At 60.6% G+C, this 56961-nt stretch carries 47 protein-coding genes, 2 pseudogenes and 1 riboswitch; of the genes and pseudogenes, 28 read left to right on the top strand and 21 right to left on the bottom strand.

What is annotated here, in order from left to right; genetic code table 11:
- The first annotated feature begins 505 nt into the window (after positions 1 to 505).
- Together opgC and BSK43_RS03070 are read left to right on the top strand one after the other, a co-directional pair.
- Positions 506 to 1720 (top strand): OpgC domain-containing protein, encoded by a 1215-nt coding sequence (gene opgC, locus BSK43_RS03075; RefSeq protein WP_077470486.1) that lies wholly within the window; start codon positions 506 to 508, stop codon positions 1718 to 1720.
- Positions 1721 to 2065: 345 nt separating this feature from the next.
- On the top strand, positions 2066 to 3157 hold the full coding sequence (locus BSK43_RS03070) for a porin (protein ID WP_077470487.1): 1092 nt from the start codon (positions 2066 to 2068) through the stop codon (positions 3155 to 3157).
- A gap of 413 nt (positions 3158 to 3570) precedes the next feature.
- Here BSK43_RS03070 and BSK43_RS03065 read toward each other — a convergent pair.
- A pseudogene (locus BSK43_RS03065) lies at positions 3571 to 5339 on the bottom strand (glucan ABC transporter ATP-binding protein/ permease).
- Between the two features lie 367 nt (positions 5340 to 5706).
- Between BSK43_RS03065 and BSK43_RS03060 the strand changes: the two are divergent.
- From BSK43_RS03060 to BSK43_RS03045, 4 genes and pseudogenes are all read left to right on the top strand, one after another.
- Positions 5707 to 6447, top strand: a complete 741-nt coding sequence (locus BSK43_RS03060; RefSeq protein ID WP_077470526.1) for a LuxR family transcriptional regulator — start codon at positions 5707 to 5709, stop codon at positions 6445 to 6447.
- 115 nt (positions 6448 to 6562) lie between these two features.
- A pseudogene (pyc, locus tag BSK43_RS03055) lies at positions 6563 to 10024 on the top strand (pyruvate carboxylase).
- A 75-nt stretch (positions 10025 to 10099) separates the two neighbouring features.
- Positions 10100 to 10921: an MBL fold metallo-hydrolase gene (locus tag BSK43_RS03050; protein ID WP_077470488.1), complete on the top strand. Its 822-nt coding sequence runs from the start codon at positions 10100 to 10102 to the stop codon at positions 10919 to 10921.
- A gap of 81 nt (positions 10922 to 11002) precedes the next feature.
- Complete coding sequence (locus BSK43_RS03045; protein WP_077470489.1) at positions 11003 to 11461, top strand: GNAT family N-acetyltransferase; 459 nt, start codon at positions 11003 to 11005, stop codon at positions 11459 to 11461.
- A gap of 7 nt (positions 11462 to 11468) precedes the next feature.
- Here the strand turns inward: BSK43_RS03045 and BSK43_RS03040 are convergent, their stop codons facing one another.
- The 5 genes from BSK43_RS03040 to BSK43_RS03015 form a co-directional block, all read right to left on the bottom strand.
- Positions 11469 to 12710: a multidrug effflux MFS transporter gene (locus BSK43_RS03040; protein ID WP_077470490.1), complete on the bottom strand. Its 1242-nt coding sequence runs from the start codon at positions 12708 to 12710 to the stop codon at positions 11469 to 11471.
- Between the two features lie 263 nt (positions 12711 to 12973).
- Positions 12974 to 13735, bottom strand: coding sequence for an amino acid ABC transporter ATP-binding protein (locus tag BSK43_RS03030; RefSeq protein WP_077470492.1), 762 nt, complete (start codon positions 13733 to 13735; stop codon positions 12974 to 12976).
- Positions 13732 to 14412: an amino acid ABC transporter permease gene (locus BSK43_RS03025; protein WP_077470493.1), complete on the bottom strand. Its 681-nt coding sequence runs from the start codon at positions 14410 to 14412 to the stop codon at positions 13732 to 13734. Before BSK43_RS03025 ends, BSK43_RS03030 begins: the two co-directional genes overlap by 4 nt.
- A gap of 86 nt (positions 14413 to 14498) precedes the next feature.
- On the bottom strand, positions 14499 to 15272 hold the full coding sequence (locus BSK43_RS03020) for an amino acid ABC transporter substrate-binding protein (RefSeq protein ID WP_077470527.1): 774 nt from the start codon (positions 15270 to 15272) through the stop codon (positions 14499 to 14501).
- A gap of 238 nt (positions 15273 to 15510) precedes the next feature.
- Positions 15511 to 16404 carry a LysR family transcriptional regulator gene (locus BSK43_RS03015; protein ID WP_077470494.1) on the bottom strand — a complete coding sequence of 298 codons (894 nt, stop codon included), beginning with the start codon at positions 16402 to 16404 and terminating at the stop codon, positions 15511 to 15513.
- Between the two features lie 109 nt (positions 16405 to 16513).
- Here BSK43_RS03015 and BSK43_RS03010 point away from each other — a divergent pair, with 109 nt between their 5' ends.
- The 4 genes from BSK43_RS03010 to BSK43_RS02995 are packed head-to-tail and all read left to right on the top strand — an operon-like array spanning position 16514 to position 18540.
- Positions 16514 to 16912, top strand: coding sequence for a cupin domain-containing protein (locus BSK43_RS03010; protein WP_077470495.1), 399 nt, complete (start codon positions 16514 to 16516; stop codon positions 16910 to 16912).
- Between the two features lie 2 nt (positions 16913 to 16914).
- Positions 16915 to 17331, top strand: coding sequence for a DUF2255 family protein (locus tag BSK43_RS03005; RefSeq protein WP_077470496.1), 417 nt, complete (start codon positions 16915 to 16917; stop codon positions 17329 to 17331).
- Complete coding sequence (locus tag BSK43_RS03000) at positions 17288 to 17521, top strand: tautomerase family protein (RefSeq protein ID WP_077470497.1); 234 nt, start codon at positions 17288 to 17290, stop codon at positions 17519 to 17521. Before BSK43_RS03005 ends, BSK43_RS03000 begins: the two co-directional genes overlap by 44 nt.
- Before the next feature lie 35 nt (positions 17522 to 17556).
- Positions 17557 to 18540: an aldo/keto reductase gene (locus BSK43_RS02995; RefSeq protein ID WP_077470498.1), complete on the top strand. Its 984-nt coding sequence runs from the start codon at positions 17557 to 17559 to the stop codon at positions 18538 to 18540.
- A gap of 119 nt (positions 18541 to 18659) precedes the next feature.
- Here the strand turns inward: BSK43_RS02995 and BSK43_RS02990 are convergent, their stop codons facing one another.
- A complete protein-coding gene (locus BSK43_RS02990) occupies positions 18660 to 19532 on the bottom strand; it encodes a DMT family transporter (protein WP_077470499.1) in 873 nt (290 codons plus the stop codon).
- A 268-nt stretch (positions 19533 to 19800) separates the two neighbouring features.
- Between BSK43_RS02990 and BSK43_RS02985 the strand changes: the two genes are divergently transcribed.
- Both BSK43_RS02985 and ispG read left to right on the top strand, forming a co-directional pair.
- Positions 19801 to 21000, top strand: a complete 1200-nt coding sequence (locus tag BSK43_RS02985; RefSeq protein WP_077470500.1) for an MFS transporter — start codon at positions 19801 to 19803, stop codon at positions 20998 to 21000.
- A 126-nt stretch (positions 21001 to 21126) separates the two neighbouring features.
- The gene (ispG, locus tag BSK43_RS02980) at positions 21127 to 22380 is read left to right on the top strand and encodes a flavodoxin-dependent (E)-4-hydroxy-3-methylbut-2-enyl-diphosphate synthase (RefSeq protein ID WP_068389845.1); all 1254 of its coding nucleotides are present in this window, start codon (positions 21127 to 21129) and stop codon (positions 22378 to 22380) included.
- 81 nt (positions 22381 to 22461) lie between these two features.
- On the opposite strand, the gene BSK43_RS02975 is transcribed toward ispG, so the two are convergent.
- The gene (locus BSK43_RS02975; protein ID WP_068389848.1) at positions 22462 to 23103 is read right to left on the bottom strand and encodes a LysE family translocator; all 642 of its coding nucleotides are present in this window, start codon (positions 23101 to 23103) and stop codon (positions 22462 to 22464) included.
- Between the two features lie 239 nt (positions 23104 to 23342).
- Entirely contained in the window at positions 23343 to 24257 is a 915-nt protein-coding gene (locus BSK43_RS02970; protein ID WP_077470501.1) for a polyprenyl synthetase family protein, read from the bottom strand.
- A 142-nt stretch (positions 24258 to 24399) separates the two neighbouring features.
- Between BSK43_RS02970 and mtgA the strand changes: the two genes are divergently transcribed.
- The 4 genes from mtgA (at position 24400) to rpmF (ending at position 27032) form a co-directional block, all read left to right on the top strand.
- Positions 24400 to 25185 (top strand): monofunctional biosynthetic peptidoglycan transglycosylase, encoded by a 786-nt coding sequence (gene mtgA, locus BSK43_RS02965; protein WP_246662483.1) that lies wholly within the window; start codon positions 24400 to 24402, stop codon positions 25183 to 25185.
- A 94-nt stretch (positions 25186 to 25279) separates the two neighbouring features.
- Entirely contained in the window at positions 25280 to 26002 is a 723-nt protein-coding gene (locus tag BSK43_RS02960; RefSeq protein ID WP_077470529.1) for a DUF1868 domain-containing protein, read from the top strand.
- Positions 26003 to 26018: 16 nt separating this feature from the next.
- Complete coding sequence (locus BSK43_RS02955) at positions 26019 to 26666, top strand: glutathione S-transferase family protein (RefSeq protein ID WP_077470502.1); 648 nt, start codon at positions 26019 to 26021, stop codon at positions 26664 to 26666.
- 180 nt (positions 26667 to 26846) lie between these two features.
- On the top strand, positions 26847 to 27032 hold the full coding sequence (rpmF, locus tag BSK43_RS02950; RefSeq protein WP_006724402.1) for a 50S ribosomal protein L32: 186 nt from the start codon (positions 26847 to 26849) through the stop codon (positions 27030 to 27032).
- A gap of 338 nt (positions 27033 to 27370) precedes the next feature.
- Here rpmF and phaR read toward each other — a convergent pair whose 3' ends face one another.
- Positions 27371 to 27943: a polyhydroxyalkanoate synthesis repressor PhaR gene (phaR, locus tag BSK43_RS02945; protein WP_068389863.1), complete on the bottom strand. Its 573-nt coding sequence runs from the start codon at positions 27941 to 27943 to the stop codon at positions 27371 to 27373.
- Between the two features lie 241 nt (positions 27944 to 28184).
- Here phaR and BSK43_RS02940 point away from each other — a divergent pair, with 241 nt between their 5' ends.
- Together BSK43_RS02940 and phbB are read left to right on the top strand one after the other, a co-directional pair.
- Positions 28185 to 29366 carry an acetyl-CoA C-acetyltransferase gene (locus tag BSK43_RS02940; RefSeq protein ID WP_077470503.1) on the top strand — a complete coding sequence of 394 codons (1182 nt, stop codon included), beginning with the start codon at positions 28185 to 28187 and terminating at the stop codon, positions 29364 to 29366.
- A gap of 99 nt (positions 29367 to 29465) precedes the next feature.
- Positions 29466 to 30191 carry an acetoacetyl-CoA reductase gene (gene phbB / locus BSK43_RS02935; RefSeq protein WP_077470504.1) on the top strand — a complete coding sequence of 242 codons (726 nt, stop codon included), beginning with the start codon at positions 29466 to 29468 and terminating at the stop codon, positions 30189 to 30191.
- Between the two features lie 365 nt (positions 30192 to 30556).
- Here phbB and BSK43_RS02930 read toward each other — a convergent pair whose 3' ends face one another.
- Positions 30557 to 30811, bottom strand: coding sequence for a YMGG-like glycine zipper-containing protein (locus tag BSK43_RS02930; RefSeq protein WP_068389871.1), 255 nt, complete (start codon positions 30809 to 30811; stop codon positions 30557 to 30559).
- Positions 30812 to 30858: 47 nt separating this feature from the next.
- Positions 30859 to 31014 (bottom strand): DUF3309 family protein, encoded by a 156-nt coding sequence (locus BSK43_RS02925; protein WP_068389874.1) that lies wholly within the window; start codon positions 31012 to 31014, stop codon positions 30859 to 30861.
- A 1268-nt stretch (positions 31015 to 32282) separates the two neighbouring features.
- Between BSK43_RS02925 and BSK43_RS02920 the strand changes: the two genes are divergently transcribed.
- The 5 genes from BSK43_RS02920 to BSK43_RS02900 all read left to right on the top strand — a co-directional run bounded on the left by BSK43_RS02920 (position 32283) and on the right by BSK43_RS02900 (position 38635).
- The gene (locus BSK43_RS02920; protein ID WP_136686694.1) at positions 32283 to 35438 is read left to right on the top strand and encodes a helicase-related protein; all 3156 of its coding nucleotides are present in this window, start codon (positions 32283 to 32285) and stop codon (positions 35436 to 35438) included.
- A gap of 3 nt (positions 35439 to 35441) precedes the next feature.
- Positions 35442 to 35846 (top strand): RNA-binding S4 domain-containing protein, encoded by a 405-nt coding sequence (locus BSK43_RS02915; RefSeq protein ID WP_077470506.1) that lies wholly within the window; start codon positions 35442 to 35444, stop codon positions 35844 to 35846.
- Positions 35847 to 36053: 207 nt separating this feature from the next.
- Positions 36054 to 36392, top strand: a complete 339-nt coding sequence (fdxA, locus tag BSK43_RS02910) for a ferredoxin FdxA (RefSeq protein WP_068389883.1) — start codon at positions 36054 to 36056, stop codon at positions 36390 to 36392.
- Between the two features lie 398 nt (positions 36393 to 36790).
- Entirely contained in the window at positions 36791 to 37363 is a 573-nt protein-coding gene (locus BSK43_RS02905; protein ID WP_068389886.1) for a CarD family transcriptional regulator, read from the top strand.
- Positions 37364 to 37771: 408 nt separating this feature from the next.
- Entirely contained in the window at positions 37772 to 38635 is an 864-nt protein-coding gene (locus BSK43_RS02900; RefSeq protein ID WP_068389889.1) for an RNA polymerase factor sigma-32, read from the top strand.
- A 43-nt stretch (positions 38636 to 38678) separates the two neighbouring features.
- On the opposite strand, the gene BSK43_RS02895 is transcribed toward BSK43_RS02900, so the two are convergent.
- The 5 genes from BSK43_RS02895 to BSK43_RS02875 form a co-directional block, all read right to left on the bottom strand.
- Positions 38679 to 40079, bottom strand: coding sequence for a M48 family metalloprotease (locus tag BSK43_RS02895; RefSeq protein ID WP_077470530.1), 1401 nt, complete (start codon positions 40077 to 40079; stop codon positions 38679 to 38681).
- 401 nt (positions 40080 to 40480) lie between these two features.
- The gene (locus tag BSK43_RS02890) at positions 40481 to 41209 is read right to left on the bottom strand and encodes an ATP-binding cassette domain-containing protein (protein ID WP_077470507.1); all 729 of its coding nucleotides are present in this window, start codon (positions 41207 to 41209) and stop codon (positions 40481 to 40483) included.
- Positions 41202 to 42839 (bottom strand): thiamine/thiamine pyrophosphate ABC transporter permease ThiP, encoded by a 1638-nt coding sequence (gene thiP / locus BSK43_RS02885; RefSeq protein WP_077470508.1) that lies wholly within the window; start codon positions 42837 to 42839, stop codon positions 41202 to 41204. Before thiP ends, BSK43_RS02890 begins: the two co-directional genes overlap by 8 nt.
- A gap of 10 nt (positions 42840 to 42849) precedes the next feature.
- Entirely contained in the window at positions 42850 to 43878 is a 1029-nt protein-coding gene (gene thiB, locus BSK43_RS02880; RefSeq protein ID WP_077470509.1) for a thiamine ABC transporter substrate binding subunit, read from the bottom strand.
- Between the two features lie 49 nt (positions 43879 to 43927).
- A riboswitch (TPP riboswitch) is annotated at positions 43928 to 44044 on the bottom strand.
- 70 nt (positions 44045 to 44114) lie between these two features.
- A complete protein-coding gene (locus BSK43_RS02875; protein WP_077470510.1) occupies positions 44115 to 45650 on the bottom strand; it encodes an MDR family MFS transporter in 1536 nt (511 codons plus the stop codon).
- Positions 45651 to 45816: 166 nt separating this feature from the next.
- Here BSK43_RS02875 and BSK43_RS02870 point away from each other — a divergent pair, with 166 nt between their 5' ends.
- From BSK43_RS02870 to BSK43_RS02850, 5 genes are all read left to right on the top strand, one after another.
- On the top strand, positions 45817 to 46344 hold the full coding sequence (locus BSK43_RS02870) for a MarR family winged helix-turn-helix transcriptional regulator (RefSeq protein ID WP_077470511.1): 528 nt from the start codon (positions 45817 to 45819) through the stop codon (positions 46342 to 46344).
- 73 nt (positions 46345 to 46417) lie between these two features.
- The gene (locus BSK43_RS02865; RefSeq protein ID WP_068389905.1) at positions 46418 to 47071 is read left to right on the top strand and encodes a thiamine diphosphokinase; all 654 of its coding nucleotides are present in this window, start codon (positions 46418 to 46420) and stop codon (positions 47069 to 47071) included.
- 2 nt (positions 47072 to 47073) lie between these two features.
- A complete protein-coding gene (locus BSK43_RS02860) occupies positions 47074 to 48903 on the top strand; it encodes an ABC-F family ATP-binding cassette domain-containing protein (RefSeq protein WP_077470512.1) in 1830 nt (609 codons plus the stop codon).
- 313 nt (positions 48904 to 49216) lie between these two features.
- Positions 49217 to 50398 carry an efflux RND transporter periplasmic adaptor subunit gene (locus tag BSK43_RS02855; protein WP_077470513.1) on the top strand — a complete coding sequence of 394 codons (1182 nt, stop codon included), beginning with the start codon at positions 49217 to 49219 and terminating at the stop codon, positions 50396 to 50398.
- Entirely contained in the window at positions 50395 to 53574 is a 3180-nt protein-coding gene (locus tag BSK43_RS02850) for a multidrug efflux RND transporter permease subunit (RefSeq protein WP_077470514.1), read from the top strand. Before BSK43_RS02855 ends, BSK43_RS02850 begins: the two co-directional genes overlap by 4 nt.
- Before the next feature lie 95 nt (positions 53575 to 53669).
- On the opposite strand, the gene BSK43_RS02845 is transcribed toward BSK43_RS02850, so the two are convergent.
- The 4 genes from BSK43_RS02845 to BSK43_RS02830 form a co-directional block, all read right to left on the bottom strand.
- A complete protein-coding gene (locus BSK43_RS02845; RefSeq protein WP_077470515.1) occupies positions 53670 to 54398 on the bottom strand; it encodes an SIS domain-containing protein in 729 nt (242 codons plus the stop codon).
- 23 nt (positions 54399 to 54421) lie between these two features.
- Positions 54422 to 55579: an N-acetylglucosamine-6-phosphate deacetylase gene (gene nagA / locus BSK43_RS02840; protein WP_077470516.1), complete on the bottom strand. Its 1158-nt coding sequence runs from the start codon at positions 55577 to 55579 to the stop codon at positions 54422 to 54424.
- Entirely contained in the window at positions 55579 to 56610 is a 1032-nt protein-coding gene (locus tag BSK43_RS02835) for an SIS domain-containing protein (protein ID WP_077470517.1), read from the bottom strand. The genes nagA and BSK43_RS02835 overlap by 1 nt, the downstream gene beginning before the upstream one ends.
- Positions 56607 to 56961: GntR family transcriptional regulator (locus BSK43_RS02830; protein ID WP_136686692.1), on the bottom strand; the 355-nt coding region annotated here is incomplete at its 5' end. The genes BSK43_RS02830 and BSK43_RS02835, both read right to left, overlap by 4 nt.

Below are 56961 nucleotides of genomic sequence, written 5' to 3'. Positions count from 1 at the left end.
TCAGGCGATAAACTCCGCCGGGCGAAGTCGATTCGCCCTAAATGAAAGTACGCACGCGATCGTGATCGGGCCGATATCTATCGTGTAAAGCCCTGTATCGCTGCCGCTGATATTTACAGCGAAGGGAAATTGACCGGTTTGGCCGGTTGGACCTAGCGCTCAGGATCTCGGCCGGCTGGCTGTATCGCGTAGCAATCGGAGGCGTTTTCGGCTTCCGCTTCAAACACAGGTTAGCTTGCGTCAAGCCGGCGCTGCTTTCGAACTGGGATGACTTTACGGCAGACATCAATCTGCAATCTATCGAGCGGAAATCGCCGTATTTCTGTCTCAAAAGCGCCTGATGCGATGGGATACTCGGTCAACGTAATGACAGGGCGGTCGCCCATCCCGAAGAGGGCTATCCGATCGAACAGTAGCGTTTTGCACTGTTTCACTTCGAAGATCGGGGCCAAAGGGGGAACTCTTTGGCCTTGATTGCATTTGATTGTTGGAACAGGAGAGTTTCATGAACTCAAGGGCGGATATCGGCCTGACACCGGCACAACAAATCAATGTGCCGAAGCCAGTGGCGACGCGGGACACACGACTGGATGTCCTGAGAGCCTTGGCTTTGATCATGATCTTCATCAATCACGTTCCTGGGCAGATCTTCGAGTCGATAACCTCGAAGAATTTCGGATTTTCCGATGGAGCCGAAGCCTTCGTGCTGATCTCCGGCATTTCCGTGGGTCTCGCCTATGGAACGAGGTTTTCTCCCGGCAACCGGCTGGCGATGATGTGGAAGGCGGTGAAGCGCGCCTTCACGCTTTACACCGCGCATATGATCACAACCTTCGTGACGCTGATCCTGTTCATTTCCGGCGCCTGGATATTCCACCAGAAGGGCCTCCTGACGGAAGTGAATATCCTCGCACTGCTGATGGATCCGGCGCGCGGCATTCCGGCCCTGCTGACGCTTGGTCACCAGATCGGCTACAACAACATCCTGCCGATGTATGCCGCCCTGTTTCTGATGCTGCCGCTGATCATGCTGCTGGAAGCGAAAAGCCGCCTGCTCCTGCTTGCCGTCTCTGCCGCCGTCTGGCTTGTGGCGGGTATCTATTACATCGCACCGCATACGACGCTGCTCGACGGTTTCTGGTTCCTCAATCCGCTATCCTGGCAATTCCTGTTCGTCATCGGCTTTACCGCTACGATGCATGTGAAGCGCGGCGGGCGGATGCCTGTTCATCCGCTGCTGATCGCGCTCGCCTCCGCCTATGTGCTCCTGTCGTTCATCTGGGTGACCGACAAGCTCTGGGTGCTCGGCGACTATCTGGCGACGCTTGGCCTGCCGAACGTGGTCACCGGCTTCGACAAGACTTTCCTGTCGCTGCCGCGATTGCTGCATGTGCTGGCGCTCGCCTATCTGATTGTCAGCGTTCCCTCGATTTCGCGGTTCCTGCGCCGTTCCGCCAATCATCCGCTGACGATCCTCGGGCGGCATTCGCTGAGCATCTTCGTTGCTGGTACGATCCTCGCCATGGCGGGCCAGGTCCTCCTCTACGTGACCCATTCGAACCCGGTCGTCGGCGCTATCTATGTCGTCATTGGTATCGCCGCGCAGTTCCTCTACGCCTATCATCTCGAGCACAAGCGGCTCCAGGCTGGCGCTCAAAGGGCTGAGAAGGCACCGGCGAGGGCGATCGCCATGCCGGTTCATATCGGGAAGCGTCACTGAGCGCTTCCCGGAGCTGGACTTGGCGTTCGGCTCAATCATCTGATTTCCCTTTGTAATTCCATTGTGACACTTTCGCGAAGGAAGTGTGACGTGATTTTTCTGCAACGCGAAATGAATTGGGTGCGTCGCAGCAGAAATTAGGGTGCCCAAAATCTTGTTGTGCAAAATTTAATTGTTATATCGACGACGTGACGGCGCTCGGGGAGCGCCGCCATCGCGTCGCCGGCGTTTCCGAAAGGAAGCGCCGTGCAATCGTGGGGATTATCAAAATCGGGAATGGGGTAGGGATCGTCGAATTTTCGGCGCGATAACTCATGCCCAATCTATTTTGGATTGGAGTAATCTATGAATATCAGAAGTCTTCTTCTCGGTTCGGCCGCCGCTCTGGCAGCTGCATCGGGGGCACAGGCGGCTGACGCCATTGTGGCTGCCGAGCCGGAACCGCTTCAGTATGTTCGCATTTGCGATGCCTATGGCGCTGGCTACTTCTTTATTCCTGGCACTGAAACCTGCCTGAAAGTCGGCGGTCGCGTCCGCACCGAAGGCGAATGGCACGATGCCTATAATGCCCGCAGCAAGGTCGGCACGCTGTGGCACACGCGCGCGGAGCTGGCCGTCGATACCGCGACGGACACCGAATATGGTCCGCTCAAGACCAATACGGTCATCCGCTGGGATTGGAACGACGGCAACACCACGAGCACCAAGCTGCTCTGGGCCAATATCAGCCTCGGCGGCTTCCTCGTCGGCAAGGCGGACTCGCAGTACAACTACTACATGGGCTATGCCGGCAACGTCATCAACGACGACGTCATCTATGACGGCCCGAAGGAACTCAACCAGCTCACCTACAAATATGATGCCGGCAACGGCTTCACGGCTGTGATCTCGCTGGAAGATTCCAACTCGGCGAGCGACACCTCGTCCTATGGCGGCGCATGGCAGACCGGCAAGGGCAACCATTATGCTCCCGACGTCGTTCTCGGCGCCGGCTACAAGACGGGTGCATGGACCCTTCGCGTCATCGGCGGCTATGACAGCGTCGTCGAAGAAGGTGCGATAAAGGCCCGTGTCGATGCCGACTTCGGTGCCTTCAAGGCCTTCCTCATGGGTGGCTGGAATACCAACGGCGACAAGCTGAACAAGTATGCCGGCTCCTATCTCAACAGCAACCGTTCCGCCTGCCCGACCAATGGCGCGGATTGCGGCTGGGGTGATTGGGCGTTCTGGACGGGTGCCAGCTATCAGTTGAACCCGAAACTGCAGGCCAATGCTCAGGTGGCCTACACCGACTCGAAGATCTTCGCCGCCACGGCCAACGTTGCCTGGCGTCCGGTCAAGGATCTGCTGATCGAGCCGGAAGTCTCCTACACCAATTGGGATGCCGCCGACCGCGACCAGTGGGCCGGCGTACTCCGCTTCGAGCGCAAGTTCTGATCCGATCTCAGTTGGGTGCCGATGTTAACTCCTGGTAGCGCCCAGCCGAATTGACCTCCGATCAGAAAAGCGGAAAGGCCCGGTTTTCCCGCCGGGCCTTTCTTTGTTTTGGGGCCGGCTGCGTTTTCTGGACGCAAGTTTTGGCAGGCAAAGCCCCTCACCCTAACCCTCTCCCCGCAGGCGGGGAGAGGGGACTCGTCCTGTGTTTGCGGTACTCGTGGTGGGAAAGAGCTGACTTTGTGCGATAAGCTCCCTCTCCCGTTTAACGGGGAGAGGGCTGGGGTGAGGGGCAAGGCACAGGTTCTAGTGAGATCACGCTGGCCCGACAAACGTTATCCGACCAGACGGTTCGGCAACGAAAAAGCCGGGAGAGTGGTGCTCTCCCGGCTTCGATCTTGGGCCCCTTGCGAAGATCAGGCGGCTTCGTGTTCCGTCGTATGTGCCTTGCGGACTTCTTCGTCCGTCAAGATACCACTGGCGCGCAGCAGGGCGGCGAAGCGGCCGTTGCTCTGGCTGAGCGCGCTGAAGCTGCCGTTCTCGATGACGCGACCGTTCTCGAGGAAGAGGACGATATCAGCCTCGCGTACCGTCGACAGGCGGTGGGCGATGATGAAGGTCGTGCGGTTCTGGCGAAGATTGTCGATCGCCGCCTTGACCCTGTTCTCCGTTTCAACGTCGAGCGCGCTTGTGGCTTCGTCAAGCACGAGGATCGGCGCATCCTTCAGAATGGCGCGGGCAATCGCGATACGCTGGCGTTCACCACCGGACAGCTTGTTGCCACGCTCGCCGACACGGGTCTCGTAGCCGCTTTCGCGGGTTTCGATGAAGTCGTTGGCGGCGGCCGCCTGAGCGGCGCGGATCATCTCTTCCTGGGTCGCGCCTTCACGGCCGAGGCGGATGTTGTCGCTGATCGAGCGGTTCAGCAGGCCAGCATCCTGAAAGACGGTGGCGATGTAGCGGCGCAGCGAGCGGCGCGTCACCTTGGTAATATCGTTGCCGTCGACGAGGATCTGGCCGGACTGCGGATCGAAGACACGCTGCAGCAGGTTGACCAGCGTCGTCTTGCCGGCGCCGGTCGGGCCGACGATGGCAACGGTCTGGCCAGCCTTCACCTTGAAGGAGATGTCGTGCAGGCCCTGCGAGGTGCTGGCAAAGCCGAAGGAAACGTTGCGGAATTCCACTTCGCCCTTGACGTCCCTGATTTCGGCCAGGCCAGCCGGCTCTTCGCGTTCGCGGACCGAATCTTCCAGCGTGTAGAAGTCCACCAGCTTGGCGCGGGCTTCGAAAATCTGGTTGGCGAAGTTACGCAGCTGTTCCAGACGGCCGATCAGCACGTTGGCGAAGGCGATGAAGGTGATCAGCGCGCCGAGGCTGAGGCTGCGTCCTGGACGAGCACGGTGCCGATCATCAGGATCGCCATCATGGCAACAGTCGAGGCGGTGCGGTTCAGCGCGCCGGCAAGTGCCCACCAGTCGAGGACCGGATACTGGGCGGCAAGCAGCCGCTCGGTGAAGGACTTCAGCGCCTTGGTTTCGGCTTCGATGCGGTTGTAGCTATGCAGCACCGACACGTTGCTGATCGAGTCGCTGACATGCGAGAAGACCGTATTGTAGTGGCCTTCGACCGAAGTCTGGCCGTCCTTCGTCCGGCTCATGACGAGCTGGCCGATGGTCCAGTAGAAAATGCCGAGCAGGATGAGCACGGCCGAGAGACGCAGGTCCATGGCCATGGCGGTCGGGATCATCACGACCAGCGCAACGGCGGTCGTCAGGTGATTGCGCATGAATTCGAGCCACAGGCCGAACAGTGCTTCGCAGGCACGCAGCAGCGTGTTCAGCGCACTCGCCGTGCCGCGCTGGCTATGCCAGGACAGGGGCATGGAAATGATGCGGCCGAATGCTTCGGTCAGCAAGGATGCGCGGCGACCATGTGCGAGACGATCCGCCTCGCGGGATACCACGATGAAGGCCACGGCACTGAACACGGCAAAACCGGCCCAGAGCATCATGGTCGGCGTCACTGCCTCTTTCTTGGCAATGGCGTCGAAGATGCGGCCGAATAGAACCGGTTCGTAGATCGTCGTCATCGCCAATGCGATGTTTGCGATCACGACCATCCAGACGCGATATCGATACGCGCCAAGATACTTCAGGGCTCTTGCATAGACTTTGAACAGCGACACGTCTGGCACCCTCTTGCACAAGCAAAACTAGGAATGCTGCGACACTACAGATCGCTACCTGAACCGGCGATTAACGGAATCTGAAGCTGTTTTCTCACGATAATTTTCGCGTAATACGCGCGAGATCATGTAGCAGGCGCTATCGGTCTTCGCTAAAATATGACAGTTTATGGTTTCTCGTGGCGTCGCGTTCCCATATCGCGCAAGACTTGCCATCCAGGGTTGAATGACAAAAAGCTCGCCATAAGCGTTTAATTCCATGTGGGCATGGGGAGGTCGCTGGCGACGAGGTGCGTTTTGAACCGGGGGGACATGAATGGGGATGTCCGCGCGCCAGCAATTCAGGCTGAAAAGCCAAGGGGTAGATGTGAATATCCATTCTTTATTACAACTGCTTGTGGTCATCGAAGAATGCAAGCTTGCCAAGAATGTCGTGGGTGAACTCGAGCTTGTGCTGCGTTCCTACAAGTTCGATTTTTATGGATTGCTGAAGCAGCCGCGACCGAATGTCGATATCGCCAGCTTCATTCTGGCGGGTCGATGGCCCGACAAATGGCCGCTAACCTATATGAACAAGAGATACATGCTTGTGGATCCGGTGGCGCGCTATGCCACCCGGGCGCAGCGTCCATTTCGCTGGAGCGATGCCGTGGCTGCGCAGAAATTGGACCCGCTTTGGCGGCGAATGGAACAGATGATGGCGGATGCTCGCGCCAACGGGCTGGTCGACGGCTACATCTTCCCGATTCACGGGCGCAACGGTCTGCTTGGCACCATGACGATCGGCGGCGACGCTGTGGATCTGTCGCCGACGGAGCTGTCTCTGTTCGATGCGGTTGCCAAGAAGGCGTTCTGGCGGCTTCTGGAGCTGCGCGACGAGGCGCAATCGCTGGAGGAGGCTGCCAAGGACGATCTGAAGCTGACCAAGCGCGAGCTCGAAGTGCTGAGCCATCTGGCCGATGGCATGACGTCGATCGAGATCAGCCGGCTGCTGGCGATCTCCAATCACACGGTCGATTGGTACATGAACAGCATTCAGGACAAGCTGAAAGCCAAGAACCGACAGCACATCGTTGCCATTGCTTTCAGAAACGGACTTATTCCGTAGCGGCAACTATTTTGATTTCCGACCCGCCGGGGAAATTGACACTTCTTGTGACAAGAAGTTAAGAATTTTCTTCGCGGGTGCAGCATTGCCCGTTTCGATGCATGAGGAGACTGCATTGCCCATTTCCAAGATCCTGGTTGCCAACCGTTCCGAAATCGCCATCCGCGTATTCCGTGCCGCCAACGAGCTTGGCATAAAAACGGTGGCCATCTGGGCCGAGGAAGACAAACTGGCACTGCATCGCTTCAAGGCGGACGAGAGCTATCAGGTGGGCCGCGGCCCGCATCTTGCCCGCGATCTCGGTCCGATCGAGAGCTATCTGTCGATCGACGAGATCATTCGCGTCGCCAAGCTCTCCGGTGCCGATGCGATCCATCCCGGTTACGGACTGCTTTCTGAGAGCCCGGAATTCGTCGATGCCTGCGATGCCGCCGGCATCATCTTCATCGGCCCGCGCGCCGACACGATGCGCCAGCTTGGCAACAAGGTCGCCGCCCGCAATCTGGCGATCTCGGTCGGCGTGCCGGTGGTCCCGGCAACCGAGCCGCTGCCCGACGATATGGCGGAAGTCGCCAAGATGGCCGAAGAGATCGGCTATCCGGTGATGCTCAAGGCATCCTGGGGCGGTGGCGGTCGCGGCATGCGCGCCATCCGCTCCGAGGCCGATCTTGCCAAGGAAGTGACCGAGGCCAAGCGCGAGGCGATGGCTGCCTTCGGCAAGGATGAAGTCTACCTCGAAAAGCTCGTCGAGCGTGCCCGCCACGTCGAAAGCCAGGTGCTTGGTGATACGCATGGCAATGTCGTGCATCTGTTCGAGCGTGACTGTTCCGTTCAGCGCCGTAACCAGAAGGTCGTGGAGCGCGCGCCGGCGCCCTATCTCACGGATGCGCAGCGCCAGGAACTGGCGGCCTATTCGCTGAAGATCGCCGGTGCGACCAATTATGTCGGCGCCGGCACCGTCGAATATCTGATGGATGCCGATACCGGCAAATTCTACTTCATCGAAGTCAATCCGCGCATCCAGGTCGAGCATACGGTGACCGAAGTCGTCACCGGCATCGATATCGTCAAGGCGCAGATCCATATCCTCGACGGTTTTGCCATCGGCACGCCGGAATCGGGCGTTCCCAAGCAGGCGGATATCCGCCTCAACGGCCATGCGCTGCAGTGCCGCGTGACGACCGAGGATCCCGAGCACAATTTCATTCCGGATTATGGCCGCATCACCGCCTATCGTTCTGCCGCCGGCTTCGGCATTCGCCTTGATGGCGGCACGGCCTATTCAGGCGCCATCATCACCCGCTTCTACGATCCGCTGCTGGTCAAGGTGACGGCCTGGGCGTCGACGCCGGACGAGACGATCGCCCGCATGGACCGTGCTCTGCGCGAATTCCGCATTCGCGGCGTCGCGACGAACCTGACCTTCCTCGAAGCGATCATCACCCACCCGAAATTCCGCGACAACAGCTATACGACGCGGTTTATCGATACGACGCCGGAGCTGTTCCAGCAGGTCAAGCGCCAGGATCGCGCCACCAAGCTTTTGACCTATCTCGCCGATGTCACTGTCAACGGTCATCCTGAAACGCGCGGCCGCCCGACACCTTCGCCGAAGGCGTCCGAACCGGTCCTGCCCTATATCGACGCGAAGGTCCCAGACGGGACCAAGCAGCTGCTCGACAAGCTCGGCCCGCAGAAATTCGCCGAATGGATGCGCAATGAAAAACGCGTATTGATGACCGACACGACGATGCGCGACGGCCATCAGTCGCTGCTCGCCACGCGCATGCGTACCTATGATATTGCCAGCGTAGCGGGCACCTATGCGCGCGCCCTGCCGCAGCTGCTGTCGCTGGAATGCTGGGGGGGCGCCACTTTTGACGTTTCCATGCGGTTCCTTACCGAAGATCCGTGGGAGCGCCTGTCGCTCATCCGCGAAGCGGCGCCTAACCTGCTGCTGCAAATGCTGCTGCGCGGCGCAAACGGCGTCGGCTACACCAACTATCCCGACAACGTCGTCAAATACTTCGTTCGTCAGGCGGCCAAGGGCGGTGTCGATCTGTTCCGCGTCTTCGATTGCCTGAACTGGGTCGAAAACATGCGCGTGTCGATGGATGCCGTTGCCGAGGAGAACAAGCTCTGCGAGGCGGCGATCTGCTACACGGGCGATATCCTCAATTCCGCCCGGCCGAAATATGATCTGAAGTACTATACCGATCTGGCCGTCGAGCTGGAAAAGGCCGGTGCGCACATCATCGCGCTGAAGGACATGGCCGGCCTGCTGAAGCCTGCTGCTGCCAAGGTGCTGTTCAAGGCACTGCGCGAGGCGACCGGCCTGCCGATCCACTTCCACACCCATGATACGTCGGGCATTGCGGCTGCAACGGTGCTCGCCGCCGTCGATGCCGGCCGTCGACGCCGTCGATGCGGCCATGGATGCGCTGTCGGGCAATACCTCGCAGCCTTGCCTCGGCTCGATCGTCGAGGCTCTGAAGGGTACGGAGCGCGATCCGGGCCTCGATCCGGAATGGATCCGCCGCATCTCCTTCTACTGGGAGGCCGTGCGCCACCAGTATGCTGCCTTCGAGAGCGATCTCAAGGGGCCCGCTTCGGAAGTCTACCTGCATGAAATGCCCGGTGGACAGTTCACCAACCTCAAGGAACAGGCCCGTTCGCTCGGCCTCGAGACCCGTTGGCACGAGGTGGCTCAGGCCTATGCCGACGCCAACCAGATGTTTGGCGATATCGTCAAGGTAACGCCGTCTTCCAAGGTTGTCGGCGACATGGCGCTGATGATGGTGAGCCAGGACCTGACGGTGTCTGATGTCGTCAGCCCGGATCGTGAAGTCTCCTTCCCCGAATCCGTGGTCTCCATGCTGAAGGGCGATCTCGGCCAGCCGCCGGCCGGATGGCCTGATGCCCTGCAGAAGAAGGCGCTGAAGGGCGACAAGCCCTATACGGTGCGTCCTGGTTCGCTCTTGGCCGAGGCCGATCTCGATGCCGAGCGCAAAGCGATCGAGACCAAGCTGGAGCGCAAGGTCGATGATTTCGAATTCGCCTCCTACCTGATGTACCCGAAGGTCTTCACCGACTATGCGCTGGCCGCAGATACCTATGGCCCGGTCTCGGTGCTGCCGACGCCCGCCTATTTCTATGGCTTGAAGGAAGGCGGCGAGCTGTTTGCCGAAATCGAGAAGGGCAAGACGCTTGTCGTCGTCAACCAGGCGATGACGGCGACCGACGACAAGGGCATGGTGACCGTATTCTTCGAGCTCAACGGCCAGCCACGCCGCATCAAGGTGCCGGATCGCGCCCATGGCGCTTCCGGCAGCGCGGTGCGCCGCAAGGCTGAGACGGGCAATGCAGCCCATGTCGGCGCGCGATGCCGGGTGTCATCTCCACTGTTTTCGTTTCGTCGGGGCAGGCTATCAAGGCCGGCGATGTTCTCGTCTCGATCGAGGCGATGAAGATGGAGACGGCGCTGCATGCGGAGAAGGACGGCACGATCTCCGAGGTGCTGGTGCGCGCCGGCGACCAGATCGACGCCAAGGATCTGCTTGTCGTCTACGGCGCCTGAGCGTCCATAGAGATACGAAAAAGGCCGGCTCGGAGCCGGCCCTTTTTGTGCAGCTTTTCGGACAGAGGCGCAGCCATGACTGATCGTTCCCTGCATATCGGGCAATACGACGTTACACTTCTGCTCGACGGCCTCTTCGAGGCGCCGGCGGATGTGTTGGTCCACGCGGATGGCGATGCTGCCCGGCGGCACGCGATTGAAACCTGGGGCAAGCCGACGCTTCAGGTGGATGTGAACTGCTTCCTTCTGCGCGGGCCTGCCGGGGCTTTTCTGATCGATGCCGGGACGGGCACGTCCTGGGGGCCGAAATACGGCCATGCACGATCGGCATTGCATGATGCGGGTATTTCGCCGGATGAAATCCAGGGCGTTCTGCTCACCCATATCCATGGCGATCATGCACTCGGCCTGTTCGATGGCGACGAGCCGTATTTCCCGCATGCAGAGGTGTTCGTACCGGAGCGTGATATCGCCTTTTTCACCGATCAGGCTGAACGTGAGGCGCTGCCGGAGGCGAGACGCGGTGGCTTCAAGATTGCCGAGCAGCTGCAGCGCGTCTACGGGTCGCGCATAAAGCGGATCGGGCCAGGCGAAGTGCTTACCGGCATAGAGGCGCATTCGCTGCCGGGGCACACGCCCGGCCACACAGGCTATCTGCTTCGCGGCGGCGACAATTCCTTGCTGATCTGGGGTGATACCCTGCATGTCGGGGATCTACAGCCCGGTGACCCGAAAATCGGCCTTGCCTATGATCTCGATCCCGGGCAGGCGGCCCGCACCCGCCAAGTGGCTCTGGAAGACGCGGCCCGCGAAGGCTGGATCGTCGCCGGCGGCCACATCACCGGCTTTGGCCGCGTGGAGCGGGGCGCGAAGGGTTACAAGATCCTGCCGGCCTGACATTTCCAGCCGCGGAGAGGATGGGAAACCTTGCCGCAAAAGCCGCGCAAACGAGTTGGCCGAGCGAAGGAGGGTGGAGGAGTGACGGAAGCGATTTCCTTGCGGGCGGCAACCGATGCCGATGTCGATGCCATTCGCGCGCTGACGCGTGAAGCCTACGGCAAATGGGTGCCGCTCATCGGTCGTGAGCCGCTGCCGATGACGGCAAACTATGCCGAAGCCGTGCGCAAGCATCGCATCGATCTGGTGGAGGCCGATGGAGAGCTTGTAGCTCTGATCGAGATGGCGCCGGGCGCCGGTCATCTGTTGATCGAGAACATCGCCGTATCGCCCCGCCATCAGGGAAAGGGCATAGGTAAAAAGCTGCTTGCCCATGCCGAGCAGGTGGCTGCTTCGCTCGGCCTGAAGGTACTCCGGCTCTATACCAACAAGCGTTTTGCCGAGAACGTGCAGCTCTATCTGAGACACGGCTATGCGATCGATCGCGAAGAACCCCTCAAGGACAGTTTTCTTGTCCATATGAGCAAGCGTGTCGGTTAGCCGCCCTTCAGCAGGCCCGTTTCTCGATCATGGCAGCCCAGAATGCCGCCAGTAGCGCGAGCAAGGCCGACATCAGCATCAGGGTGAACAGGGTATGGATTGTCGGCGACCGCTCGAGGAATAGTCCGGCAATGGAGCCGATGAGCGCGCCGCCTGATATTCGCATGGCGGCGGCGAGCCCCGCGGCCGTCCCGACCATATCTGATCGTACCGACATCGCGCCGCTATTGGCCGCCGGCATGGTGAGGCCGTTGCCGATGCCGATGAAGACGCAGGGGCCGAAGAGCGCCCAAACATGCGTCATGCCGGACAGCGACAGGGTAAGGCCTGATATCAAGCCGATACAGGTAAGAAACCGCGCTATGACAAGGATCATGCCGAGAGGGATGCGTGCCCCGTAGCGACCGGCCAGATAGCTGCCGAGTATGAAGCCGGCGGGAACCAGGCCCATATAGAAGCCGAGCATTGCGCTTGAGCCGCCAAGCGTGTCGCCGATCGTGAGCGGCGCCCCACCGAGGAAGATATAGAGCACGCCCATCGAGCATGCCATGCAGAGCGCATAGGCCCAGAATCGTGCCGAGCGCAGCAGCAGGCCGTAAGAGGCAAGATAGTTTCTCCGCGCACCCGACATGGGCGCTCTCGATCCCTTCAGTTCGCGTAGGGACAGAAGAAAGGCCGCGATGCCCAGGATCGCGAGGGTGACGAAGCTTGCCTGCCAGCCGAAAACCTCGTCCAGCGAACCGCCAAACAGGGGGCCGACCATGGGCGCCAGCGCCCATCCCATGGCGAGATAGCCGAATTTGCTGGCGGCCTCCCGATCGTTTGAAGTTTCCTTGATGATGACGAGGGCGACGGAGTAGCAGGGGCCGATGCACGCCTGCATCATGCGGCATAGCAGGAAGATGCCGATGTCAGGGGCGAGAACGCAGCCGATCGAGGCGACGATGAAGACCGAGAGCGCCGTCAGGACGACCGGTCGGCGGCCGAAGCGGTCCGATATCACGCCGCCGATCGCCTCCAGGAACGCAGTGACGATGGAAAAGCCGGCAACCGAGAGGTTCACGAGGGCGAAATCGGCATGGAATGCCGCAGCGATCTTCGGCAGCGAAGGCAGGATCATGTTGACCGGCAACACGGCAAGCGCCGAAAGCAGGATGAGGGTCGTCAGCCTCGGCGGCGCCCTTTCAGTTTCCGGGTTTTCGATGGTTTGCTTTGCTGAACTTTCGATGCGGCTCTCGTTGCGCGTCATGGCCTTGTCCGTCTTGGAAGTGGGGGAAGTCGAGGAAGATCTGACGAGGTGCTGTCCGGATTTCGGGCAATAAAAAAGGCCCCGTCAGGAGCCTGCTTACCGCGCATGGGAGCTTTCGCCGGATGGTTACACCATCCTGCCCATGCGCCTTCCTACCACTACGATGACCAATGTCGTGTTCATGGCATAAGAGCTAACCAGAAAGCCGCATGCCGTCAATGCGCCTCTTCGGGCGCAATGGGCGCTTCGCGATGCCCTGCCGCTCATATGTCGTAGCTATGGCTGGCATTGAGCGTCGAGATGAATTGCTTGGTGCGCTCCTGCGCCGGGGCGCCGAATATGCTGCGGGAGGAGCCGGTCTCGACGATGTTGCCCGCTTCGAGAAAGACCACATTATTGGCGATCTTCGAGGCAAGCCGCAGGTCGTGCGTCGCCATCACCATGGTCGTGCCCTCATTGGCAAGCTTGCCGAGAACATCGACCACTTCCGCCGCCAATTCCGGATCGAGGGCCGAGGTCGGCTCATCGCAGAGCAGCACGCGCGGCGAGGGGGCAAGCGCGCGGGCGATCGCCACACGCTGCTGTTGACCGCCTGACAGTGTCGAGGGCCACGCGTCGATCTTGTGCGCCATGCCAACCTTGGTCAGAAGCTCGACGGCGCGGGCGCGGGCTTTGTCTTGCGGCCAGCGCAACACCGTCGTCAGGCCTTCCATGACATTGCCGATGGCGGTCTGATGAGGAAAGAGCTGGAAATTCTGGAAGACCATGCCGGTCTGGCGGCGGATCTTCTGGATGTCCTGCCAGGCAGGCTTCTTGCCGGGCTGGAAGGTGGCCGTCTCGTCGCCGATGCGGATGGTGCCGGCCGTAGGGATTTCGAGGAGGTTAATGCAGCGCAGAAGCGTGCTCTTGCCGCCGCCCGAAGGCCCGACAAGCGCCGTCACCGTGCCTTCAGGGATGACGAGGCTGATATCCTTGAGGATGACGTTGTCGCCGAAGCGTTTTTCGATATGCGACAGCTCGATCATGCCTGTGCCTCCAGCGTGCCGCCGGAGCGGGCGAAACGGCGTTCGAGGTAACCCTGCAGCGTCGAGAGGAAGGTGCTGAGCACGAGATAGATGATGGCCGCCTCGATATAGAGGATCAGCGGCTCATAGGTGGTCGCGACGATGCGTTGCGCGGCCTGGAACAGCTCCGGCACGGTGATGGCGGCGGCAAGCGAGGTGTCCTTGACCAGCGAGATGAAGGTGTTGGACAGCGGCGGCACGGCAACGCGCGCTGCCTGCGGCAGGATGGTGCGGCTCATCGCCTGGCGCCAGTTCATGCCGATGGAATAGGCAGCTTCCCACTGGCCCTTGGGCACCGAGGAGATGACGGCGCGGATGATTTCGGACGAGTAGGCGCCGACATTCAGCGTGAAGCCGATGACGGCGGCCGGGAAGGCGTCCAGCAGGATGCCCATGCTCGGCAGGCCGTAGAAGATAACGAAGAGCTGCACCAGAAGCGGCGTGCCGCGGATCACCCAGACATAGAAACGCGCGACGGCGACGAGCGGCCGTGGACCGAACAGCCTGACGACGGCGGTGACGAGGCCGAGCAGCAGGCCGAGGACGAAGGTGATCAGGGTGAGCGGGATGGTGAAGACGAGCCCTGCCCAAAGCAGCGTACCCAAAGACTCCCACATCAATTGCAACCAGTGCTCCACGCAGAAGCGCCCTTTCCATAAGAGAATGCGTCCGGAGATGTCCCCGGACGCATCTTTTTCACAATTTCACGTTTCTGCCTATTCCCTTACTTCGAAACGTCCTGTCCGAAGTATTTCTTGGAGATCTTGTCATAGGTGCCATCGGCCTTGATATCGGCCAGTGCCTTGTTGATGGCGGCCTGCAGTTCCGGCTCCCCCTTGCGGATGATAGCGCCGGAATAATCGGCATTGGCCTGCTGGGCGACGATCTTCACCGGCGCGTCGGGCTTGTGTTTCTTGAAGTCGAGGAAGGAGAGGCTGTCGTTGATCGTCGCATCGACGCGGCCGGTCAGCACAAGCTGGATCGACTGATCGAAGCCGTCGGTGCCGACGAGTTCGGCGCCGGACTCGGTGGCGAGCTTGCCGAAGTTGCTGGTCAGCGACTGTGCAGACTTCTTGCCCTTGAGATCGGGGAAATCCTTGATGTCGGTGTTGCTGTCCTTGACGATCAGCACGGCCTTGGAAGCGATGTAGGGATCGGAGAAATCATACTTCTGCTTGCGGGCATCGGTGATGCCGACTTCGTTGATGACGGTGTCGTAGCGGTTGGCATCGAGACCGGCGATCAGGCCGTCCCACTTGCCTTCCAGGAACTGCGCCTTGACGCCGAGCTTCCCGGCAATGGCTTCGGCGATCTCGATATCGAAGCCGGTGAGCTTGCCGCTCTCGTCATGAAAGGTGAATGGCGCATAGGTGCCTTCCGTACCGACCTTCAGCACACCGGCAGCCTGGATCGCCTTGAGGTTGTCGCCGGCATGGGCGGGCACGAGGAGCGCGGCCTGCACGAGGGCGGCGGCGGCAACAGTCTTCAACCAGTTCATCGTTTTCTTCCGTTTCTGGAGAGCGGTTTCAATCAATGTGGCATACATCGCAGAAAAATTGCATTGCGGAAGCGTAGAAAACTGCAAGATAAAAGGGCAATTGCGAATATTTTTCTCAAAGGGATGAGGTTGGTGATTTCTGGGGCAGGGTAAGGCAACGTTTTTAGGCGTTTTGCTTTGACATACTCGCGCATTGCCGGTGCCTTTGCCTTTGGTCAGAGCCTGCTTCCCTCGCTCTTCAAGGGCGAAACTTCAACGTCTCTACCAACAGCGTGAAGGCGGGTGAAGGATGCCGCCTTGAAGGATAGTAGAGGTGATATCCGGTAAACGGCTGAGACCATTCATCCAGAACCTGGATAAGGCGCCCGTCGTGCAGATATTCCCTGACGACGTCTTCATGGACATAGGCAAGTCCGTAACCATCGAGTGCGGCATTTATCAATTGCGGCACGCCATTGAACGCCACTTGTCCATCAACCCTCACACGCAGCTCGTGCCCGTCACGTTCAAATTCCCACGCATAAAATCCGCCATAGCTTGGAAGCCGAATGTTGATGCAGGGGTAAGCTGTTAGCTCCTGCGGCATGGTCGGGATGGGCATATGGTCGAAGCATGACGGGGCGGCCACGACAATCATCCGAGCCATCGGTCCGATGCGGATGGCGATCATGTCTTTTTCGACCTGATCGCCAAGCCTAACTCCTGCGTCAAAGCGCTCCGCGACGATATCCGTCAATGCAGACTCCGCGTTGAGCTCGACCTTGATATCCGGATAATCGACCAGAAACTTGGATAGCTTAGGCCACAGAAGCGTATCGATGGCGTGCTGCCCGGCCGTAATCCTGAAATTGCCGGCCGGCTTCTCCCTGAACTCGCTCAACGCCGATAGCTGGGCTTCGATGTTGCCGAATGCCGGGCTGAGCGTCGACAGCAATTGTTCGCCCGCAATCGTGGGCGCAAGACTGCGGGTTGTTCGTGTCAACAGGCGAACGCCCAGCCGCTCTTCGAGCCTGCGAATGATGAGGCTGAGCGAGGATTGCGATGTGCCGAGACGAGCGGCGGCCTTGGTGAAGCTTTTTTCCTCTGCAACCGCGAGGAATGCCATGAGGTCTCCAAGGTCTTCGCGTCGCATTTATTGATCTCCGATATAAGTCCAATCTCATATTAGCGCCTAATCGAAACAAATGGCAGGGTCTATGTTCTCCGGGAGGCGACACTTCTCGTCGTGACAGGAGAGTTTCATGGACATCAAGCGTATCGGGTCGCAGCCCTCAGCGAGGGGGCCGGCCGACTGGTTCACCGGTTCGGTTCGCGTTGACATGCTGGCATCGGCTCCGCTGCCGGCAAGAGTTTCGGCCGCCAGTGTGACATTCGAGCCGGGTGCCCGAACGGCATGGCACACACATCCACTCGGGCAAACGTTAGTGGTCCTGTCAGGATCCGGGCTCGTCCAACGAGAAGGTGGCGACATACAGGAAATCCGGGCCGGGGACGTCGTCTGGTTCTCACCCGGCGAGAAGCACTGGCATGGGGCATCTCCGACGATGGCCATGACCCATATAGCCATTCAGGAGTCTCTGGACGGTCGTGCCGTGGACTGGATGGAGCATGTTACGGACCGGCAATATGCGGAGCGCTAGACATGGCATGGTCAGAGGACGAACTGAAACGCATTGCAGCATCTGACGACCTTCACATCTCCCCATTTCGAGAGGATGGCGTGACCTATGGCACGCCGACATGGATCTGGTCGGTTGTTGTCGACGGTGCGCTGTTCGTACGTGCCTATAACGGCCAAGCCTCGCGTTGGTATCAAGCCGCATTGAAGCAGAAAGCCGGTCGGATCACCGCGGCAGGGATGACAGCCAGCGTCAACTTCGAAACCGTTGCCGATGGCGCGATCAATGACCGCATCGATGATGCCTACCGGGCGAAATATACCGGGAACCGTTACCTCGGATCGATGATCAGTTCGCGGGCGCGGGCCGCGACCATACGCATTGAAGGGAGCAATCATGCCGCATCTCATCGTCAAAATGGTTACAGGCAGGAGCCGTGAACAGAAGGAGGCTCTGGCCGTTGAACTTACCCGAGCCGTGAACTCAGTGCTTGGATGTGGTGAGGATGCCGTATCCGTCGCGATCGAAGACTTCGTTGCCACGAGTTGGGTGGAGAGGGTCTATGTGCCCGATATCCAGGATCGCGCCGAACTGATCTACAAGAAGCCTGGCTACGACCCGTTTGCATAGCGGCTGGTGGCCCTTCGACAGCAGGAGAAGGAAAAATGCAAAAGCGCAAACTCGGACAAGGACTTGAAGTCTCGGCACTGTCGCTTGGTGCCATGGGCTATGGAAAAGCGCGGGAACTTCCGGATAGAGCCGAAATGATCTCGCTCATCCGCACTGCAGTGGAACGCGGCATGGATTTCTTCGACACCGCGGAGGTCTATGGTCCCTTCACGAACGAAGAGATGGTCGGGGAAGCGCTGGAACCGCTCCGCAGGCAGGTGAAGATCGCTACAAAATTCGGGTGGGATGTCGATCCCATCACAGGCGTCAATCATGGTGGGGTGAACAGCAAGCCGGATCATATCCGTCGCGCCGTCGAAGGAAGTCTCAGGCGCCTGCGGACAGATCACATCGATCTCCTCTATCAGCATCGTGTCGATCCGGAGGTGCCGATGGAAGATGTCGCGGGCGTCGTCAGGGATTTGATTGCCGAAGGAAAGGTCCGTTGGTTCGGCCTCTCGGAGGCCGGTGCTGGCTCTATTCGACGCGCTCACGCGGTTCAGCCTGTCGCGGCGCTGCAGAGCGAGTATTCCCTATGGACCCGTGAGCCCGAAGCGGAGATCATTCCCGTGCTTCAGGAACTCGGCATAGGTTTTGTCCCGTTCAGCCCGTTGGGCAAAGGTTTTTTGACGGGTAAGATTGGCACCACGACGGAACTGGATAAGTCGGACATGCGCAACGGCATCCCGCGCTTCGCTCCGGAAGCTCGTGAAGCCAATCAAACACTTATCAATCTGATCAGCGGGATCGGCGCGAGGCGCGGTGCCACACCTGCGCAGGTGGCGCTTGCATGGTTGCTGGCACAGAAGAGTTGGATTGTTCCGCTATTTGGCACGCGCACGCTCGGGCGGTTCGATGAAAATATAGGATCGCTGGCGGTTGAATTGTCTGCGGAGGATCTCCGGGAAATCGAAACGGCAGACATTCGGATCAAAGGTGCTCGCTATTCCGATGAACACATGCGACGCGTCGGGCTTTGACGGATGCAATAGGCGATGTCGGCCGCTGGAGCGCTTGATAGTGTCCAACCGCGGCTGGTAGCGACATCAGCGAGAGGTATGGCGGCGCAGGCGAGCTCAACAACCGTCCGCATTTGACCTCAAGCCGCGGCCGTACGCCTTTTCATCCGCTCGCTCACGATGATGATCAACCCGGCGCTCAGGATCAAGATAGCACCGATGAAGGTGTTGGCGCCGGGGATGTCGCCCCAGATGAGGTAGCCGAGCAGGAAGGCCCAGACAAGCGAGGTGTATTCGAACGGCGCCAGCACCGAGACGGGTGCCTGGCGCATGCCCTCAAACAGCGCCAGCTGGCCGGCGCCGGCGATGATGCCGGTTGCGGCGAGCAGGACGACCTGGAAGAGCGTCGGCGTCTGCCAGTGGGCGATCGCCATGCCGGCGGTCAGGATGATGAACATAATGTTGGAGACGGCCATCTGGATATGGCTCTTCTCATGCAGCGCCGTCTTGCGCAGCAGCACCATGCCGGTTGCCCAGAGAACGGCGGCCTGCAGCGCCAGATAGACCGGCCAGGAGATCGACAGTCCCACCGGATTGGAGGCGATCACCACGCCGCAGAAGCCGACACCGACCGCCATCCAGCGGGTGAAGGTGACCTTTTCACGCAGCACGATGGTCGCCAAAATGGTGCCGACGATCGGCGCTGCGTAATAAAGCGTCGTCACCTCTGCGAGTTGCAGATAGGAGGCGGCGGAATAATAGGAAATCCAGGCGACCAGGATGATGACGCTGCGCACGATCATCGGCTTGATGATCGGCGAGCGCGCCACCTTCTGAACCAGCGACGGTCCCTCGAAGACGAAGCAGCCGGCAAGAATGGTGCAGCTTCGGATGAACAGCACCTGCCAGACGGGGATGGAGGCGACGAGCAGCTTCACCGCCGAATCATGGGCAGTGAACAGCATGTAGGCAAACACCGTAAGCAGGATGCCATAGCTGATGGGGTTTTTCACGGAAGCACCAAAAGGATGGCCGGCAACAAAATTGTCGACTCGGGCCGACTGAAGGATCTTTCAGGCCTCAACGGATAGGAGCCTACTTTTTCGCCGTCAATAGGACATTTTGCCAATGCCGTGCACATATGAATGATTTATTCGAGGTTGTGACGTCTTTGCCTCCGCTTTAACAGAGGGAGACGAAATGTGACTGTGTTGGCTGTTTTCAATCATTGCGATTTCAATCGATTTAAATAGACTGCGGCACCGATCTGGAGGGCTTTTTATGGATAATATGACGAGATCGGAGGGTCTTGAGGCGCGCAGGAGCGGATTTTTCACGAAATCGCGCGCGGCCGTCTCCCTGCTATTCCTAATGAACGGCTTCATGGTCGGCTGCTGGGCACCGAAGATTCCGGAGTTCGCCGAGCGGCTGCACCTCACGAAATTCGAACTCGGCCTGATGATCCTCGTCTTCGGCGTTGGCTCGCTTGTGATGATGCCGCTTGCCGGCGCCCAGATCGCCGTGCGCGGTTCAAGGGTCGTCGTCAGGGCTTTCGGTGTGCTGCTGCTGCCGATGATTCTGGCGCTGACGCTGGCCCCGAGCGTCTGGACGGCCGCCATCGCGCTCTTCCTGTTCGGCGGCTTCATCGGCGCCATGGACGTCGCGATGAATGCCAATGCCGTCTCGGTCGAAAAATCCATGCGTCGGGCGATCATGTCGTCCTGCCACGCCTTCTGGAGCCTAGGCGGTCTGCTGGGTTCGGCGATCGGCGGTTTTCTGATCTCGCGCTGGGGCGTTCTTGGCCATGCCGAAGTGTCCACCGTGTTGGCGATCCTGTTCCTGGTCGTTGCCTGGCCGATGGTGCTCGGCGATCAGCCACATCCCGACGAGGCAAAGCCGAAGGCGCGGCTGCCGATGATTCCGTTGCCCTGGCTGCTCGGCATGGTCGCACTGTTCTGCATGGTGCCGGAAGGGGCGGTGCTCGACTGGAGCGCGCTCTATCTCAGCCAGGAAAAGGGGGCATCGGTCATTCTCTCGGGCTTCGGCTTCGCCGCCTTCTCGGCCACCATGGCGACCATGCGTTTCGCTGGCGATTTCGTGCGCGATTGGCTCGGCGCCATTAGGACGCTGCGCGTCTGCACCGTCTTTGCCATCATCGGCATGCTGACCGCTGCATTGGCGCCCAACGCGGAGATTGCGATTCTCGGCTTCGCGCTCTGCGGCATCGGCATTTCCAACATGGTGCCGATCGCCTTTTCGGCGGCCGGCAACATTCCGGGCCTGCAGCCCGGCATCGGCATCTCTGTCGTCACCACGCTCGGCTATTCCGGCATGCTGGTCGCGCCTTCCGCCATTGGCTTTGCCGCCGAGCATATCGGCTTCTCACCGGTGCTGATGGCGCTGCCGGTGCTGCTGCTCGTGGTGCTGGCCTTCTCGTCGCTGGCGCGCTACGCTGACGGCATCGGCGAGAGCAAGCATTAATTTCGTCGTTTTTGGTCGGTATGGGCTTGCTCCGCCCGATCAAAAGAGATGCCCGGAGCGGTTGACAACGACCGCTTCGTGATCCACCTGAAAGGCACCTGTTTCAAAGGTCTGCGAGAGCTTTCCATGTCATTTGCCAGTGATTTCGACCCCAAACCGCGCCGTTCCTCCGTTGCCGTTGATGTCGGCGGTGTGATTGTCGGTGGCGGCGCGCCCGTGGTCGTGCAATCCATGACCAATACCGACACCGCCGATGTCGATTCGACCGTGGCGCAGGTGGCGGCCCTGTTCAAGGCCGGTTCGGAGCTGGTGCGCATCACCGTCGACCGCGACGAAAGTGCCGCCGCCGTGCCGAAGATCCGCGAGCGGCTGCTGCGGCTCGGCATGGACGTGCCGCTGATCGGCGATTTCCATTATATCGGCCACAAGCTGCTGGCCGATCACCCGGCCTGCGCCGAGGCGCTGGCGAAATACCGCATCAATCCCGGCAATGTCGGCTTCAAGGACAAGAAGGACAAGCAGTTCGCCGAGATCATCGAGATGGCGATCCGCTACGACAAGCCGGTGCGCATCGGCGTCAACTGGGGCTCGCTCGATCAGGACCTCCTGACTGCGCTCATGGACAAGAATGCCGCCGAGGGTTCGCCGCTGTCGGCCCGGCAGGTAACGCGCGAGACCATCGTACAGTCGGCGCTGATCTCGGCCGATCTCGCCGAGGAAATCGGCCTGCCGCGCAACCGCATCATCCTGTCGGCCAAGGTCAGCCAGGTGCAGGACCTTATCGCCGTCTACTCCATGCTGTCGGAGCGTTCCGACCATGCGCTGCATCTGGGCCTCACCGAGGCCGGCATGGGCTCGAAGGGCATCGTCGCCTCGTCTGCCGCCATGGGCTATGTGCTGCAGCATGGCATCGGCGACACGGTCCGCGTTTCCCTGACGCCGGAGCCGAATGGCGACCGTACCCGTGAGGTGCAGGTGGCGCAGGAACTGCTGCAGGTCATGGGCTTTCGCCAGTTCATCCCCGTCGTCGCGGCTTGTCCCGGCTGCGGCCGCACCACATCGACGGTCTTCCAGGAACTGGCGCAGAATATCCAGAGCGATATCCGCAAGAACATGCCGGTGTGGCGCGAGAAATATCCGGGCGTCGAGGCGCTGAATGTTGCCGTCATGGGCTGCATCGTCAACGGCCCCGGCGAAAGCAAGCATGCCGATATCGGCATTTCGCTGCCCGGCACCGGCGAGACGCCGGCCGCCCCCGTCTTCATCGACGGCCAAAAGGCAATGACCTTGCGTGGTCCGAACATCGCTTCGGACTTCGAAGCGCTGGTTGCCGACTATATCGAGAAGCGCTTCGGCCAGAAGAGCGTCGCGGCGGAATGATCCGCCGCTAAAGCGAGAAGATCTGTTTGTTTTCACGCCATTCCGGACGGAAAACCGCTGCACACTTTTCCTGGAAGAGCTCTACATATTGCTCGTCAGCAGCTTGATGCCGGCGAAGCAATAGAAGCCGGCCATGGCGCCTTCGATCCAGCGCCGTGCGCTGCGATAGATCTTCAGCGCATGCGGCGTCGAAAACAGCACAGCATACCCCATGAACGCCAGGAAGCCGGTCGCGCAGCAGATGACGACGATCAGCACCGCCACGGAGGCGGGCGCGCCCTGCGGCATGCCGAGCGCGATGATGGCGAGCCATGCGAAGATCGCCTTCGGGTTGGTGACGTGGATGCCGTAGCCGCGCAGGACCAGTGACTTGAAGGTCGGTACCCTTGTTTCGGCGGTGGTCGTCATCACATCGCCATGCGCCCGTACGGCGCGAAATGCCTTGTAGGCGAGATAGAGCAGATAGAGCCCGCCGAAGATCTTCAGAACTTCCAGCGCCATCGCGTAGGTCTGCAGCAGCGTGGCAAGGCCGGCGGCGGCGGCAATCGCCCACGTCAGCGATCCCCCGAAAATGCCGAGCGAAATGGTCATGCCCGCCTTGCGGCCATGGGTCATCGATGTGCCGATGATCGCCATGATGGCAGGGCCGGGACTAACGACGGCGATGATATAGGCAATATAGGCCGGCATGATCTGCGGCAGGTAGGCAAGCGTCTCGCGCATGGAGAAATTCCCGGGGGCGTCGGCCGGCGCGGACAATTCCGCGTCTAAAGACCAATTCGGTATCGGAATTTGTCACAAAACCGAGGGGAAATCACGCGGGCAACGCATGGATTCTTGTTATGGTGACATTCCCTTGCGGAATGGATCGAAGGCGCGGCTGGCAATACTTGATGGAGTATCCCCCGCGTACCTAAAACCGCTCGCCCGACCGCCAGGCACTTCGTATCGTAGCGTGAGGATCAGCTCTTGCGGTTCGCCACGAACCGGGCGGTTTCGATCAGGACATCCGCCTTGTTTCCATAGCCGGATAACAGATCGGCGGCTTCGGCCACCAGCCTTGACAATGTTGCCTCGGCCCATTCCTGGCCGTGCAGGCCGACAAGCGTTCCCTTGCCGCGGGCGGCATCCTTGCCCGTCGCCTTGCCCATGGTGGCGGCATCGGCCGTCAGGTCGAGCAGGTCGTCGGCGAGCTGGAAGGCAAGGCCGATCTTTTCGCCGAAAGTCCGCAGGCGTTTGCGGTCTTCTGCCGATGCGCCTGCGATGATGGCGCCGGCCTCGCAGGCGAAGCGGATGAGCGCGCCTGTCTTCATTGCCTGCAGCGTCGTGATGCCGGATTCGTCGGGTGTTTCTTTTTCCGCTGCGAGGTCGAGTGCCTGGCCACCGGCCATGCCGCCGATGCCGGCTGCGCGTGAAAGGGCCAGAACGAGCGCCATCTTCCGCTCGGGCGGCAGTTCCGTTTCGGGTGCGGCGATAATGTCGAAGGCGTAGGTCAGCAGGCTGTCGCCCGCCAGGATCGCCGTCGCATAGTCGAAGGCGATATGCACGGTCGGCTGGCCGCGACGCAGGTCGTCGTCGTCCATGGCCGGCAGGTCGTCATGAACTAGCGAATAGCAATGCACGCATTCGAGCGCGGCGCCCACCCTGAGGGCGGCTTCGGCATTGCCGCCGAGGAGAGCTGCCGATTCCATGACGAGAAAAGGCCTCAGCCGCTTGCCGCCATTCAGGACGCCATGGCGCATTGCGCTCAGCAGCCTGTTGGGGCGGACGATTTCGTCGTCGAGGCTGACATCGGCCAGAAGCTGGCTCAACAGGGTTTCGATCCTGCCGGCATTGTCCTTGAGGCGGTGCTCGAATGAGGAATGGGTGCTGTCCATGGCCGCTGTTTGGCATGAGAGGCGGTTGCTGGCAACGAGAATTGTCAACAGCCATATGGGGAATCGTGTCGCACTCTGGTCATCGCTTTGCGTAGACGATATGACGAGTGCAGCATCAGAGCGTTTCCCGGATGCATTGAGAATGCACCGGGATGGAGCGACCGTGGACCTCAGGCAATTGGACATATCGACTGATCATGAGGAGGAGGAAGGCGAGGTGCCGCAACGGTCCTCCCTCTTGGCGCGTTTCAGAGCCCGTCCGCTTTGGCAGCGCATCGTCCTGATTCTGATCGGCGTGTTCCTGCTGCCCTATCTTTTCATCGTCCTTTATCTGTTGCCATTCATCCACCCGGTCTCGACGCTGATGCTGGGCGATGCCGTGACCTTCCAGGGATATGATCGCCGCTGGGTTCCGCTCGACAATATCGCGCCGGTGCTGGTGAAATCGGTGATGGTTTCCGAGGACGGGCAATTCTGTTTCCATGGCGGCGTCGATTGGGGCGAGATGCGGATGCTCGCGCAGGAGACATTGCGCGGCAAATCCACACGCGGCGGCAGCACGATCCCGATGCAGACGGTGAAGAACCTGTTTCTGTGGAACAGCCGTTCCTTCGTGCGCAAGACGCTGGAGCTGCCGCTGGCGGTCTCCGCTTCCGCCGTCTGGTCGAAGCGGCGGATGATGGAGATCTATCTCAATGTCGCCGAATGGGGCCCGGGCATCTACGGCATCGAGGCGGCGGCGCGCTATCATTTCAAGGTGCCTGCTTCCAAGCTTACTGCCCGCCAGGCAGCCCTTCTCGCGGTATCGCTGCCAAACCCGATCGATCGCGTGGCCAGCAAGCCGGGGCGCGGGCTCAGCCAGCTCGCCTCGCTCATCCAGCGCCGCGCGCGAAATGCCGATGCATATATCAAATGCCTTTATGATTGAGATCAGAACTTGTCGTTCGATCGGTTGAGCGTCATCTGGCATTCTTGCTCGTAACGTAAGGGCGGTGCATCTGCCAACGACGATCGGACATGCCATGGACTTCTCCGCCTTTTCCCCCGAATTGCTGCAATATGCCAAGAGCCTGCATCCGCAGCCCCCGCGCCATCTCGGCACGCGCTACGATCTCTCCGGCATCTTCCAGCCCGAGCCCGGCAACACGGTCGTCTGCCATCTGCCTGAGGGCTCGCAGACGCAGCGTGCGGTGGTCTCGGCGCGGCAGAAGTACCTGGCGATGCCGGAAGCCCGGCAATTCGCCTTCACGCCGGTCTCCAGCCTGCATATGACCCTGTTCCAGGGGATCATCGAATATCGGCGCACGCGGCCTTTCTGGCCTGCGGATCTGGCGCTCGATACGCCGATCGACGAGATGACCGGCATCATGGGCGAGCGGCTGAAGGCCTTCTCCATGCGCGATCCGTTCAAGGTGGCGGTGATAAAGGCGCGGCCCAGCGGCCTACTTGTCGAGGGCGCAACCGAGGCAGACCGCGAGACGATGCGGGAATGGCGCAATGCGCTGGCCGATCTCCTTGGCTATCGCCACCCCGATCACGAAACCTATGCCTTTCACATCACCTTCACCTATGTCATCGAGCGGTTGGCGGATGAGGCGTTGCCGCGCTGGCAGGCAATGCTGGACGATGTGGTGGCCGAGTTGCGCGCAGAAGTACCCGTTCTGGAGCTGCGGCCGCCGGCCTTCTGCTCGTTCGAGGACATGAACCATTTCGAGGAACTGCGCGTCTTCGAATTCGGGAACTAACAAGGAAACAGGGGTCATGGACAAGCTAACCCTCTATATCGGCAACAAGAATTATTCCTCCTGGTCGTTTCGGCCATGGATCGCGCTCGAGGGCTGCGGCATCGCCTTCGATGAAGTCCTGATCCCCTTCGATTTTCCGGCCGGCAATCCCAATATTCGCGCGGTTTCGCCGACGGGAAGGGTGCCGATGCTGGTGCATGGTGGCTTCAAGGTGTGGGAATCGCTTGCCATCATCGAATATACTGCCGAACTCTTTCCCGACGCCGGGCTTCTGCCTGACGATCGGCAGTCGCGGGCGCTGGCGCGATCCTACAGCATGGAGATACTTTCGGGTTTCCACGCCCTGCGCGACGCCTGCCCGATGAACATGCGGCGTCCGGTGAGCCGTCCCGATCTGTCCGATGGCGTCATGAATGACGTGGCGCGCATCGAGACGATCTGGCGTGAAGCGCGCTCGCGTTCCGGCGGTCCTTTTCTGTTCGGGGCCTTTTCCGGTGCCGATGCGATGTATGCTCCGGTCGTCAGCCGCTTCGAGCGGTACGACATTCCTGTCTCCGCCGACACGCGGGACTATATGGACGTGATGAAAGCGGCGCCTGCCTGGAAGAAATGGGAGGAGGCCGCGCTGAAAGAAACATGGATCGTGCCCGAGGACGAGGCGTGACCCGCTGATTCGATCCTGATAGGGTTGAATCGGGCGCGGCAGGCAAAAAATGCTGAGAGGGACTGGTCAAAGCCCGATAAGTCATGTACAAGCCCGGCCAAATTCCGAAATTGATGCATGTCTGTTTCGGCCGCCTGGCTGGCCGCTGATATGTTTCGTCCGCAAAGTGGAGTAACGAAAATGGCTGTACCGAAGAGAAAAACAAGCCCGTCCAAGCGCGGTATGCGCCGTTCGGCTGATGCGCTGAAGGCTTCGACCTATGTTGAAGACAAGAACTCCGGCGAACTGCGTCGCCCGCATCACATCGACCTGAAGACCGGCATGTATCGCGGCCGTCAGGTTCTGACGCCGAAGGAAAGCGCATAATTTCTGCGCTGCCTCGATGGCATGAATAAAAAAGGCTGGCGGTTCGCCGGCCTTTTTCTTTTGGTCAGGATGCAGGGTGGAAGAAAAGCGGCCTTTTATATGCATCGCGTCTGATACCCCTCTGTCACTTCGTGACATCTCCCCCACAAGAGGGGAGATCGTTGTGAGGGTGCTGCGCCGCCTGATAAAGCAATCAAGTTTTGGTGTCTGCGGATGCGATGTTTGCTTGTGGCAAGGAGATGCCGCGAGCTACCAATCTCCCCCTTGTGGGGGAGATGTCACGTCAATGACAGAGGGGGTGAATACTCTCCACGCGTTCACAAGCATATTGTCTTGCCTCAAAGGCTATCCAGCTTGCTCTGCATGGCGCGGAGCTGTTCCTTGAGTTCGTCGATATCCTTGGCCTCGGCCTTGCGGCTTTCCTTCGCCGGAGGCTTCATGAAGGGCGAAAACATCTGCATCGCCTGCTGGAACATCTCGGTGTTACGGCGAACCTGTTCCTCGACCATCTGGATCGGCAGTTGCAGATTCTTGCCGAGCGGCGTCTCGCCGAAGGCCCGGTTCATCTGCTCGCGCATCTGCACCTGCTGCTCGGTGAAGGCACGCATGGAATGTTCGAGAAAACTCGGTACGACCATCTGCATCTGATCGCCGTAAAAGCCGATCAGCTGCCGGAGAAAGGGAATCGGCAATAGCGTGTTGCCGGTCTTCGATTCCTGTTCGAAAATGATCTGCGTCAGGACCGAATGCGTAATATCCTCGCCGCTCTTGGCGTCTTGGACGGTAAACTCCTCACCCTTCTTGACCATCTCCGCCAGGTCGTCCAGCGTCACGTATGTGCTGGTGCCAGTGTTGTATAGGCGGCGATTGGCATATTTCTTGATTACGATCTGGCCCTCATTCTTTGCCATTATCAGTCTCCTGGCCCCGTCTGATTGTATGGAATATTCCTCCACCCCCGAGTGTAGACGCAAAAGAAGCATGGTGACAATCGCTTTGTGCGATGCGGCAAGCCCTTTCCTTTGATTGCATTTCCTGCAGGCAATGACGGCTTCGTGAAATCTGCGCGGGGGAAATTCTTGCTGTTTGACTCCGGCGCAAAGCTTTGACAGTTTCGCCTCATATACACGTTCATTTTATGAGGAGGCTTCCATGAGCAGTTCATCCATCGTCGTCGCCAGCGCGGCTCGTACCGCCGTCGGCTCCTTCAACGGCGCGTTTGCGACCGTTCCCGCTCATGAGCTTGGCGCAGCCGCCATCAAGGGCGTGCTGGAGCGCGCCGGCGTCGATGCCAAGGAAGTCGACGAGGTGATCCTCGGCCAGGTGCTGCAGGCAGGCGAAGGGCAGAATCCCGCCCGTCAGGCCGCGATGAAGGCCGGTATTCCGCAGGAAGCGACCGCCTGGGCTGTCAACCAGCTTTGCGGCTCTGGCCTGCGCGCCGTAGCACTCGGCATGCAGCAGATCGCGTCGGGAGACGCAAGGATCATCGTCGCTGGCGGCCAGGAATCCATGTCGATGGCCCCGCATGCCGCCCACCTTCGCGCTGGCACCAAGATGGGCGACATGAAAATGGTCGACACCATGATCAAGGACGGCCTGATGGATGCCTTCCATGGCTATCACATGGGCATCACGGCCGAAAATGTCGCGCGCCAGTGGCAGCTCTCGCGTGAGGACCAGGACCAGTTTGCCGTTTCCTCGCAGAACAAGGCCGAGGCCGCGCAGAAGGCCGGGCGTTTCAAGGATGAGATCGTTCCCTTCACCATTCAGTCGCGCAAGGGCGATGTCATCGTCGATGCCGACGAATATATCCGTCACGGTGCGACGCTGGACGGCATGGTCAAGCTCCGGCCGGCCTTCGACAAGGAAGGCACCGTGACTGCCGGTAACGCGTCTGGCCTGAACGATGGCGCCGCCGCGGCGCTGCTGATGACTGAAGCCGAAGCCTCGCGCCGCGGCATCCAGCCGCTCGCCCGTATCGCCTCCTGGGCGACCGCCGGCGTCGATCCGCAGATCATGGGTACCGGCCCGATCCCGGCGTCCCGCAAGGCATTGGAAAAGGCAGGCTGGTCGGTAAGCGATCTCGATCTCGTCGAGGCCAATGAAGCCTTCGCCGCTCAGGCATGCGCCGTCAACAAGGACCTCGGCTGGGATACGTCGATCGTCAACGTCAATGGCGGTGCGATCGCCATCGGCCATCCGATCGGCGCTTCCGGCGCGCGTATCCTCAACACGCTCCTGTTCGAAATGAAGCGCCGCGGCGCCCGCAAGGGTCTGGCGACGCTGTGCATCGGCGGCGGCATGGGCGTTGCCATGTGCGTCGAGGCGCTCTGACGCGTCTTGAGCAGGGTTTTCCAGAAGAAGTGATGAAGGCGGAGCGGGCGACCTGACGATCGGTCGTCCCGCCTCCGTAGCAACAAAGGGGAGTGGCACATGAGCAGAGTGGCATTGGTAACCGGGGGTACGCGCGGCATCGGAGCGGCCATTTCGATGGCGTTTCGCAATGCGGGCTACAAAGTGGCGGCGACTTATGCCGGCAATGAGGAAAAGGCGCGCGCTTTCCATGAGGTCACCGGCATCGCCGTCTACAAGTGGGACGTGACCGACTACGAGGCTTGCGGCAAGGGTATCGCCAAGGTGGAGCATGATCTCGGCCATGTCGACGTCCTGGTCAACAATGCCGGCATTACCCGCGACGCCATGTTCCACAAGATGACGCCGCAGCAATGGCACGAGGTCATCAACACCAATCTCACCGGCCTGTTCAACATGACGCATCATGTCTGGCAGGGCATGCGCGACCGCAGCTTCGGCCGTGTCGTCAACATCTCTTCGATCAACGGTCAGAAGGGGCAGATGGGGCAGGCAAACTATTCCGCCGCCAAGGCCGGAGACCTCGGTTTCACCAAGGCGCTTGCACAGGAAGGGGCTGCCAAGAACATCACGGTCAACGCCATTTGCCCCGGCTATATCGGTACGGAAATGGTGCTGGCGGTGCCGGAAAAGGTGCTGAACGAGCGGATTATTCCGCAAATTCCGGTCGGACGCCTCGGCGAGCCGGAGGAAATCGCCCGCATCGCGGTCTTCCTGGCCGGCGACGATGCCGGTTTCATCACGGGGTCGACAATATCGGCCAATGGCGGGCAGTTTTTCGCCTGAGCCAACCGTCCTATTGATGTTGGGGATTGCCGGGTCAGCCCGGCAATCATCCGTGGCGTGAACCGACCGACTGCCGTTGTCGTGGCTTGAATTCCAGGATGACGGCTTCCACTCTTATTCGCCGCTTTTGCCTGAAGCGCGATCTTGCCGCGTAGGCGAGCGCGTAAAAGCTAGTCCCGACGAGCACGAGGGCCGCAATGCTTGCGATGATTGCGGCCAAGATGCCGTTCCTTTCTCAAAACACTGCTTTCTTCCCGCAGCCTTTGGCTGCGAGAAGACTGTTGTCTCTCCGAAATTATCGTTCGGCGTGCAGGACCTGAGGGCCATGACCGACCGCTAGGTCGATCGGTCATGAGACATCGGTGTTAGCGGCAACGAGCCTCATAGCGATTGCCGTAGCGGTCGCGATAGATGCAGTAGCCGCGACGATCTTCCGAGCGACCGATGAGGTTGCCGACCAGGCCGCCGGCGACTGCGCCGACTGCTGCGCCACCCCAGCTGTGCGTGGCAACGCCGCCGATCAGAGCACCGGTACCGGCGCCGATTGCGGTGCCTTTTTCGGTGGATGTGCAAGACGCCAGCGCGCCGACGAGGGCAATCGCGACGATGATCTTCTTCATGATGTTAGCTCCCTGGTGTTGTGAGGTTTTCAGTAATCATCTGCGGATCAGATCCGCCCCATCAATAGCAGAATGAGGACAATGACGAGAACAAGCCCGAGACCGCCCGACGGACCGTAGCCCCAAGACCGGCTGTAACCCCAGCTCGGAAACGCGCCGACCAGCAGCAGAATCAGTATCACGAGTAATACCGTACCAAGCATTATGTGTCTCCTCCATGTCCGTCGCCGGATTATCCCCCGGCAGCGTCGCAGCGTCCGGATATATGCTCCAGCGACTCCGCCTTAATCTGTTCGATGCGAACGAGCGGAGTTCGTTGTATTTCTGATCGTAGAAACTTGTTTCGCCGAAAATTGTTCCGGCTAAGAAATAAAAATACGAGAAGCTGATCTTTTGATGACCGGCGAAATGTTAACGCCAGAGCGCAATACGGCTGACATATCGATGATCGGGATCCATTCGTATGGTTAAAATTTCTTTAAAATACAATAGGTTGCGGTGAACGAAACGGGAAAGAACCGATGTCGGCGATTCGTCAGCGATTCGTTCCGCCTTTGGACCTTGGTTAATTTTCGCGGCCACAAGGCATGGCGGGAAGCCCTTCCGAGCGGCGGCCATGCTGTTGGCGTATCGCGGTGGAGTGGTGTTTCGTTGGCTCAATTCGTTAATGCAGAAGAGCTGACGGGACTTTTTGCTGTCCTGTGCGGCTCTCCATATCGAGATGCGCCGACGGTCGAACACCATATGTAGCCGTGAACAAATGAAATACATGCATGAATCGTCGATTCGTCGCCGATTCGTTCCGGCTTTGATCGAGGTGTTAATGAATACACCCTTTGATTGTTTTTATCGATCGAACCCGTTTGAACCCGGCGAATGCTCGCTGCAATCCCAGATTCGGGCTCGATTCACCGCCTCAACTCCTCCGAGTCCGAAGTATTTTTAGCCCTGAATCGCTATATGTTGTGAAGAACGAAGGAGGAATCGGTTGAAACCAGCGATTCCTCTCTCATTCGTTGAGGCTTTGCCCCATTTCCAAAGTGCCGTTGGTTGCCTTCAAAAAAGCGAAATCTTTACAAATAATTAACCATAAAATTACCGGGCGTGACGCCTGCTGCGGATTCACTGCTTGACTCTCTTTCGCGTGGGAAAGGCAGGAAAAATGCGATTCAGTATCTGGTGGGATTCTTTGATTCCAAATCCATATGTAGTAGAGAACATACAGAGAACCGATGAGAGTCAGCGATTCGTCGCCGATTCGTTCTCAGGCTGTTCCGGAATCGCTTGGACTCGTATGGGATGTAGGGGTAATGAAGCTTTTGGTTGAAATGGCAAATCGCAAAAGCGACCGTTGGCGATGCTGTTTTTTCATTCAGGTCTTGCCTTTGTCACATATGGTCGTCATCTCTTCCTTCTTCCCGGAGAAGCTTGCTGATCGGAAGACGGTGGTTTCTCGCTTATGCACGGACCTATGACTCACATCTCGCAGCCAATGATCCTGAGCGGACGCGGCGTAACCGCTGTGCTCGGACCAACCAATACCGGCAAGACCCATTATGCCATCGAGCGTATGGTGGCGCACGGCAGCGGCGTTATCGGCCTGCCGCTGCGGCTGCTCGCGCGCGAGGTCTATACGCGCGTCGTCGAAAAGGTCGGGGCGCAGCATGTGGCGCTTGTCACGGGCGAGGAAAAGATTTCGCCGCCCAATGCCCGTTTTTCGGTCTGCACCGTCGAGGCGATGCCGCGTGAGACGCGCGCCTCCTTCGTCGCCATCGATGAAGTGCAATTGGCCGGCGATCTCGAGCGCGGCCATATTTTCACCGACCGGATCCTGCATCTGCGCGGCCGGGACGAGACGCTGCTGCTTGGCGCCGGCACGATGCGGCCTATCCTCGAGCAACTTCTGCCTGGGATTACCGTTCTCGAGCGGCCGAGGCTTTCGCATCTCTTCTATGCCGGTCAGAAGAAAATCACGCGCCTGCCGCAGCGCACGGCGATCGTCGCCTTTTCGGCCGACGAGGTCTATGCGATTGCCGAGCTCATCCGCCGCCAGCGCGGCGGAGCCGCCGTCGTTCTCGGTGCGTTGAGCCCGCGCACGCGCAATGCACAGGTCGCGCTCTATCAGGCTGGCGATGTCGAATATCTGGTCGCGACCGATGCCATCGGCATGGGCCTCAATCTCGATGTCGATCATGTCGCCTTTGCCCAGGACCGCAAATTCGACGGCTATCAGTTCCGCAATCTCAATCCGGGAGAGCTTGGCCAGATTGCCGGCCGCGCCGGCCGTCACCTCAAGGACGGCACCTTCGGCGTGACGGGCCAGGTGGATCCGTTCGACGACGAGCTGGTGCGGCGGATCGAAGGCCATGAGTTCGACACGGTCAAGGTGTTGCAGTGGCGCACCAAGAGCTTTGATTTCTCCTCGATCGCCGCGCTTCGCACCAGTCTTGAAGACGCGCCACGCGTGCAGGGCTTGACGCGGGCGCTGCCTGCGGTAGACCAGCAGGCGTTGGAATATCTGTCACGCGATCTGGAGATTGTCGATCTTGCCAACAACCCGGCTCGGGTTGAAAAATTATGGGAAGCCTGTGCGCTTCCAGACTATCGGCGCATTACGCCTGCCCAGCATGCCGATCTCATTGCCACCCTCTTTTCCGATCTTGTGCGCTATGGCACGGTGAAAGAGGACTTCCTTGCCGAACAGGTGCACCGCGCCGATCGGACTGATGGTGAGATCGACACGCTTTCGGCGCGAATCGCGCAGATAAGGACTTGGACCTATGTGTCGAATCGGCCCGGCTGGCTTGCCGATCCGACACACTGGCAAGAAAAGACGCGGGAAATCGAGGATCGATTGTCCGATGCGTTACATGAACGGTTGACGAAACGCTTTGTTGATCGCAGGACATCTGTGCTCATGAAGCGCCTGAGAGAGAATGCAATGCTGGAAGCTGAAATCAGTGTGAATGGGGATGTCTTCGTTGAGGGGCATCATGTGGGACAGTTGACCGGATTCCGGTTCACGCCTATCTCGGGAACCGAGGGGCCGGACGGCAAGGCTGTCCAGGCAGCCTCGCTGAAGGCGCTTGCGCTGGAGTTTGAGGCACGTGCTGCGCGCATGCATGCAGCCGGCAATAGCGATCTTGCGATCAGTGCCGATGGTATGGTGCGCTGGCTCGGCGATCCCGTGGCGCGTCTGTCGGGCAGCGATCACATCATGCGGCCGCGCGTCATCCTGCTTGCCGACGAGCAGTTGTCGGGCAATGCGCGCGATCATGTCGCGGCTCGCATCGAGCGCTTCGTCAATCATCATATCAGCACCATCCTGAAGCCGCTCGACGATCTGTCGCGCGCCGAGGATCTGCAGGGTCTTGCCAAGGGTCTGGCGTTCCAGCTGGTCGAAAATCTGGGCGTTCTGTTCCGCCGCGACGTCACCGAAGAGGTGAAGTCGCTGGATCAGGATGCGCGCGCCTCGATGCGCCGCTACGGCATTCGCTTCGGCGCCTATCATATTTTCGTCCCCGCGCTTTTGAAGCCGGCTCCGGCCGAACTCATCAGCCTGCTCTGGGCATTGAAGAATGATGGCCTCGACAAGCCCGGCTACGGCGATCTCATTCCCGTGCTGGCCGCCGGACGCACGTCCGTTGTCACCGATCCGAGCTATGAGCGCACGTTCTACAAGCTCGCCGGCTTCCGCTTCCTCGGCAAGCGCGCCGTGCGTATCGATATTCTTGAGCGACTGGCGGACCTCATCCGTCCGCTGCTGCAGTGGAAGCCCGGCCAGGCCTCGCGCCCTGAAGGTGCCTATGACGGCCGCCGCTTCACCACGACAACGGCAATGCTCTCCATCCTCGGCGCCACGCTGGAAGACATGGAAGAGATCCTCAAGGGTCTCGGCTATCGTGCCGATGCCGTGAAGGCTGAAGAAGCCGTTGCCCATCTTGCGCAGCAGGATGCATTAGCGGCACCGGCAGCGCCGGCTGCGGATGCCACCGCGGAAAAGGCCGATCACGACGACGCAGACTCCGCTGCCGGCGAAGAACCGGCCAAGGAAACCGAAGCCGTCGCGCAGGAGGCCGCTCCGGTTGCCGCTGTCTCGGCCGAGCCGGTTACCGAGGCAACTGCCGAGGCTGGCGAAACGGAAGCTGTTGCAGCCGAAGCCGTCGAAGCTGTGGAGCCGAAGCCGGTTCTGCTCTGGCGTCTTGGCGGTCGCAGCGATCAGCAGCAGCGCCAAGGCGGCCGTGGCCACGGCGATCGCCGCGGACAGCAGGGCGAAGGCCGTGCCCAGAATGGCAATCGTCGCAATGGCGAGCAGCAGCAGGCAAGCGGCGAGGGCAATCGCGAAGGTCGTCGTGACGGGCGCGATGCCCGTGGCGCCGGCGACAAGGGACCGCGCGGCAATAATCGCGAAGGTGGCCGTCCGCAGAATCAAGGCGGCCGTGGCGAACGCAACGACCGGCAGGAACGTGGCGACCGCAATGACCGCAACAATCGGAACGACCGGAACAATCGCGGCGCGCCGCAGCCGCTGCGTTTCGAGGCCAAGCCGCCACGCAAGGAAAAGCCGATCGATCCGGATTCTCCTTTCGCAAAGCTGGCTGCTCTCAAGGAGCAGATGAAGAAGTAGGCCATGAAGGACGAGAAGCAGCCATTTTCCGGTTCGCGCCAGCGCATCGACAAATGGCTCTTCTTTGCCCGCATGGTGAAATCCCGCTCGCTGGCGCAAGTCTATGTGCAGAACGGCAGCGTGCGGGTAAACGGCGAACGGGTCTCGCAGCCGAGCCACGGCATCAAGGTCGGGGACCGGATAGAGCTTTCTCTCGAGCGGCGCGATGTGATCCTCGTCGTGCGCTCCCCCGGCGAGCGCAGGGGGCCTTTCGAAGAAGCCAAGCTGCTTTACGAGGATTTGACCCCGCCGCCGGATGAGACAAAACGCCTCACCGCCTTCGAGCAGGCGTTGCGGGCGCCGGGCAGCGGCAGGCCGACGAAACGTGACCGGCGTGCAATCGATCGGCTGACCTCGGACGAGGATTAGAAAACTCTGCCCGTCGCGGGCGGTTTTCCAGATTGTTTGTCCTTGAAATTGGCGGACAAAGTCGATACCTCACGGTCAACCTGCCGGTAACCAAGCTGGACGGCGCGTTTGCGCATGGCGCATTCGTCTGTTCGTTCGGCACCGTGGAAGGGTGCGACGTTCCAGGTTGCGCAGCCGCGGAAGCTAGAGACATTCCTGGAGTGCTTCATGACATATGTCGTGACCGACAATTGCATCCGTTGCAAATATACCGATTGCGTGGAAGTCTGCCCCGTTGATTGCTTCTATGAGGGCGAGAATTTCCTCGTCATTCATCCTGACGAATGCATCGATTGCGGCGTCTGCGAACCCGAATGTCCTGCCGAGGCCATCAAGCCCGATACGGAGCCGGGTCTCGACAAGTGGCTGAAGCTCAATGCCGAATATGCATCCATCTGGCCGAATATCACCGTCAAGCGGGATCCGCTGCCGGAAGCCAAGGAAATGGATGGCGAACAGGGTAAACTCGAGAAGTATTTCTCGACAAATCCCGGCGCTGGCGATTGATCGACGGCCGTGACAGGCCACCTGGAAAGGTGTAGTCGATATCGCACGGAGCGAATCGTTATCGTGGGGCCGCCGAGCGGTCAACGGGGCCTCATTGGCGCGCGTGAAGCAAATTATTGATTTCCTCAGATTTTTGTGATAGGTTCCTCATACTGATCCACAGCGGCATTTCGCGTGCCTAAAACCATCACGAAAGCAAATCACCAATCCGTACGCGGTTTCCTTGACATATCAACGTTTTGTGTTGTCGGGGCTGAAATCGCGATGGGTGGGTTTCTTTTTGCATAAGTCTGGCTGGACCAGGATGACGCTACCCCGACGGTGCTTCCGTCTCATCCGGGCCTGACTGACCCGGCCCCCGGCCCAACCGGGCGCGTAACAGGGAGTTTTTGAAAAGAATGACGACCCAGCAGAAAAAACCTTCAGCAGCACGGCACGGCTTCAAGACTGGTGAAGCGATCGTTTATCCGGCCCATGGCGTCGGAACGATCACCGCGATCGAAGAGCAAGAAGTCGCAGGCATGAAGCTCGAGCTGTTCGTGATCGATTTCGAGAAAGACAAGATGCGTTTGAAGGTGCCGGTGGCCAAGGCCATGAGCATCGGCATGCGCAAGCTTTCCGAGACCGATTTCGTCGAGCGTGCGTTGAAGGTCGTGCAGGGCAAAGCCCGCGTGAAGCGTACCATGTGGTCGCGTCGCGCTCAGGAATATGATGCCAAGATCAATTCCGGTGACCTGATCTCCATCGCCGAAGTGGTTCGCGATCTCTATCGCGCCGAGAACCAGCCGGAACAGTCCTATTCCGAACGCCAGCTCTATGAAGCTGCGCTCGATCGCATGGCGCGCGAAATTGCCGCCGTCAACAAGATGTCGGAAACCGAAGCCGTTCGTCTCGTCGAGACCAACCTCAACAAGGGTCCGAAGCGCGGCAAGGCCATCGAGGAAGACGATTCCCAGGACGAAGCCGCATAAGGCAAACGGCACATACAGCCTCCAAAAACCCGGCCTTCGCGCCGGGTTTTTTTCTTTGGAACCTTTTTGCTTCTGCCGCGTTTTAAGCTCGTGTTGGCGGTCGGTGTGGGTTCTCTCCTGCAGGAGAGGTGTCTGGGCGGGCCGTTTTATTGCCATTCACGAGGACCGGCCTATGCGTTTTCATTCGAAGCCCCCCGGTGATCTGAAGATGCTTCAATCATCTGATCAGCCTGATGAGATCGAACTAGACTAGTCATCGATTATCCGGCGAGCCGGAGAATCGGTCTCCAATTTTGCATTTCATTCATTGATTTTCATCCGAGCAGCGATGTTCGGAAACGATGCCTGCTGCCCCTTTTTGTCGACCGCGGCTTAAAGACGATCTGGGGCCGAACCTAGGAGATGCGTATGACGAATATGTCTGCAGATCGGCGCATGATCAAACTCGCCATGGCTGCACCTTATCTCGATCGCGATGAAGAACATGATCTCGCCATTCGGTGGAAGGATCACGACGATCGCGGCGCCCGCAACAAAATCGCGACCGCTCATATGCGCCTTGTCATTTCGATGGCCGGCAAGTTTCGCAATTTCGGACTGCCGATGAGCGACCTCGTGCAGGAAGGTTATGTGGGCCTGCTGGAGGCCGCTGCCCGCTTCGAGCCGGAGAGGGAAGTGCGCTTCTCGACCTATGCCAGCTGGTGGATTCGCGCTTCGATCCAGGATTACATCCTGCGCAACTGGTCGATCGTGAGGGGTGGCACGAGTTCAGCGCAGAAGGCGCTGTTCTTCAATCTGCGCCGCCTGCGCGCGAAGCTCGCCCGCAGCAATTCCAGCGTGACCGTTCAATCCATCCATGAGGAAATCGCCGTGACGCTCGGCGTCAGCCTTGCCGACGTGCAGACCATGGATGCGCGTCTTTCCGGCAGCGACACCTCGTTGCAGGCACCGTCGATTTCAGGCGATTCCGAAAGCGCCGAACGCATCGATTTCCTCATCAGCAGTGAGCCGCTTCCGGACGAACAGGTTTCGGACATGATCGATGGCGAACGCCGCCGCATCTGGCTCGCATCGGCGCTGAAACATCTCAACGAACGCGAAATGAAGATCATCCGCGCGCGCCGTCTCGTCGAAGACGGGGCGACGCTGGAGGAACTTGGCGCCGATCTCGGCATTTCCAAGGAGCGCGTGCGTCAGATTGAAAGCCGGGCGATGGACAAGCTGCGCAGCGCGCTGGTCGATGCCGATCCGCGTATGGCAAGCTATGCCTGAGAGAGACCTTCTCCCGACCGGGAGAAGGTGATCCGGCCCCTATCTATTCCGCGATAATCTTGACCTTGTCACCCGGTGCGATGCTTGCCCCGGTGGGCAAGGCATTGATCAGCTTGAACAGGTCGAGCTTGCGGTCGGTGCCCATCATGCGGGCTGCGAGCGTGGTGATGGTGTCGCCGGGCTTGACGATGACGACGCGAACGCGCAGCGGCTTCAGCGAAGCGGCCTCATCCGGCGTCATATGGCGGAAGCTTGCCCGCAACACATTGGCCGTCTGATCGAGCTGGGCAATATTTCCCTTCGGAACCGCCGTCAGGAAGCGGAAGATCTGTGTGCGGTCGCGGATCACGGTGACATCGAAATCCCAGCGATCGGCGGAAGCGCGCGCAGTCGCAGCCGGCATGCCATTGACGGTGATCGATTTGATCGACGATGGATCAAGGCCTGTCACCCAGCCGCTGGAAATATAGTTCGTCAGGTTCTGGTTCTGGGTGTCTGCCACACCGTCGAAGCGGACGGCAATGTCGCCAGGGCCAGTCGCCATGACGGCCTCAACCTTGTTGTCGATCCGAAAATCCGGGGGTACGTCGAAACGTATACCAAGGCCGCCGTGCAGGAAGGTCTGACCGCGCACATAGCCTTCCTCCGGGCTGTCGCCATAGAGCAGGCCGTCGATGCCGTTCAGGTAGTAGTCGCGGCCGGTGTCGCCGACCTTGCCTTCCTCGCCGAATTCGCGCGCATGGGCCTTGGCAAGGTCGATGCGCTGCGGGGTGCTCGGATGGCTCGACAGGAAGTCCAGGCTCTGGTCGACATCGGAATTGGCCGTCATGAAGCGGCTGTAGTCTTCCATGGCATTCAGGAAGCGGGCTGCCGCATAGGGGTCGTAGCCGGCCTGGCCGAGGGTGCGGATGCCGATCTCGTCTGCCTGCAGCTCCTGCTGACGCGAGAAGGCGGCAAGGCGTAGCTTGCCACGGGCGAGCGCCTGCTTGCCGGCGATATCGCTCGACAGCACTTCGGCGACGACGCGGCTGGCAATGACCTCGGCTTCCTCGCGTTTCTGCCGCTCGATGCCGTGATTGGCTGTCACGTGCGCCATCTCGTGCGCCAGGACGGCTGCGACTTCCGAGGCGTCATTGGCAAGCGCCAGCAGGCCGCGCGTCACATAGAGATAGCCGCCCGGCAGCGCGAAGGCGTTGATCGACGGCGAATTGAGAATGGTGATGCGATAGGACTGCTGCGGGTTTTCCGAAACGCTGGTGAGCGCGCCGGCGATACGGGCCACGAGACGTTCGGTCTTGGCGTCCTTGTATTCGCCGCCGTAGCTTGCAAGAATTCTTGGGTGCTCGCGAGCGCCCATCTGAGCGCGCGGGTCGTTCTTCTGCACCTCGGAGACGATCTGTGGATTGGCCGAGGGCGAGACGCTCGGCTGATACGACTGATCCATCACGGTCTGACAGCTGTTGAGTACCGCCGCGGCGACAAGGAGCGGTGCCAGGCGGCGCAAACGGGCTGCGACGGTCACGCTGATCCTTCGTTCTGCTCGCTCGTTCTGCTTCAGTACCTGTGTCTCGCTCATTTCGCTGCCATGCCGGCTCGGCGCCAAATCCGGTTGATCGTTACCGGGGCGATTATCATCGCGCGCCGATAAAGGTTGCTTTCACCCCATCAATCCGCATTCATCCGGACGGTCTCCACCCCTTGCTGTAGCCGATTTTGGCACCGGTTGCATAGCGAGACTCCGTTTAAATGTGGCAGCGTTGTATTTTAGCAAGCATTTCCCAGGAGTTTCAGCCGTTCGGCACGACGAAATTAAGGCAAAGCGGGCAGCAAGATGCTGCGTCGCACTCAGTGTTGTAAAAATGTGGCCAGTGCGGGAATGCCGGCCGTTTGCAGAAAGGCTTCGATCGGAGCGGAGAGTGCGATTTTGCCGCCGTCAATGAAGACGGCATGGTCAGCAAGGCGTCTGACTTCCGCCGGATCATGCGAGACAATGAGGACCGTGTTGCCCGTTTCCCGGTGAAGGGTTTTCAGCAATTCGACCATTCCGGAGCGCAGGCCGGGATCGAGCGCTGCAAAGGGCTCGTCCAGCAGCAGGATCGGCTTGTCGCGCACCAGCGCTCTTGCGAAGGCAGCGCGCTGCCGTTCTCCGCCGGACAGCGTGCCCGGCTTTCTCTTCTCGAAACCGGGGAGCCCGACACGCGCCAGCGCCTCGGAGACCCTCTGCCGGTCTTGTGCCGAGAGCCTCAGGGAAGGGCTGATGCCAAGGCCGACATTGGTGAAGAGGTCGAGATGGGCGAAGAGATTGTTGTCCTGGAAGACAAGCGACACAGGCCGCTCTGCGGGATGCTTGCCGGTGACGTCCTGCCCGGCAAGCAGGACGCGGCCGCGATCGGGCTGTTCGAAGCCGGCCAGCAGATTGAGGAAGGTCGACTTGCCCGAGCCGGAGGGACCGGCGACGGCGATGATCCTGCCTTGCGGCAACGCGCAATCGAACTGGAAATCATGCGTGCCGAGGCGCAGTTCGACGCCGGTCATGGTGATGCTGCGTTCGATCATGTTGCCGCCGTCAGTCATTGTGCCTGCTTTCGCCGTCGCGGCTGCCCTGGCCCGCCGTGCCGGCGATGGTGAGGAGAAGGCATACCACCCCGAGGATCAGGGCGTATCCATCGGCATCGTTGGTGCGGTAGCTTCCGAGCTTGCTGTAGACGAGCCAGGGCAGGGTCATCAGGCTGCTGGAGCCGAAAAGAGCGACGGCGCCGAGATCGCCGAGCGACAGGGCCATGGCGAAGGAGAGCGCGGTGAAGAGCGGCTTGCGAAGGCCCGGCCAATCGATCAGGCGAAGGCGGGAGATACCATGAAGGCCGAGGCTTGCCGCCAGCCGTTCGGTGCGGCGGCGGTGGATGACATAGGCCGGCTCCAGCACGCGAATGACGAAGGGTAGCGCCATCAGCGCGTTGATGACGATGATGAGGGCGGCGGCGAAGCGGCTGGGGTCGCCGAATGGTCTGAGCGCCAGGAACCAGCCGGTTGCCAGCACGATCGGCGGGACAAGCAGGATGAGGGAAGAGCTTGCGCTCAACGCGATCGACAAGCCGCGCAGGCCGAGGTTCTTGCTGCGCTCCGCTGATATCACTGATCGGGCGCGAATGACCGCAAAGGAAATCAGGACGGCCAGAAGACCGGCGGCGAGTGCGATGAGGAGGCTTGTTATCGCCGCCTGCAGAAAGATCGGCTGGCCGGCGAGCTTCAGAAGGTTTGCCTCCAGGCCCGTCACGACGACGGAGGCGAGAGGCAGGCCGAGAAAGAGTGCCGCAGCCAACAGCAGAGCGGCATCGACCCAGCGAGCCGTCGGCGCTTGACCATCGATGCGCCGCAGGGCGCGGCCGCTCGTCAGTCCATGATCGTCAGGCGCGCGAAATAGTGTCATCGCACCTAAAACAATGAGGGTGATGGCGATCTGCAGCAGTGACAGCATCACGGCGCGGCCGGGATCGAAATCAAAGCGCAGGGCCTGGTAGATCGCCACTTCGAGTGTCGTTGCCGCGGGGCCACCGCCGAGGATCAGCACCAGCGTGAAGCTGGTGGCGCAGAGCATGAAGATCAGGCCGGCGATGCCGGGGATGAGACCGCGCAGGACCGGCCATTCGATGAAGCGGAAGATCGATGCCGGCCGCATGCCGAGCCCACCACCCACGAGCCAGTATTCCGCCGGAACGCGCTCCAGCCCGGCCAGCATTAGCCGGCAGGCGAGCGGCATATTGAAGAAGACATGTGCCAGCAGAATGCCGGCAAGGCCGTAGATGCTGACAGGCTGCGACAGGCCGAGGGCTGACAGCGTCTGATTGAGCAATCCTTGGCGTCCCCATATGCCGAGCAGGCCGAGTGCACCGATCAGGACGGGCAGGCCCATAGGCACGGCCATCAGCCGGATCAGCCACAGCCGGCCCGGAAAGCGCGGTTGGCGCGCCAGGGCGCGGGCGACGGGGATGGCAAGGAGAATGGAGAGCAACGTCGACAAGGCCGCTTGCAGCAGGGTGAAGCGAAGCACCCGCAGCAGATAGGGATCGGTAAGCGTGGTGTCGCCGCCGGACTCGATGCCGGCGGCAAGAAGGATGACGACGGCGATCGCGACGAAAATGGCGATGCCGGCGAGGCTGAATGCCCCGCCGGAAATGGCGCGTTTTCTTTCGGATGCGGTCAGCATGGGTGAGAGATCAGTTGGTGCTGGTGGCGGTCAACCACTCGTCGATCCAGGCCTTGCGGTTCTTCTCGACGACGTCCGGGCTCATCAGGAAGGTCTTCGTCGGCACCACCAGCTTGCCGAAGGCGTCCGGCAGCGGCGTGGAGGTGGCGGCGGCCGGCATCATCCAGTTGCTGGTGGGGATGATGTCCTGGAAGCCTGTGGAGACCATGAACTTCAGGAAGTCGCGGGCGAGGTCCTTGTTCGGAGACGCTTTGACGAGGCCGGCGACTTCGATCTGGATGTAATGCCCCTCGGAGAAGGCGGCCGCCTGATAGCGTTCCGTCTTGTCCTCGATCATGTGATAGGCCGGCGAGGTCGTGTAGGACAGCACCATCGGCGCTTCGCCCTTGGTGAAGAGGTCATAGGCTTCCGACCAGCCGGGCGTGACGGTCAGGATACGGCCCTTGAGCTTGGTCCATGCGTCGGCTGATTTATCACCGTAGATCGATTTGACCCAGAGCAGCAGGCCGAGGCCCGGCGTCGAGGTGCGCGGATCTTCGATGACGATCTTCTGCGAGGGGTCGCCCTCGACGAGATCCTTCATGCTCTTTGGCGGGTTCTTGACGGTCTGGGTGTCGTAGATGACGGCGAAATGGCCGTAATCATAGGGCACGAAGACATCATCCTTGAAATCGCCGGGAACCTTGAGGGCCGATGTATCGACGCCGCTGGTGTCGAAAAGGCCAGTATCCTTGGCTTCGTCGACCAGGTTGGTGTCGAGGCCAAGAACCACATCGGCCTTGGTGCCGGCGCCTTCGAGCTTCAGGCGGGAGAGCAGCGCCACGCCATCAGTGACGCTGACGTAATTGACGGTGCAGCCGCATGTCTTTTCGAAAGCGGCCTTGACCTTGGGGCCTGGACCCCAATCGGCGGTGAAGCTTTCATAGGTGTAGATGGTCAGCGTCTTGTCGGCCGCTGCGGCGGGCTGCGTGGAAAGAAATGCTGCGCCGGCGGCAAGGGCCAGGCCGGTGAACAGTGACAATAGTGAACGGTCGAGCATCAGAGCGCCTCCTTTTGGTTTCGTCTTCAAGGGGAAAAGGGCGCTATGATTTCGTCACGCGTCTAATCCCTCCGCCGGTGTTAGCCGGATCAGGTTCCGCGGGTTGGCTGGTGAAAGCCTCTCAGCCAGATGTCCGAAAGGACATAAGGCACCCCGTTAGAGCGTCGGCAGATTTAGCCTTGTGACGAAGGGATGACAAGGGGAATGATTCCCCTGTCGATTGCAGGCTGCGCGACCTATTCGGCAGCTTCGGCGCTGACAGTGCTTTCGAATTTCTTTGTCGTGCCGGGCAGTTGCACGTTTTTCAATGTCAGCGATGTCAGAAGACCGAGCAGGCAAATGCCGGCGGCCGTCATGAACAGCGGGCTGAAGGCGCCTGCATAGGCATTGGCGACGGCCTCGCGCGTGGCTTCCGGCAAGGCCGCCATCATCTTCGGCGTCAGTTCCTCGATGTCGGAAACACCTGCGATCGAGACACCGACACTGCCGAGCTTGGCCGCTATGATGGCGCCGTAGATGGAGATGGCGATCGAGGCGCCGCCCATGCGCGACAGCGTGACGGCGCCGGTGGCGGCGCCGATGTCGCGGGCACCGGCAGCGTTCTGTACCCCGATGACGGGCACCTGCTGCGCAAGGCCGATGCCGATGCCGTGCAGCAGCATCAGGCCGCCGATGAGGGCGATGGGGGTGCCGGCATGGACGAAGGCCAGCGAAGCGAATGCAATGGTGCTGCAGGCGGCGCTAGCAACCGCGAAGGGCTTGTAGCGACCTCTTGCCGCGATCAACCGGCCGGCGGAAAGCGAGCCGCAGACGAGGCCGCCGGTCAGGAGGATGAACAGCAGGCCGGCCATCGAAGGCGACAGGCCCGTTGTCGTCTGCAGGAACAGTGCGAAATAGTTGACCATGCCGATAGCAACGGCACCGCTGGTGATCGAGATGATCAGAAGCAGACCGAATGTCGGATTGCGGAAGAGAGTCATCGGAACGATGGGCTCAGGCGCGCGGCGTTCGATGAAGACCCAGGTAATCGCGCAGATAACACCGAAGGCGATGATGCCGAGACATTGCGGCGACAGCAGCGATCCGAAGAGTTCGGTGCCGTCTGCGGCCAGCACGATGCTTGTGGTCGTCAGCGCAAGGACCAGCGCGCCGGCATAATCGATCTTTGGCCGGCGGCTCGGCTTGCGATAGGGCAGCATGGTGGCGAGACCAGCCAGCACGACGAAGCCGATCGGGACGTTGACGAGAAAGATCGAGCGCCAGCCGAACAGATCGCTCATCGTGCCGCCGAGAACGGGGCCGATGGCACCCGAAGCCATCAGTACGAGGCTTGAATAGCTCTGATAGCGGGCGCGTTTGCGCGGTTCGAACAGGTCGGCATTGACGGCGAAGATCGACACCATGATGCCGCCGCCGCCGAAGCCCTGCAACACACGGGCGGCGATCAACGTGTTCATCGACACGGCAAGGCCACAGACGGCGGAGCCCACGGTGAAGATCGCAATCGCCGTCATCATCACATATTTGCGGCCGAAGAGGTCGCCGAGCTTGCCGTAGACAGGCATGACGGCCGAAAGCGAGAGAAGATAGGCCGAGCCGATCCAGCCGAAGCGCTCGAGATGCCCGAACTCGCCGACGATGGTGGGCAGTGCCGTCGATACGATCTGGTTATCCAGCGTTGCCATGAACATGGCAGTCATCAGAAACAGGAAAAGGATAAGCCGCCGCCTGGGATCCGTCACGAGCGGCGCGAATGTTGTCTGCATGTCCATGGAACAGGGTATCCGAGCTTGTCCGAAACGCTGCGCAGCCGAACGAATGCGCGGGTCGCCCCGGTTTCATATGGGAAACATATGTGCTATTAGCATATAATTGTCAATGACAGGTGAATGCTGTTTGCATGTTTTATTTCCTTTCCGCCTCTGATATGGTGGAAAGATGACATCTGCGACGAATACACGTGAAGTTGAAGCCCCGCCGCTGACCGAAGACGAGGATCTCCTGCTGATCGGTCAGGCGATGACGCGCATGCGCCTGCTGACCGGCCGCCGCATGATCGGCAGGCTCGCCATTCAGAACGTTGCCCCAGGGCTTGAGCTTTCGCATCTTGACGTTCTCGACGTCGTGAGACGTGCCGAAGCCACGGGCGAGGTGACGGTCGGCACGATCGCCGAAGTGTTGCGCATTGATCCGTCGCGGGCGAGCCGCATCGTTGCCGACATGGTGGCGCGCGGCGTGTTGCGGCGAAAGGCATCCCAGGCCGATGCGCGGCGCATCGTCGTGGTGCTCACCGCGCTCGGGCAGCGGTTGTTGTCGGAAATCCAGGCACAAAAATACTCCATCATCGGCAGCATCTTTGCCGATTGGTCTCCTGAGGACATCGCGAGTTTCTCGCTGTTGTTCGACCGTTATGTCACGGGCTATGAAAGCGTTATCCAGACCCGGCTCACGGAAACCGCCGACTGAGCGGCCCGCATGGGCGGTTCTTGCGGCCGTCGCTCTTCCCTAAGGATATGACTTTGCGCTATGGGCTTGGCGCATGAGCCAGTCCACCACCTTCACCATCCTGCTCGGCGGCGAGCTTCGCCTGACGGACCGATTGCGCGCTGCCGTTTCCGGCAGCCGTTTCATCGCGGCCGATGGCGGCATGCGCCATGCCTTGGCGCTCGGTGTCGAACCGGAACTGTGGGTGGGTGATTTCGACTCGACGCCTGCCGATCTTCTTGCGGCTTTTCCCGGCGTGCCGAAGCAGCCCTATCCGGCCGCCAAGGCTGCAACCGATGGCGAGATTGCCGTATCTGAGGCGATCGATCGCGGCGCCGTCAGGCTGATCCTGGCAGGCGCGATGGGCGGCGAGCGCTCGGATCATGCCATCCAGCATCTGCTCTACGGCGTTCGCCTTGCCGAACAGGGCCTTGATGTGCTGCTGACCTCCGGTGATGAGGAAGCGGTTCCGCTTCTTCCCGGGCAGATGGAAATCGCGCTGCCACAAGGCTCGCTGTTTTCGGTGCTCGGCTTCAGCGACCTGACGGGCCTTTTCATCGAGAATGCCCGTTATCCCTTGCGCGACTTCCACCTGCCATTCGGCGCGTCGCGCACCATTTCCAATGTGGCGGAAGGTGCTGTGCGCTTTTCGCTCGGCAGCGGCAGGGCGATCGTTCTTGCCCGCCCTTATGATCTTACCGGAGTCTGATCTTGGCCCCTCCTATTCTGAAACTCGACGATATCTTCCTGAGCTTTGGCGGCGCGCCCCTTCTGGCCGGCGCCGGGCTGCAGGTGGAGCCGGGTGACAAGATCTGCCTGGTTGGCCGCAATGGTTCCGGCAAGTCGACGCTGCTGAAAATCGCCGCCGGCATGGTCGAAGCGCAGTCGGGCGAGGTATTCCGCCATCCGTCGTCGACCGTGCGCTATCTCGAACAGGCGCCGGATTTCGCCGGTTACAAGACCGTGGCCGCCTATGCGGAAGCCGGTCTCGGGCCGGGCGATGATCCCTATCGTGTCACGTATCTGCTCTCGCATCTCGGCCTGACCGGCGAGGAAGATCCGAACAATCTTTCGGGCGGCGAGGCCCGCCGCGCGGCTCTGGCCCGCGTTCTGGCGCCGGAGCCGGATATCCTGCTGCTCGACGAACCGACGAACCATCTGGACCTGCCGACCATCGAATGGCTGGAAGGCGAATTGCAGAAGAGCCGCAGCGCTCTCGTGCTGATCTCGCACGACCGTCGCTTCCTCGAAAAGGTTTCGACCGCCACGGTCTGGCTTGACCGCGGCACCTCGCGCCGGCTGGACCGGGGCTTTGCCCATTTCGAGGCATGGCGCGACCAGGTGCTGGAAGCCGAGGAGCTGGAACAGCACAAGCTCGGCAAGCAGATCGAGCGAGAAGAACATTGGTTGCGCTACGGCGTGACAGCGCGGCGCAAGCGCAACATGCGCCGCCTTGGCGAATTGCAGGACATGCGCTCGCGCCATCGCGGCCATAGAGGCGCTCTCGGCACCGTGCAGGCGGCTGCGTCCGATGCACAGGAAAGCGGCAAGCTGGTGATCGAGGCAGACAAGATCACCAAGACCTATGGCGACAGGGTGATCGTCTCGCCGTTTTCGATCCGCGTCCATCGCGGCGATTGCATCGGCCTCGTCGGCCCGAACGGTGCCGGCAAGACGACGCTTCTGAAGATGCTGACCGGGCAGCTGGAACCCGATAGCGGCACGGTGAAGCTCGGCACCAATCTGGAGATCGCAACGCTCGATCAGAAGCGCGAGGAGCTTGATCCGGAGGATACGCTTGCCAATTACCTCACCGACGGTCGCGGCGAAAACCTGCTGGTTAATGGCGAGCAGCGGCATGTGACGGGCTACATGAAGGAATTCCTGTTCCAGCCGGAACAGGCCCGCACGCCGATCAGGAACCTCTCCGGCGGCGAGCGCGCCCGGTTGATGCTGGCGCGCATCCTGTCGCGGCCGACGAACCTGCTCATTCTCGACGAACCGACGAACGATCTTGACATCGAGACGCTCGACCTTTTGCAGGAAATCGTTGCCGGCTTTTCCGGCACTGTCATTCTCGTCAGCCACGACCGTGACTTTCTCGACCGCACAGTGACCTCGACGATCGCGCCTGCCAATCCGGAAGAGCCTGATGGCCGCTGGATCGAATATGCAGGCGGCTATTCCGACATGCTGACCCAGCGCAAGGGCGCGATGGAAGAACGCAAACGCGCGGAAAAGGCTGCGGAAAAGCCGAAGGCCGCCGAGGCCGGGGCATCCGCCGCCGATGCTTCGAAGGGCAAGGCTAAGCTTTCCTACAAGCAGAAATTTGCGCTGGAGAACCTGCCGAAAGACATGGCCAAGGCGGAGGCAGAGATCGCCGCCCGCGAGAAGAAAATGGCCGATCCCAACCTCTTCACCAAGGATCCTGCGACGTTCAATCGTCTTGCGGCCGAGATGGAAAAGCTGCGCGAAGGCCTGACCAGGATGGAAGAGGAATGGCTGGAGCTTGAAATGCTGCGTGAGGAACTCGAGAGCTGAGGCTCGGATCTGCTCATCCTATGCGCGTTCATCTATATGAGAAAAAACAAAAGGTTGCGCTGTGTCGCTACCGCCTCATTCCCTGTTGTCGAATCCAATAAACCGTTTATACATTAACCCATGTTGCCGGACCATGAGCCGGTTGATACCCCCGGGCCACCGCGGCCCGTGGCGCATGTTGGGGAAGTCCGAAGAGACCTGATTGGATTTCGCCTGATGGCGACGGGTCCTTCGCAGAAAGTAGCAAGCAAATTTCGTGATCGCTTAACGCGGCGGCGCTCCTTGCTGTCCGCGGTTTTCCGAGGGGGCCTTCATGCCGGTGCTGCCGCGTTCCATTTTGTTCAGCTGTGTTATTGCCGTTTTTTCCGGTGCTCAGGCTTTGGCGCAAAGCGCGCCGCCGGCTGCGCCCGTGACGGTCGCCAAGCCCGTCGTTCGCGACGTCATCGATAGCGACGAATTCATCGGGCGCTTCCAGGCGGTCGATGAGGTCTCGGTACGGTCGCGGGTCGGCGGCTATCTGCAGGAGGTGCACTTCAAGGACGGCACCATGGTCAAGCAGGGCGACCTGCTTTTTGTCATCGACCAGCGGCCGTTCATCACCACGCTGAACGAGTCGACGGCTTCGCTCGAAGTGGCGAAATCGTCGCTGACGCTCGCCGACGCGCAATTCAAGCGGACGGAATCCCTGTCTACGACGGGCAGTCAGTCGGCCTCGACGCTGGATGACCGCCGCCGCGACCTCCTGTCCGCGCAGGCGAATGTTCGCGGCGCCCAGGCAGCCGTCGATCGCGCCAATCTCGATATGGATTTCACCAAGATCACCGCACCGCTGAGCGGCCGGATCGACCGGCGTTTGATCTCAGTCGGCAATCTCGTGCAGGCCGACCAGACTATCCTCACGACCATCGTGTCACTTGACCCGATCGATTTCTATTTCGACGTCGATGAACGCCGGCTGCTTTCCTATGCCGATCAGGCGCGTAAGAACGGCAGCGCCCTGCAGCAGGGCGGCGGCGGCCTCGATGTCACGGTGACGATCGCCGATTCCAAGCAGAAGCCCTTCAAGGGCAAGCTCGACTTCGCCGAAAACCGCGTCGACAATCAGACGGGCACAATCCGTGTCCGCGCCACCTTCCCGAACCCCAATCTCATTCTCCAGCCCGGCCTGTTCGGGCGCGTCCAGGTGCAGGGGTCCAACAGCTACAAAGCCATCCTGGTGCCTGACGAAGCCATCGGCTCGGATCAGAACCAGCGGGTGGTCTATACCGTCGACACGGCCGGCAACGTCACGCCGAAATCCGTGCGGCTGGGGCCGAAGCTCTATGGCTACCGCGTCATCCGTGACGGCATGACCGGTGACGAGACCATCATCGTCAACGGGCTGATCCGCGTCCGGCCTGGCGTCAAGGTTGCGCCTCAGCTGATCGAGCTGCCGCAGGAAGCGACGAACGACGAGCCGCCTGCGCAGGCGGATGCACAGGGGACGGATCAATGAGGTTTTCCCATTTTTTCGTCGACCGGCCGATTTTCGCGTCGGTTCTCTCCATCGTGCTGCTGATCGTCGGCGGCATTGCCTATTTTCAGCTTCCGGTGGCGCAGTATCCTGAGGTCGCGCCTCCGACAATCGTGGTGCGCACCTCCTATCCAGGCGCCGATTCCCAGACGATCGCCGATACGGTAGCAACGCCGATCGAGCAGGAAGTCAACGGCGTCGAGGACATGCTCTATATGTCCTCCTATTCCAGCGCGGACGGCTCGATGGCGCTGACCATCACCTTCAAGCTCGGTACCGATCTCGACAAGGCGCAGGTGCTGGTGCAGAACCGCGTCGCCATCGCCGAGCCGCGGCTCCCCGACGATGTCCGCCGCATCGGCATCACCACGGTCAAGAGCTCGCCCGACCTGATGATGGTCGTGCATCTCCTGTCGCCCAACAATCGCTACGACCAGCTCTATATCTCCAACTATGCCCGCACGCGCATCCGCGACCTGCTTGTCCGTCTGGACGGCGTTGGCGATGTGCAGCTCTTCGGCGAGCGGCAATATTCGCTGCGCATCTGGCTCGATCCGGAAAAGCTCGCCGCCTATGGCATGACCGCAGGCGATATCGTCCAGGCGTTGCGGGATCAGAACGTGCAGGTTTCGGGCGGTTCGATCGGCGGACCGCCGGTGTCGGGCACCAATGCCTTTCAATATACGGTGACGACGCAGGGGCGCTTTTCCGATGCGCGGCAATTCCGCTATGTCATCGTCAAGGCGACGGATAGCGGCCGGCTCGTGCAGCTGCAGGACGTCGCCCGTATCGAGCTCGGCGCTCAGGACTACGTCACCAACAGCTATCTGAACGGCAATCCGGCGGTTGCACTCGGCATCTTTGCCCGTCCCGGCACCAATGCGCTCAATGCTGCTGCCGATATCCAGAAGACGATGCAGAGTCTCGCGCAGGATTTCCCTCAAGGGCTCGAATATCGCATCGTCTACAATCCCACAGACTTCATCGCGGAATCGATCAACGAGGTCTACAAGACGATCTTCGAGGCGGCCGTGCTCGTTGCCATCGTCGTGCTGGTGTTCCTGCAGTCGTGGCGGACGGCAATCATTCCGATCATCGCCATTCCGGTGTCGCTGATCGGCACCTTCGCCTTCCTGCTCGCCTTCGGCTTCTCGCTGAATATGTTGACGCTGTTCGGTCTGGTGCTTGCCATCGGCATTGTCGTCGACGACGCGATCGTCGTGGTCGAGAATGTCGAGCGCAATCTGGCGCTCGGGATGACGCCGAAGGAGGCGTCGCATGTGACGATGAACGAGGTCGGCACCGCGGTTCTGGCGATTTCGCTGGTGCTGATCGCGGTCTTTCTGCCGACCGCCTTCATTCCGGGCATAACGGGGCAATTCTATCGGCAGTTCGCGGTGACCATCTCCATTGCAACAGCGATCTCCTGCCTGAATTCGCTGACGCTCTCGCCGGCGATTGCGGCGATCGTGCTGCGTCCGCATGATCACAAGAAATCCAACAATATTGCCTCGCGTTTCGGCCGCGCTCTTGGCGACGGTTTCAACCGGGGCTTCGAGTCGATGAGCCGGGGCTATTCCTGGATCATCCGCCATCTGGTGACGACCTGGGTCGCGCTTGGCTGCGCTCTTCTGGTTTTCGTCGGGCTGCTCGGTGCGACATATTACATGGGCAGGATCGTGCCGCAGGGCTTCGTTCCCACCATGGACCAGGGTTATGCCATCGTCGTCGTGCAATTGCCCGATGGCGCGTCGCTGGCGCGCACCAACGCCGTCATCGAGAAGGCGACGGCGATCATCAACAAGACGCCTGGCGTCGAAAATGCGGTTGCCTTCGCCGGCTTCAATGGTGCGACCTTCACCAATGCCTCGAATTCCGGCGTCATCTTCACGCCCTTCAAACCCTTCGAGGAGAGATTGAAGAGCGGCGAAAGCGCCATGAAGATCATCGGCCAGCTCTATGGCAGCCTCCAGGGTATCCAGGAGGCGTTCATCATCGCCATTCCGCCGCCATCGATCCGCGGCGTCGGCAATTCCGGCGGCTTCAAGATGCAGATCATGGACCGGGAAAATCCGGATATGCGCCGTATCCTGCCGCTCGCCTATCAGATGATGGGCGCTGCCGCGCAGAATAAGGGCGTCAGCGGCGTCTTCACCACCTTCTCGGCCAATAGCCCGCAATATTTCCTGGCGATCGACCGCGACAAGGCGCGGGCGCTGAATGTGCCGATCCCGAATATCTTCGAGACGCTGTCGATCAACCTCGGCACATCCTACGTCAACGACTTCAACGCCTTTGGCCGCGTCTATCAGGTGCGGGCACAGGCCGACCAGCAGTATCGCATGGACCGAGAAGATATCCTGGCACTGAAAGTTCGTTCCGCAACCGGCGCTCTCGTGCCGCTTGGAACGCTCGTCGATATCCGGGATACGACAGGGCCGGCGCTCGTGCAGCGCTACAACATGTATGTCTCGGTTCCCATCCAGGGCAATCCGGGGCCGGGCGTTTCGACGGGCAGCGCGCTCGACACCATGGAAGGGCTGGCAAAGAACCTGTTGCCGGCGGGCACAACCTTCGAATGGACGGAACTTGCCTATCAGGAAAGAAATACCGGCAATACGGCAGTCTATATCTTCGCCCTGTCGGTCATCTTCGTCTTCCTGGCGCTTGCGGCCCAGTATGAAAGCTGGACGCTGCCACTCGCCATCATCCTGATCGTGCCGCTGGCGGTGCTCGCTGCATTGATCGGGGTTTACATTAGAGGCATGGACAACAATATCCTGACGCAGATCGGCCTGATCGTGCTGATTGGCCTTGCGGCCAAGAACGCGATCCTGATCGTCGAGTTTGCCCGGCAGGCGCAGCTGGAAGGAAAGAGTGCGGTGGAGGCGGCGATCGAGGCCAGCCATCTACGTCTGCGCCCGATCCTGATGACGGCCTTCGCCTTCATCTTCGGCGTCGTGCCGCTGATGATCGCCACCGGACCTGGCGCGGAGATGCGCCAGTCACTCGGCACGGCGGTGTTCTCAGGCATGCTTGGCGTGACAGTGTTCGGCCTGTTCCTGACCCCGGTGTTCTACGTCGTGCTGCGTCGTCGGCGCAAGCAGGTGGAGGCCACTGCCGAAGAGCCATCAGCCTCAGACGCGGCCGCGCAATAACATCAGCAAGAGCGGCTCAGCTTTCCATAGGATGGCTGAGCCGGTCCAATCGTCTGTTTTCATGCAATTCCGGACGGAAAACCGCCGCGCACCTTTTAGAGATGCGGGTTGCGCGGTCGGTATTTTTTCACCAGCCGCTGGTTGATCTCCTTGGCGCCCGGCATGTTGGCGCTGAGGTAAACTGGCGGCTCGCCATCCTTGCAGAGCTCGGCAGCGACATCGGCGAAGATGGCGTTCAGCACTGTGGTGCCGATGGCGGTCGATGCCGGGCCGACCTTCAGCTCCGTGCCTGGCAGGTCGATGATGGCGTCGCCCGGCGGTAGGCCATTGTCCAGTACGATATCAGCGATATCGGCAAGCCTCCGCCGGCCATTGGCAATCGCCGCCGAATAGGCGAACGACGTAATGGCGATGACGGTGGCGCCGATTTCGCGGCCGAACTCGGCCGCCTCGATCGGCGCGGCATTGACGCCCGAATTGGACGCGATGATCAGCACATCGCCCGGCTGCATGCCGTACCGCTCGAAGACCGGGCGGATAAGGCCCTCCGTGCGCTCATAGACCGAGCTGATGACAGCGCCCTCATGCAGCATGGCAGATCCCACAAGCACGGGGATGGTGAAGGCCAGGCCACCGGCGCGGTAGTGCACCTCTTCAGCCAGCATATGCGAATGGCCGGTGCCGAAGACATAGACGCGACGATCGGCGCGTGCCGCCGTGCAGATGGCGGCTGCGGCTCTGGACATCGGCTCGGCAAGCGTTTCGCGCAAGGTTTCCAGCCGGCCGATAAGGGCGGAGAAATAGCTGTCGGTGACTGCGCTCATGCCGCGCCTCCTTTTCGAGTGTTTTAGGCCGAAGGCTGGCCCGAGATCCATGTTCCCGTGACTTCGATGCCGTCGTCGATATGGACGAGGTCGGCACGGGTTCCGGGTGTCAGGTGGCCACGATCCGTCAGGCGCAGGAAGCGGGCAGGATAGGATGTCGCCATCCGCAGAGCTTCCGCCAGCGGCAGCTCGAGGACATTGACGCCATAGCGGATCGTCGAGGCCATATCGACGTCGGAGCCGGCAAGCGTGCCGTCGTCCAGCGTCAGCTTCGAGCAATAGCCGCCCTTGGTGCGATAGACGGTGCGGCCGTTCAGTGTGAAGCTCGGAAGATCCGTCCCGACGAGCGACATTGCATCCGTGACGAAGAATAGCCGTCCTTCGCCTCGCTTGGCGCGCAGCCCGACGCGCAGCGCGATCGGATCGACATGGTGGCCGTCGGCAATGATGCCGCACCAGGGGGCAGGGTGGTCAATGGCCGCGCCGACGAGGCCCGGCGCACGATGGCCCATCTGGCTCATGGCGTTGAAAAGATGGGTAACGCCGCGGGCGCCGGCGTCGAAACGGGCATCCGCTGCTTCCGCCGTGCAATCGCTATGGCCGATGCTGACAATGACGCCGCCTTCTGCGAGCGCCTGCACCTGCCGCTCCGTCACCTGCTCGGCCGCCATGGTGACCAGTAGCGTGCCGATTGCCTCGCGGGCGCGGATGAAGGTCCTGACGTCGCTGTCCTCGACCGGGCGCATCAGCTCGGCTAGATGCGCACCCTTGCGGGCCGGCGCCAGATGCGGGCCTTCCAGATGCAGGCCGGCGACGCCGCGATTGGCTTTCACCGCCTCGATTGCGGCCTCTATGGCTGCCGTTGTCGCGGCCGCGACATCGGTGATCAGCGTCGGCAGCAGCGAAGTGGTGCCGTAGGGCCGATGCCCGTCGGCGATCAGATACATGGATTCGGGTGAGGGTTCGTCGTTCAGCATGCGGCCGCCGCCGCCGTTCACCTGCGCATCGATGAAGCCGGGAGAGAGAACGCCGCCTTTCAGCTGGATCGTTTCGGCATTATCAGGCACATCGTTGACACTGGTGATGGCATGGATGCGGCCATTACCGATCACCAGCGCGCTGTCCTCGTGAAACCGGTCGCCGTCGAAGATACGGGCGCCGGTAAAGACCTTGTAGTCCATCACATGGTCTCCGTTACCTTGAGAAGGTTAGCCGGCTTGTCTGGGTTGAATCCCTTGCGACGTGTCACCGACTCGATGAGGCGATAATAGCACAGCAGCGACACCAGCGGATCGAGCAGGCCGTTGCCGGTGCTGGGCATGCGCACGTTGATGCCGGCAAGCGGCGCGGTCGAGAAGGAGACGGCTGTCGCGCCGAGCTTCTGCAGGCGCTCGAGCGCCTGGGCATTATTGGCGAAGGCAGCGTCGTCGGGCGAGAAGGCGACGATCGGGAAGCCCGGCTGCACGAGGCGCATCGGGCCATGCATCAACTCCGCCAGCGAAAAGGCTTCAGCATGCAGGCCGGCCGTTTCCTTGGCCTTCAACGCGGCTTCGAGTGCGATGGCGAAAGCCGGGCCGCGGCCACCGGTATAGAGGGAGGACGCATTGAAGAGCACATCTTCGGCTGCCGTGCCATCGATGCCGGAGGTTGCTGCGAGTGCTTCCGGCAGGTTGGCGAGGCCGGCAGTGAGCGCCTTGTCCTGCGAGATCGTTGCCGTGACGCCGGCAAGAGCCGCAACCGAGGCGATGAAGGATTTCGTGGCGGCGACACTCTGTTCCTTGCCGGCGTTGAGGCCGAGCACGATGTCGGCCTCGTTGGCAAGCGGGCTATCGGTGACGTTGACGACGGCGATGGTGGTGGCGCCGCCCTTCTTGGCGGCGGCCTGCAGCGCGATGATGTCGGGGCTGCCACCGGACTGCGATACCGTGAAGTGAATGCCGCCCTTCAGGTGAAGCGGCGCGCCGTAGACCGAGGCGATCGACGGGCCGACAGAGGCGACAGGGATGCCGCAGGAGATTTCGAACAGATATTTGAAGAAGGTGGCGGCATGGTCGGAAGAGCCGCGCGCTGCCGTGGTGATCAGCGACGGACGGCCCGAGGAGAAGAGCTTCGCGATTTCGGCGAAAGCAGGTTTTTCCTTTTCAAGCAGCGTCGCAACCACCTCGGGCGATTGGCCGGCTTCCGTCAGCATCAGGGACTGGGTCTCGCTCATAGGTCATCTCCAATTCTCAATTCAGCAACAAAATCATAGGCATCGCCGCGATAATGCGAGCGGGTATATTCAACGACGCGCTGGTCCGCGAGGCGGGAGACGCGCTCGATCAGGAGCGCGGGTGCCCCGGCCTTGACGGTCAGGATCGATGCGGAAGTGGGGTCCAGCGTCACGGCCGTCAGCCTCTGCTGCGCGCGCACGGGCTTGTACCCCCGGGCGGCGAGCGCATCGTAGAGGGAGCCTTCGGATATGGCATCTTCGCCCAGGAACTTGATGGGAACGACGGCGCGCTCGATGGCAAGCGGCTGGCCATCGGCCAGGCGCAGGCGGTCGAGCCGCAGCACGGGTTCG

Origin of the sequence: Rhizobium sp. P44RR-XXIV (assembly GCF_001999485.2) — a bacterium.
Lineage (GTDB): Bacteria > Pseudomonadota > Alphaproteobacteria > Rhizobiales > Rhizobiaceae > Rhizobium.
The sequence above is the reverse complement of the archived record's forward strand: the minus strand, read 5'-3'. Positions and strand labels throughout refer to the sequence as shown.

What these genes read in the sequence shown, in the direction of transcription:
- BSK43_RS02930 (WP_068389871.1), bottom strand. Translation starts at nt 30,811, where the DNA reads ATGAAGAAGATCATCGTCGCGATTGCCCTCGTCGGCGCGCTGGCGTCT.
- BSK43_RS02995 (WP_077470498.1), top strand. Translation starts at nt 17,557, where the DNA reads ATGCAAAAGCGCAAACTCGGACAAGGACTTGAAGTCTCGGCACTGTCG.
- BSK43_RS03070 (WP_077470487.1), top strand. Translation starts at nt 2,066, where the DNA reads ATGAATATCAGAAGTCTTCTTCTCGGTTCGGCCGCCGCTCTGGCAGCT.
- rpmF (WP_006724402.1), top strand. Translation starts at nt 26,847, where the DNA reads ATGGCTGTACCGAAGAGAAAAACAAGCCCGTCCAAGCGCGGTATGCGC.
- BSK43_RS03010 (WP_077470495.1), top strand. Translation starts at nt 16,514, where the DNA reads ATGGACATCAAGCGTATCGGGTCGCAGCCCTCAGCGAGGGGGCCGGCC.
- thiP (WP_077470508.1), bottom strand. Translation starts at nt 42,839, where the DNA reads ATGCTGACCGCATCCGAAAGAAAACGCGCCATTTCCGGCGGGGCATTC.
- BSK43_RS02955 (WP_077470502.1), top strand. Translation starts at nt 26,019, where the DNA reads ATGGACAAGCTAACCCTCTATATCGGCAACAAGAATTATTCCTCCTGG.
- ispG (WP_068389845.1), top strand. Translation starts at nt 21,127, where the DNA reads ATGTCATTTGCCAGTGATTTCGACCCCAAACCGCGCCGTTCCTCCGTT.
- BSK43_RS02875 (WP_077470510.1), bottom strand. Translation starts at nt 45,650, where the DNA reads ATGGACATGCAGACAACATTCGCGCCGCTCGTGACGGATCCCAGGCGG.
- BSK43_RS02890 (WP_077470507.1), bottom strand. Translation starts at nt 41,209, where the DNA reads ATGACTGACGGCGGCAACATGATCGAACGCAGCATCACCATGACCGGC.
- BSK43_RS02865 (WP_068389905.1), top strand. Translation starts at nt 46,418, where the DNA reads ATGAGCCAGTCCACCACCTTCACCATCCTGCTCGGCGGCGAGCTTCGC.
- phbB (WP_077470504.1), top strand. Translation starts at nt 29,466, where the DNA reads ATGAGCAGAGTGGCATTGGTAACCGGGGGTACGCGCGGCATCGGAGCG.
- phaR (WP_068389863.1), bottom strand. Translation starts at nt 27,943, where the DNA reads ATGGCAAAGAATGAGGGCCAGATCGTAATCAAGAAATATGCCAATCGC.
- BSK43_RS02970 (WP_077470501.1), bottom strand. Translation starts at nt 24,257, where the DNA reads ATGGACAGCACCCATTCCTCATTCGAGCACCGCCTCAAGGACAATGCC.
- BSK43_RS02835 (WP_077470517.1), bottom strand. Translation starts at nt 56,610, where the DNA reads ATGAGCGAGACCCAGTCCCTGATGCTGACGGAAGCCGGCCAATCGCCC.
- thiB (WP_077470509.1), bottom strand. Translation starts at nt 43,878, where the DNA reads ATGCTCGACCGTTCACTATTGTCACTGTTCACCGGCCTGGCCCTTGCC.
- BSK43_RS03040 (WP_077470490.1), bottom strand. Translation starts at nt 12,710, where the DNA reads ATGACGCGCAACGAGAGCCGCATCGAAAGTTCAGCAAAGCAAACCATC.
- BSK43_RS02975 (WP_068389848.1), bottom strand. Translation starts at nt 23,103, where the DNA reads ATGCGCGAGACGCTTGCCTACCTGCCGCAGATCATGCCGGCCTATATT.
- BSK43_RS02895 (WP_077470530.1), bottom strand. Translation starts at nt 40,079, where the DNA reads ATGGATCAGTCGTATCAGCCGAGCGTCTCGCCCTCGGCCAATCCACAG.
- BSK43_RS03000 (WP_077470497.1), top strand. Translation starts at nt 17,288, where the DNA reads ATGCCGCATCTCATCGTCAAAATGGTTACAGGCAGGAGCCGTGAACAG.
- BSK43_RS02985 (WP_077470500.1), top strand. Translation starts at nt 19,801, where the DNA reads ATGGATAATATGACGAGATCGGAGGGTCTTGAGGCGCGCAGGAGCGGA.
- BSK43_RS02900 (WP_068389889.1), top strand. Translation starts at nt 37,772, where the DNA reads ATGACGAATATGTCTGCAGATCGGCGCATGATCAAACTCGCCATGGCT.
- BSK43_RS02850 (WP_077470514.1), top strand. Translation starts at nt 50,395, where the DNA reads ATGAGGTTTTCCCATTTTTTCGTCGACCGGCCGATTTTCGCGTCGGTT.
- BSK43_RS02925 (WP_068389874.1), bottom strand. Translation starts at nt 31,014, where the DNA reads ATGCTTGGTACGGTATTACTCGTGATACTGATTCTGCTGCTGGTCGGC.
- BSK43_RS02845 (WP_077470515.1), bottom strand. Translation starts at nt 54,398, where the DNA reads ATGAGCGCAGTCACCGACAGCTATTTCTCCGCCCTTATCGGCCGGCTG.
- BSK43_RS03050 (WP_077470488.1), top strand. Translation starts at nt 10,100, where the DNA reads ATGACTGATCGTTCCCTGCATATCGGGCAATACGACGTTACACTTCTG.
- BSK43_RS02920 (WP_136686694.1), top strand. Translation starts at nt 32,283, where the DNA reads ATGACTCACATCTCGCAGCCAATGATCCTGAGCGGACGCGGCGTAACC.
- BSK43_RS02905 (WP_068389886.1), top strand. Translation starts at nt 36,791, where the DNA reads ATGACGACCCAGCAGAAAAAACCTTCAGCAGCACGGCACGGCTTCAAG.
- BSK43_RS02940 (WP_077470503.1), top strand. Translation starts at nt 28,185, where the DNA reads ATGAGCAGTTCATCCATCGTCGTCGCCAGCGCGGCTCGTACCGCCGTC.
- fdxA (WP_068389883.1), top strand. Translation starts at nt 36,054, where the DNA reads ATGACATATGTCGTGACCGACAATTGCATCCGTTGCAAATATACCGAT.
- BSK43_RS02855 (WP_077470513.1), top strand. Translation starts at nt 49,217, where the DNA reads ATGCCGGTGCTGCCGCGTTCCATTTTGTTCAGCTGTGTTATTGCCGTT.
- mtgA (WP_246662483.1), top strand. Translation starts at nt 24,400, where the DNA reads ATGCACCGGGATGGAGCGACCGTGGACCTCAGGCAATTGGACATATCG.
- BSK43_RS03030 (WP_077470492.1), bottom strand. Translation starts at nt 13,735, where the DNA reads ATGATCGAGCTGTCGCATATCGAAAAACGCTTCGGCGACAACGTCATC.
- BSK43_RS03015 (WP_077470494.1), bottom strand. Translation starts at nt 16,404, where the DNA reads ATGCGACGCGAAGACCTTGGAGACCTCATGGCATTCCTCGCGGTTGCA.
- BSK43_RS02870 (WP_077470511.1), top strand. Translation starts at nt 45,817, where the DNA reads ATGACATCTGCGACGAATACACGTGAAGTTGAAGCCCCGCCGCTGACC.
- BSK43_RS03020 (WP_077470527.1), bottom strand. Translation starts at nt 15,272, where the DNA reads ATGAACTGGTTGAAGACTGTTGCCGCCGCCGCCCTCGTGCAGGCCGCG.
- opgC (WP_077470486.1), top strand. Translation starts at nt 506, where the DNA reads ATGAACTCAAGGGCGGATATCGGCCTGACACCGGCACAACAAATCAAT.
- BSK43_RS02915 (WP_077470506.1), top strand. Translation starts at nt 35,442, where the DNA reads ATGAAGGACGAGAAGCAGCCATTTTCCGGTTCGCGCCAGCGCATCGAC.
- BSK43_RS02960 (WP_077470529.1), top strand. Translation starts at nt 25,280, where the DNA reads ATGGACTTCTCCGCCTTTTCCCCCGAATTGCTGCAATATGCCAAGAGC.
- BSK43_RS03005 (WP_077470496.1), top strand. Translation starts at nt 16,915, where the DNA reads ATGGCATGGTCAGAGGACGAACTGAAACGCATTGCAGCATCTGACGAC.
- nagA (WP_077470516.1), bottom strand. Translation starts at nt 55,579, where the DNA reads ATGGACTACAAGGTCTTTACCGGCGCCCGTATCTTCGACGGCGACCGG.